The organism is Methylobacterium cerastii (assembly GCF_022179125.1).
GTDB lineage: Bacteria > Pseudomonadota > Alphaproteobacteria > Rhizobiales > Beijerinckiaceae > Methylobacterium > Methylobacterium cerastii.
The window spans coordinates 1-44,125 of sequence record NZ_BPQG01000065.1; the positions used below are offsets into that span (position 1 = coordinate 1).

Consider the following 44,125-nt stretch of genomic DNA (forward strand, 5'->3'; position numbering starts at 1 on the left):
CAGTGGCGGCCGGCAGCTTGAACGATGAAGGCGCCCGATCGGGCCCCTTCATCGTTCAAGCTGCCGGCCGCCACTGGCCTGGTTTTACTCCGCCACAGCGGCCTGGAATTGGTCCGCCCTTTACAGACGCCGATCAACCGACTGATGCCCGGTAAAGGCCGGTCCATCACATTACCGTCGCTACGAACGCTCTTGTCGACTTGGCCAATCCAAAGTCCTGCCTGGGATCGACCCTGCACCTGAGAAACTGCCGGGGATGGGTCCGGGTGTGGACGACCCATCCGACGCGCTTGCCCGCTACCGGCCGAGCTGCGATCCCTTGATTGCCCGAGGAGAGCCCATCCGATGAAATCCGAGACGCCGCACCTTTCCCCCTGATCCAGGAGTGTCGCGTCGAATGCCGTGCCTCCGCAGTTTTGGAGGCTCCCATGCCAAGGACATTCTTCACTTCCGACAGCCACGTCGGTCATCGCTCGATTTTGTCTCCCAGGTTCGACCGCCCTCGTCCGTTCGCGTCCATCGAGGCTCATGACGAGGCATTGGTCGCGGCGTGGAACGCCATTGTGCGCCCGGACGACATCGTCTGGCACCTCGGCGACTTCGCCCACAAGTGCAGCTTCGATCACGCGGCGAGCATTTTTTCACGTCTTCGAGGAAAGAAGTATCTCGTCCGGGGCAACCATGACGCAGGCCTCGGGGAACGGCTGCCTTGGGATGGGCCGGTCGTCGACGTGACGCGGGTCCAGGTACAGGATCCCGGCATGGCGGACCCGCGACAGGTCTGGATCTCACACTATTCGCATCGTGTCTGGCCGGGCATGCACCGCGGCCACCTTCACCTCTACGGACATTCCCACGGCAGCCTGCCCGGCACCCGGACGAGCCTGGACGTCGGCGTCGATTGCTGGGACTGGCGCCCGGTCACCCTCGGGGAAATCCTGGAAAGGATGTCGGAGACGCCGTAAGGGCCTCCGCCCCGATCATGCGAGCGCCGAGCGGACGGTGCCGACCGGCGTGCATTCCCCGGGGCGGCATCGGCCCGTCGCGGAAAGGCGTCAGGCCGGCTCGCATCGTGGGTGGCAGGCGCCCCCTCGCCGAGTTCGAACGCTTGTCCGTGACGGTCATGTCCGACCCCGGCCGACGCGAGGCGAGGCAGGCGGACCGCGACGAACGTACCGACGCTTCCCCGGCTCCTTCTCGCCCCCGCCCGACGAGACGCCGCGCGCCCTAGGGCCGCTTTCCCCCGAGGACGACGCGAAGCGAGTTCGCGAGCTCGTCCCGACGGTAAGGCTTGTTGAGAACGGGAACATCGCCTCGCCCGATCACCTGGCCCTCTTCGAGGTTGGCGACGTACCCGGAGGTCAGAAGGACCTTAAGGCCCGGCCGAAGGCGCTGGGCCTCGACGGCGAGCTGCGATCCGTTCATCCCGCCCGGCATCATCACGTCGGAGAACAGGATGTCGATCCGCTCGACGCAGTGGAGATGAACGAGGGCCTCGGCGGCGTTGCGGGCCACCACCACGCGGTAGTGGAGCTCCTACAGGCTCTCGACCGCCATGGCCAGCACCTGCTCGTCGTCCTCGACCAGGAGCACGGTATCGCCTTCCGTCGCCCGGCGTAGCGGAAGGTTGCCGCTGCCGGAGCCTGCCTCCTCGCCGGCCGGTTCGGCGGAGCGGGGAAACAGGAGGCGGAAAGTAGTGCCGACGCCGAGTTCCGTGTCGATGCCGACGAAGCCCCCGGCGCTGCGGGTGAATCCGTACACCTGCGACAGGCCGAGGCCCGTGCCCTTGCCGACCTCCTTGGTGGTGAAGAACGGCTCGAACACCCTGGCCATCGCCTCAGGGGTGATGCCGCTGCCGAAATCGCTCACGGACACCTCGACATAGGCCCCCGGCGGCACGCCCCTGTCGGCCACCGCCGCAGTGTCCAGACGGACGTTCCGACTCCGCACGACGATCTTCGAGCCGCCGCCTTCCATTGCGTCGCGGGCGTTTACGACGAGGTTCAGCACCGCCGCCTCGAACTGCGCTGGGTCGATCCGGATCGGATCGATGGTGGGGTCAAGTTCGAGCAGGAGTTCCACGGCGGTGCCCGCAGCCCGCTCGGCCAGCGGCTTGAATTCGGAGAGCAGGCGGTTCGGGTTGATGGTCTGGGGCCGCAGCATCTGCCAGCGTGAGAACGCCAGGAGTTGTTGGGTAAGCTGTTCGCCGCGCCGCGCCGCGTTCATCGCCGCCTCCGCCAGGCGGACGACGCGCTCGGTGTTCTCCGGCTTGCGCAGCATCATGTCGAGGCCGCCCACGATGACCGTCAGCAGGTTGTTGAAATCGTGCGCCACGCCGCCGGTCAGCTGCCCGATGGCCTCCATCTTCTGGGCTTGGCGCAAGGCCTCCTCGGTATTTCGCTGGTCGGTGCGGTCGACGACGATGCCGGCCATGCGGATGGGGCCGCCTTCCTCGGCGTAATCGGCCTTGCCCTTCGCCGCGATCCAGCGGGTCGCCCCGTCGGTCCGCGACAACCGGAACTCCAAGTACAAGGTACCTGTCTCGACCGCCTTGGCGAAGGCAGCCTCGACCATGGGTCGATCCTCCGGCACCGCATGGGCTAGGAACTCGGCCCTGCCCCATGTCGTGACCGGCCGGTCGTAGCCGAAGATCGCATCATGCCGACGGGAGCGCCGTGCCGTGTCCTTGACGAGGTCGAGATCCCAGGACCCCATTCCGGCGGCATCGAGCGCGAAGGCCAGGGTCTCGCGCGCCGCCTCGACCTCGCGCGTGCGCTCCTCCACGCGACGCTCTAGCAGGCTGCTGAAAAAGTCGGGCGAGGTAGAACAATCATCTCCGAATCACACCATTTGTTAGAGAATGGGGCGGTTCTCGCGTCTCGACGGTTCTCGATCGTGGGGGCTCGGCCCGCGAGTGCCTGCGGCAGGAGAACGTCTTTCTCCATCTCGGGACTTTTTCAGCAGCCTGCTAGGGTCTCGTTCGCGATGCGAAGCCTCTCCTGGGCCTCCTCGCGTTCGCGGATGTGCTGCCGGGCCTGGTACTGGCGCCGACGGACCCGCAAAGCCGATGAGACCGCGCTGAGAAGCGTTTCGGCGTTGATAGGGCGTTCCAGTAGGACGACGTCGCCGAGGCGTTCGATCACGGCGGCGGCTTTGGTTGAGCGGCGCCCGGCCTGCCGCGTCGCCAGCATGATGAACGGGAAGTCCGACCACGGCGGCTGGGACGAGACCTAGGCGTCCAGCGATGCCGCATCGACGTCGAGGAGCGCCTCCTCGGTCACGATGGACGTGGCGGCGGACGTACGAAGCCCATCGAGCCATTCGGCGCCGTCGGCGCAGACGGTCACGCCGACGCCGGACCTGCCGACGAGTTGCGCCATCACGACCGCGTCGCGTCCACGCGGGGACAGGATCAGGACGCTTTCGCCGTCGGAAACGAATGCCGGGGTCATATCGCCGGCGCCGGCTCGGCGGCGCCCGGGATCAGTGCGACCTTGCCGTCGTAGGTTGGCAATCCGGACAGGATCCCCTGGAAGTCGGAGAGGGCGATGCCGACCTGCAGGCCGACGGGGGAGAGCTTGAGCTCCCGGATGGTGCGCTCGTGGGAGTTGACCCGGCTCTTTACCACCGACAGGGCGGTTCGAACCGCGCCGTTGGCCTCGAAGTACCGGAACAGCAGGATGCCGTCGCTGAGGTAGCTCAGGTCGATGTCCGACCGGACGTCGCCGATCACGCCGTGCTGGCCCAGGACCAGGAGGGTCGTGGCGCCCTTCTGGTTCAGGTAGTTCAGGAGCTCGTGCATCTGTAGGATGAGGTGCTCCTCGCCCGGCATGGCGTGAATGTACGCGTTCAGGCTGTCGAACACGATGAAGCTCGCGCCACGCGTCTCCACGGTCCTGCGGACCCTGCAGGCGAACTCACCGGGCGAAAATTCGGCCGGCTCGATCTCGTCGATGACGAGGCTGCCGCTGGAGAGGTGGGCATCGAGATCCATGCCCAACGCCCTGGCGCGAGTCAGCATGGTCTGGCGGCCCTCGTCGAACAAGAAGTAGGTCGCCTTCTCCCCGCGGTCCAAGGCCTCCAGCATGCAGCGGACCGCGGTGGTGGTCTTGCCGACCCCCGAGGGGCCGAGCAGCAGGGTGTTGGTCGCGGGGGCCAGCCCTCCGCCCAGGAGAAGGTCGAGTTCTTCCGAGCCGGTCGAGGCCGGCGTCATGTCGAACTCCGCGGCATGGTCGTCGGCGACGAGGCTTGGGAACACCTCGACGCCGCCCGTATCCAGGACGAAGTCGTGCACCCCGCCGTGGAACTTGACGCCGCGCATCTTCAGGACTTCGAGCCGCCTTCGCGCGGCACCGAAGCCGCGCCGTACCTTCTCCAGCATGATCACCCCGTGGGCGATGCTATGGAGTTGGACGTCGGCGGTGCCATCGTCCAGCAGGATGACGGTGCATTCCCGGGAGGCGAACATCTGCTTCAGGGCCAGGATCTGGCGCCGGTACCGGAGCGGGTTCTGGGCGAGCAGGCGTAGCTCCGACAGGCTGTCGAACACCACCCGCCGCGGCTTGAGGCTATCGACCCTTTCAATCACCTCCCGCACGGTTTCCCCGAGTTCGACCTCGGAGGGATGCAGCACGGATTGCTCGCTGTCGGGATCTAGCCCAAGTTCGTTGACGAGTTCGTAGACCTCGATGCCGTCGAGCGACCACCCGTGCGTCCCGGCTGCGAACGAGAGCTCGTCGGCGCTCTCCGACAGGGTGACGTAGAGGCCCTTCTCCCCCCGCGCGACGCCGTCCAGGAGGAACTGCAGGCCGACCGTCGTCTTGCCGGTCCCGGGCGTCCCTTCGAGTAGGTAGAGGCGACCGCGCGTCAAACCGCCGTCGAGGATCTCGTCGAGGCCGGCGATACCCGTCGACAGGAGATCGCGAGCCGTGGTGGCATGCGTCGTGGCGGACTTGGTCATGGGGTGGCATCCGGTCGTCGGCAACCGATGCCCGTGGCGTGGGCTTTGGGGTACCTCGCGAAACGTGTTCCGACGACAACTCCCGCTTGGCGGTTTGGTCCCATCGCAAGACCACGGCATCGCCGGCCCAGGCGGATCGCGACATGACCGATCCGAGACAGCTGCGCGACATCCGCGACCGCTACGACACCGTTCCCGGTACGCGGGTCGAGCGCGAGTTCAACTTGCCCAGGCTAGCGGCAAGGTCCGCCGTCGAGTCCGAGACGGCGGCGGATACCGAGGCAAAGCCCCGCGCGAGCAGAGCCTCGGAAAGGTCCGCGAGCGTAGCTTCGAGCTGCCGGGTGAGGACGTGTTCGCCAAGGCTCGACAACGCGCGGTGGGATACGTCCGCGAGCCGTTCGGCGGTTGGCTGGCCGACATGACGGAGCAGGATGGCGAGGGTTGTGATCGCTTCGGCCAGGGTCTGGGGCTGGATCGACTCCGACGCCACCACGATCACGGCCTCAAGCGCGTCGGTCGCCACGGTCGGGGCGGCATCCCGATAGACGACGTAGGAGCTCGCGTCCTCCCGCGCCTCGGTCTCGCCATCGCTCCATTGCGAGATGACGTCCCGCAGGGCCTGGATCACCGAAATGCCGGGGCTCGGGTTCGATTTCGACGTCGAGACGGAGGTCCAGGCGATGGTCGCGAGTTGGTGCAGGCCGTAGGCGGCGTCGTGCTTGAGGTCGCGCCCGTCGTCGTAGTCGAGCGCCGCCAAGGTCTCGTCGACGATGGATGTGCACGCGTCCGCTTCAAGCGTGACGCCCGGCCGGCACCGGACCTGGAACAGGGGATCGTGGACGGCTCGGTAGGAGCCGACCGAGATGTCGAACTCGATCTCGACCGCGCCCGTCGCATGACGCTCAACGGCCCTGGCGATGCGTGCCGGGTCGATGCCGATCACGTATCCGCTTTCCCGGGAGCGCACCGACGCGACGACGGGCCAGCCCTGCTGGAAGGTCCTGCGCGTTTTCGCGAGCAGGTCGAGATCCGCCGCGCGGGCTTCGAGCACCCGCCCATGGATGAACTGGATGATCTGCGCCGGGCGCATCTGGTCGATGGTGTTGTAGATCATCACGATGATGAGGCAGAGTGCCGAGGTCGTGAACAGCAGGGCCAGCGTCGTCCCGAACACGGGCCTGTGGAAGCCCGTGTTTGTCACGAGCGTCATCAGCACGAACACAGACAGTCCGACGAAGTAGCCGAAGTAGAACTGGTTCGTGCGCCGGGCCATGAACTGGTCGGTGACCTGGGCCGTGAGGGAGGCGGCCCCCTGCTGCACCGCGATCAGCAGGAGCGAGAACGTGATCGACGTCACCGTGATGATGCTCGACGCCACGGTGGTGAGAAGGCTTCCGAGAGCGGCGCTGTCCCCGAGGAGTTCGCCGAGCCAGCGGAAGCCGGTCGGGGCCTGGCCGCCGGACCATGATTTGTCGGCGAGGTAGACCAGCGCATTCAGCCCGATGAACCCAAGCACGGTGGCGAGCGGTAGGGCGAGGAACTGCCGGAAGGAACGCCGGACGGCGTTGACGAAGCGACGTGGGACCGACTGCATGGACCTCATGGTGCCGGATGTCCCTTGATGCGCTCGACGGCTCCCGCCGCGGCGAGGATCGCGTTGGCCGCGGCGACATCTCCCTCGTTGGGATGCGCGACCGGATCGACCGGCGGACCCGTTCGCCGGCACAGGCGGGCGAGGTAGGGGAAGTGGTCGGACCCGAAGGCGTCGAGCCGCTCGATGGAAACCGTCTCGAATCCCCCCTCATGGAAAATCTGGTCGAGGGGCCAGCGCAGCCAGGACGATCCCGCGTTCCAGGTTGCGACGTAGCCATATCCTCGGCGCGGGTCGACGAGGCCCGAGAGCCGTCGCATGCGCTCGACCGCGATCTCCCACGGCGTCGCGTTGAGGTCGCCCGCCAGGATGCCGGGCTCCACGCGCTCGTTCAGGATGCTCGCCGCCGCGTAGAGCTCGGCGTCCCTGCCGAGGGACGCCTGCCACGGCAGCGGCGGCTTGGGGTGGAGGCCGATGAAGTCGACGGTCTCGCCGGTTCGCATGGTCACGCCTGTGACAATGGCCGGCGTGTCCCGTTTCGCGAGATGGCGGATTTCGCCGTTGACCAGGGGCAGGCGCGAATAGAGCTCGATGCCGTAGTACGACCCGGTGATCCGCTTCAGGACGTTCGGCATCCGCTCCCTGAGGGGATCTAGCGCCCCGTCCCACCAGGCGTCCGTCTCCATCGCGAGAAACAGGTCGGGGTCGGTTCGTCCGACGGTGTCGAGCAAACCGGGAGCGTTGCGGTTCCCGAGTTGAACGTTCGCGATCAGCACGGATAGCCGCCTGTCCGCCGGGCATGCCTCCACGTGGCTCCCCCCGCCCGGCCTGTACGGCCACAGGATGGCGACGTTGATCGCCAGGGCCATCAGGACCGCGGCCCCGGCGATGCCCGTCACCCACCATGCCTTCGACGGGAAAGGCAGGAGGCCGACACCGACCCCGATAAGCCCGATGGCCCAATGGAGGCGCGGGAAGTCGAGCAGCCGGACCGCCCACCACTCGGTCGGAACCAGAGGCAGGAGGGTGCAAGCGACCAACACCGCGGCCGAGCAGAGCATGACGACGTGAAGGACGCGCCGGATCACGGTACCGGCGCCGCCGCTCAGCGCATGTCCTTCGGGAGATGCTGGATCGGGTTCGTCCGTGACAGCGCGCCGTCACCCTGCACGGACCCGCCCTTCATGACGTCGGTGGAGGACTGGATGCCGCTCGGGGGCGCGACGCGGCCGTTGCCGCCGTCGTGCGACGTACCCGACGGCAAGGTCCCCGGGGTGGGCTGGTCGATCCGACTGGCCGCGGACTGCGCGAAGGCGTGTGCGGCCGAGCCGAGGCTGGCCGCCATGGCTACGATGGCGACAATCCGGGGATATCTCATCGTCATTGCGGGGTTCTGTCCGTTCGGGCTGCCGCGGGGCTCGTGATCTTCCAGGCCCCAATGCCTCCGGGTGGTCCGTGTTCCCGCCTCGTCGGACACCCCCTCGCGACCACAGCGAGGTTCGGCGTGATCCCAGTCCGCATGAAAATCGTCAGAAGCAGGACCCGGCCGTGGTGCTGCTTGACCTGAAGCTTCCCAAGGTCGACGGCCTTGAGGTGCTGGCGAAAGTGAAGGGCGACCCGTCGACCCGAGGCATCCCGGTGGTGATGCTGACCTCGTCGCGCGAGGAGACGGACGTCGTCCGCTCCTACGACCTCGGGGTAAACGCCTTCGTGGTGAAGCCGGTGGCCTTCGACGAGTTCTTCGCCGCCATCAAGGAGCTCGGGGTGTTCTGGGCGCTCCTCAACGAGGCGCCCCCGCACCGGGGAGGCTGGCCATCGAACGGGTGATCGGACCGTCCGCCGGGCCGCTGCGCATCCTTCATCTGGAAGACAGCGACCTCGACGCGGAGCTCATCGAGGCGGAACTCGATGACCTTGGGCATCCATTTGTGATCGAGCGGGTGATGACGCGCGACGGGTTCGCGGCGACGGCCTGGTCCGGCCGCCATGATGTCATCTTGGCGGACTACGTGCTGCCGACGTTCGACGGCGTGAGCGCGCTCGGCATCGCCCGGGAGCAATGCCCGGACATCCCGTTCATCTTCTGCTCGGGCACCCTCGGCGAGGAAGTCGCCGTCGAGGCGTTGAAGAACGGTGCGACGGACTACGTCACCAAGCAGCGCCTCGACCGCCTGGTTCGGACGGTGGTGAGGGCCCTGGTCGAGGCCAGGGCGCGAGCCGACAAGCGTGCGGCCGAGGCGGCTTTGCAGGCCGTGAACGAGACGCTGGAGACCCGCTACGCGCTGCCCAGGATCGGAGCGCTGAACTTCGTGATGACGGGCGCCCTCGGCGGCGGCGCGACCCGCTCGCTGGCGCTCGACGCACACGGCAAGGGCCTCGGCTCGGCCTTGCTCGATTTGGAGATCCCCGACTGAGCCGAGACGACCCTTGCGCGCGAGGTGACACGGCCCGCCGCGACGGCCGGGGCGGTGTCGCCGCCGGTGGCCGAGAAGGCGAGCGGGGCGTTGCTCGCGCCGAACACCGCTACCGGCCTAGGCACGGCGAAAGAGAAAGGTTTGGGCACGGGAGCGACTTTCGGTCGAGCTGCGCCGCATTCATCCGAACGTACAGGAAATCGCGCTGCCTCCGCATGTCCGCGAACAGGCTCAGCCGGCCGACCGTGCGGGCACGCTCGCCCGCGTGCCACGCGTGCGGCAGCCCGGTCTCGGCCATGCAAGTTGTGACGAGGGCATCGCCGATCCCGAGGATGGCCTTGGCCATCAATTCCAGGCGATCAGTTCCAGGGATGAGGCTCGGAGCGTCTGCGGGACCTGCCGACCGGTGTCGAAGGCTTCGCCGGTCATCCGCGCGCGAGAACGTTCCCGTGCGGCTCGTTCGCGACGAGACGCCGTCAGGTCGGCTGCACTTCCGTGTCCTTCACCGCGGGATCGTCTTCCACCGGGACCGTGGGCTGGGGTTGCGAATCGGCCTCGATGTCCTCTTCGCTCGCCGGGACAACCTCGTCGAGTCGCGCGGGGTCTTCGATCAGGGCGCCCGGATCCTCGCCCGGCATCGGCGTGTCGGCATGGTTCATGACGTTGGTCTCTCTGGGACGAGGTCGGGGGAAGCGTTCAGGGGGAAGGCCCTATGGGGGCGCGGTGCCGCGCGCCGGCGCCCCCGGGATCGGACGGCGCCGTCAGGCGTCCGCGTCGTCGGCGTCGAGGATGCCTTCGAGGTCGCCGACCAGTGCGTCGAGCTGCTCGGAGGTGGAGCGGATCTTGAACGTCGTCCCGTCCTCCGCCTCCACGGCGATCTCCACGTGGTCGCCGACCTTGGCCGCCAGCGCCTGCTTCAGAATGTAGGTCGTCACGTCTGCCTTGTCGGCCATGCCGTCTCCTTCACGTTCGCCGCGGGCAACGCTGCGCAGAGGCGTTGGTTGGTGCGGCAGAACCTCGCGGCGGGGCGCAGCGGCTTGGTATCGCGCTCACGAACGCCGGCAGGGCATCTCGCCGGCGGCGATCAGGGCCTGGGCGATCGCCACCGTACGGCGGCTCTGGTGGCGGATGGCGTCGAGGTCCTCGCGCCGCGGGTCGGCGTTCTCGGCGCCGACGATGGCCGAGGCGCCGTAGGGCGATCCGGCCTCGAGCATCGCCGCGTCGGTGTAGCCCGGCGGGAGGATGACCATGCCGAGATGCGCCATCGGCGCGTAGAGCGACAACGTCACCACCTCCGAGCCGCCATGCGGCCAGGAGGCGACGGTGAAGGCGCCACCGACCTTGCCCGAGAGCGCGCCGCGCTTCCATTGCGGGCCGAGCAGGTCGAGGAAGGCCTTCAGCTCGGTGGCCATCGCGCCGAAGTAGCAGGGTGTGCCGAACAGGATCGCGTCGGCCCATTCCGCATCCTCGTGGGTCGGCGCCGGGTACAGCGCGTTCTGCCGCGCGGCGTTCTCCGTCCAGCCCTCGACCTTCGCCATCGCGTCGGCATCGGCGACTTCGCGGGCGCGGCGCAGACGCACGGTGGCGCCGGCGTCCCGCGCGGCGTCCGCGGCCGCCACGGCCAGCGCCTCGACGGAACCGGAGCGCGAGTAGAAGACGATCAGCACGCGGGCGGGATCGGAAAGGGGATCGGACACGGTGGTTTCCTTGGTCGAGATTTCTCCGACGTAGGGCGGCCGGCATCCGCGGGACCGCGCCCTGCCAAAGGGCCGCGCCGCGGCGGCCGGTCGCCAGCGCCACAGGGGTGGAGCCATCGCACACGCTGCACGTTGCCCGTCCGAAGTCCGATGCGATCGGGCGAGCGAGGTTTCACGGTGGCAGAACAACTCTCCGGACAGGCCGGCCGACAGGGCAAGCGCGGCAAGCCCGCCCTCTACGTGCTGGTCGCCAGCGTGGGACTGATGGTTGCGGCCCTCGTCGGACTGATGGTGTGGCAGGGCGCCAGCTCCCCGCCCGACTACGCGAGCCAGAGCCAGGCCGCGTCGCGCGCGCAGATCACCGGTTCCACGACCGGCCGGAGCGATGCCCCATCCTCGGCCAACACCAGCGCCGTGCCGGCTGGCAACCCGGCCTATCCGCAGCCCGCCAAGCGGGACGCCAACTGAACCCGTCGTCGAACCCGCCGTTCCCGGGTTCGACATCCTCCTGGGAAGCCCGACGATGACCTTGCGTTCCGAGACTCCGCCCTCTCCCGCCAACCTCGACTTCGGTACGCCGCCGGACGACGAGAACCCGACCTCGGCCCAGCTGAAGGCCGACATCGATAGCGGGCGGACCGGAGACAAGGTCAGCCACGGCGACGTCGGCGCGGCGCCGCTCGGGACCTGCGACGAGGCCGGCGACACGCCGCCGACCCCGCAACGGATCAAGCTCGCGCGCGAGAACGAGGCCGCGTCTGAGCGAGTCCGTGCCGCCGCCGACGTTCACGGCGAACGCTCCTGGGTGATGCCGCTGTTCTACGGCGCCGTGGTGGCGATCCCCGTCGTGGTCGGCGCCGCGATCCTCCTGCTGCGCTGATCCGAGGTCGTCGCGTGGCTCGCCGCTGGCGGCCTGTTCGCGTCAGACAGCGGAGATCGTTCCGACAGGGCGCTCGACCCTTCTGTCGGCATTCGTTTGCTCACCGGACATGGGCATTCAGAAAAATTGTTCGCTCATCGCCGTAAAATTCATACGGCGCATGCAAATCCAGCCCGCAACCAATCACGGTAACCTTTGTTGGAAAGCCATGCCGGCAAAGCGTAACCTCGATACGTGCTTCATCCTCGTCGTCGAGGACGACGACCTCGTGCGTCTCTACGCGGTCGAGATGCTGGAGGATGCCGGCTTCGCAGTCGTGGAGGCCCGCCAGGCCGACGAGGCTTGGTTCATCCTCCACGAGCGCTCGGATATCGGCGCGGTCTTCACCGACGTCGACATGCCGGGCACGATGTGCGGCGTGAAGTTGGCCGAACGCGTCTCCGAGGCGTGGCCCGACATTCGCCTGGTCCTGACCTCCGGCCGGCATCGCCTCGCGGATGAGGAGGTTCCCGATCACGGGCTGTTCGTGCCGAAGCCTTACAAGGCCTCCCAGGTCGTCGAGGCGCTCGAACAGGCTGCGTGACGGCGTCTGCCTGATTGGAAAATCCTCTGCGGCTCGTCGTCGAGCGCGCGAAATTTTTCGACAGGAACTGCGCCTTCGAGCGCCGTATCGTCGATGGCGTCCGTCAATTCTCAGTCGATCACTTCCACGATGCGGCGGGTGCCCGGCTCGACCAGCACGGGATGGTCGTTGACGATGGTGTAGTTGTAGCCCGCGAGCTCGAACTCGCGCGGCACGTCGTAGTAGACGATGCCATCCTCCGGCAGCACCGTGCCGATCCGCACCGGCCCGCGATAGGCGAAGGACGGGCGCCGCTCGGCGCTGGCATAGATCCGGAAGCGTTCGCGCCGGTCGATCCCGAGGATGCCGTTGGCGGTGCCGACCGCCGCCCCGAGCGCCCCGCCGACGACCGCGCCAAGCGGCCCCGCCATCTCCTCGCCGCGTTGCGCGCCCTCGCGGGCACCTTGCTGCAGGCCCTGCGCGGATGCGCCCGTGCCGAGGACGAGCGCGAGCGCGGTGGCTGTGAAGGTGAGGCGGGGCATCGGATCGATCCTGGGCGTTTCGAGCCCGCAGCGCGGCGCTGCGGTTTGAAGTCGGAATAGCATCGATCGCCCGCAATCCGCAGCCGGTGGCGACTCCCGGGTGGTCGGGCCGGCGCGCCCGGCCTTTTCGCCGGGCGCGTCGATCAGGCAGCCCGTTCGGCGCCGCGCGCGCAGGCTGCCCGCAACCGGTCCAACAGGTCCATAGCGAGTGCTGTGCGCTCCGCCGGCTCGGAGACCGGGCGGCGCAGGACGACGCGGCCGTCGCGCAGGACGAGATCCTCGCAGGCCGGCATCGGCCCGACCTTGACGCCGGGCCGAAGGTCGGCGGCAAGCCCCTGCGGACCTCCGTTCAGCCGGGCGACACCGAGTTCGCGGCAGGCCGCACGCAGGCGCCCGAGGGCGAAAAGGGCCGCGACCGGCTCGGGCGGGGCACCGAAGCGATCCTCGACCTCGCCAGCAAGGGCCTCAATCGCCGCCACGTCCCGCAGGCGCAGCAGACGCGTGTAGAGGCTGAGCCGGATCTCCGGCTCCGGCACGTAGTCGGCCGGGATGGCGCCGGGCAGGCCGATCTCGATCTCGGGGCACCAATCCTCGGCCTCCTCGCCCTTGGCGAGACGCAGGGCCAGCTCGAGTAGATGGCGGTAGAGGCCCAAGCCCACGAGCTTGGCATGGCCGGCCTGGTCCTCGCCGACGAGGTCGCCCGCCCCGCGAAGGTCGAGGTCGCGGGCGCTGATCGCGAAGCCCGCACCGAGGCGGTCCATCGCTTCGAGGGCCCGCATGCGCTGCTCGGCCGCCGGGCTCGGCGGCGCGGCGGGGTCGAACAGCAGGTGGACGACCCCGCGGCGCTGGCCGCGCCCGACCCGGCCGCGGAGCTGGTGAAGCTGGGCCAGTCCGAACTTCGCGGCGTCCCAAACCAGCATCGTGTTGGCGCGCGGCACGTCGAGCCCGCTCTCGATGATCGCGGTGGCGAGCAGCACGTCGCCGCCGCCGTCGGCGAAGCGGACCATCGCCTCGTCCATCTCGGCCGGCTTCAATCCGCCATGCGCGACGACGACGTCGAGGTCCGGCACGAGGGCCCGCAGGCGCTCGGCCATCGGCGCGATGTCCTCGATGCGCGGGCACACGACGAAACTCTGCCCGCCGCGACGATGCTCGCGGACGAGGGCATCCTGGACCGCGTCGGGGTCGAAGCCCGCGACCAGGGTCCGGACCGGCTGGCGCAGGGCCGGCGGCGTCGACAGGATGCTCAGGCTTTGAAGCCCGACGAGGGCGGATTGCAGCGTTCGCGGGATCGGCGTCGCGGTGAGCGTCAGGACGTGCCCCCCGCCGGCGAGGCGCCGCAGGTCGGCCTTGGTCTTCACGCCGAAGCGCTGCTCCTCGTCGATCACCGTCAGGCCGAGGTCGGCGTAGGCGACGCCGCGCCCGGCGAGCGCGTGGGTGCCCACCGCCAGCCGCACGGTGCCGTCGGCGAGACCCGCCTTGACGCGCTTGGCCTCGGCCGGTGAGACGAGGCGCGAGAGCTGCGCCACCTCGATCCCGAAGCGGGCGAAGCGCCGGCGCAGGGTCTCGGCGTGCTGGCGCGCCAGCACCGTCGTCGGCGCGATCAGCACCGCCTGCCGGCCGGCGAACAGGGCTGCGGCGAGCGCCCGCAGGGCCACCTCGGTCTTGCCGAAGCCGACGTCGCCGCAGACCAGGCGGTCCATCGGCGATCCGGAGGCGAGGTCGGTGAGCACGGCGTCGAAGGCCGCGGCCTGGTCGTGGGTCGGCGGGAAGCCGAAGCCGGCCGCGAACCGCTCCATTTCGCGGGCCGGCGGCCGGATCGCCGCGACGCCGGCCTCCCGGCGCTCCCGGGCGGTCTCCAGCATGTGGCGGGCGGTGCGCGCCAGGGTCGCCTCCGCCGCGAGGCGCCGACGCGCCCAGGTGCCGCCGTCGAGCTTGTCGAGGGTCACGGCGGCCGGCTCGGAGCCGTAGCGCCAGATCCGGTCGGCCTGGGCGACCGGCACCATCAGCACCGCGTCATCGGCGAAGCGCAGGCGCAAGGCCTCCGTCGCCGGCCGGTCGGCGACGGAGGCGACCGGCTCCAGCCCCTCGAACACGCACAGGCCGCGGTCGCGGTCGACGGCCACGTCGCCGGGCCGAAGGTCGACCTCGCAGAGCGGCAGGACATGGCCGGCGGGGCCGGCCGGCGCGGCGTCCGGCCCGTAGAGGTCGGCTGCGGCGAACACCGTCGCGCCGTCGGCGTGGAAGCCCGCCGCGAGGGGCACCTGCAACGCCAGCAGCTCGCCGGGCGCAGCCGCGGCAACTTCCGCCCAGCCGTCGATCAGGCGCACGGCGCGGTCGGCCACGGCGGAGGCCTCGCGCACGAGCCGGCGCAGGGGCAGGCTCTGGCCGGCGAGCACGATCCGCCGCCCGGCCTTCAGCTGCGCGCGCAGCAGTTTGGCAAAGGCAGCTGCCGGGCGTGCGGCGCCCGCGAGCCCCGACAGGCCGACACTCTCGGCGGCCGCATGCGTGGCGGCCATGATCGTGCGGGCCTCGACGGCGCGCGTCCACGCCGCGTGCGAGAGGTAGAGGTCCTCCCCGCGCCCAGCCACACCGTTGCGGCTCCCCTTGCCGGCATCGCGCAGGGCACGCGCCTCGTCGATCTGCTCGAAGAAGGCGGCGGCCCGCACTGAGGCGCCCTCCTCGACCACGAGCCCGGCGTCGGGCAGGTAGTCGAGCGGCGCGACGAGGTTCGGGTAGAAGCGCGCCAGGGCGTGCTCCTGGCCGGTGAAGGGGCGCAGGCGATCCTCCGAGCCCTCCGCCAGGACGATCTCGGTAGCAGGGTCGATCACCAGCCGACCTGCGTCGCCGACCGAACGCTGCGTGATCGGATCGTAGACCCGGATCGCGGTGACGCGGCCGTCCGCATGCTCGATGCGGGACGGGCGCGACGCGTCGGCGGGGAACACCTCGATGGTGCGGCCGCGGATCGCGACCTCGCCCGGCTCGTCGACCCGCTCGTCGACGACGTAGCCGAGGCGGACCAGGGTGGCGGTGATCGCCTCCGGATCGATCCGGTCGCCGGCCGCGAGCGACACGTGCGCGTCGGCCCAGGTCTCGCGCGGCGGGACGCGCTGCGCCAGCGCAGGCCCGGTGGTGATGACGAAGTCGGGCGGAGAGGCATCCGTGCTCAACCGGCGCAGGACGGCGGCGCGCAGGCCCATCGTCGCCCGGGAGGGCGAGGCGTGGTCCAGCGGCAGGCAGTCCCATTCCGGGTAGACCAGGATTTCGGCCGCAGGCGCCAGCGTACGCAGGACCTGGGCGAGCTCGTCGAGGCGCCGCGCATCGCGCGCCACGTGCACCACCGGCTTGGCCGATGCCCGGCGCCCCGACCCGTCCTGTGCCGCGATGTCGAGGAGCGAAACGGCCAGCGCCCCGATCGGAACGAGGGGCGCATCCTCCATCGGCGCGGGGCTCCGCTCGGCAGCCTTTCGTCGACGCTCGGCCATTCGTGACTCCGTCCTCAACCCTTGGACTCGGCAACGCGGTTCGGTTCGCGCCGGTCCCACGGGAAAGCCGGCTATTCACAGATCATGCGTGCGACCTGCGGACGCCCGTCACCCTGGAAACCGCCTCGCGAAGGCGCCGCAGGCCGCGGGCTCTCAAGGCGAGCGAGCTGGGCATTCCGGCGCCGCGTGGACGCATCGACGCAGCGCGAAAATACTCGGATCGGAGGCGTGCGACGTCCGGCCCCGCGCACGGCCATATCGTATGTTAGTGCGTGCCGCGCGCGGAGGTGCAGTTCTAGACCATCGCTGACCACGGGACCGGCCGTCAGCGCCTGCGAGACACTCGTGCTCCCGCCGTCCCGGAGCGGCGAAGCCCATGGCATGTTGCGATTTCGACGTTCGAGACGACGGCGCCGCGGCGTATCGCGACGGTGCAAGCGTCCGATCCGGCCGAGGCATCCCGATCATGAGCGCAGGTCGTCCGCCCTCCGCCGAACCCGACGGTCCACCATCCTACCGGGCGATGATGTTCGGAGCGGACGGCCGGATGGTGCTTCAGGCGGTGATCGCGGCCGAAGGCGACGACGACGCGAAGGCGCAGGCCCTGGCGTTGGTGGACGGTCACAGTGTCGACCTGTGGGACCAGCTACGGTTCATCGACCGGTTCGAGCCGGATCCTGCCCCTGCGCAGGTCCGGACCATCAGGGCGCGATCCTCGGATCGCGCAGGAATGCGGCTTTTGCCCAACGAAGATCTGTGAACGCATGGACGACGACGGCCCCATCCCGATCGAAGAGATCCGGCAGCGCGCCTACGACCTGTGGGACCGGCACCACCGCCCCGAGGGGCAGGAAATGCGGTTCTGGGTGCTGGCCGAGCGGGAGCTGAGGGCGGAGCGCCGGACCCGGCGGGACGGCCCGGCCTCGCATTCGTCTCAGGGCTGACGGATCGACGCCGGCGCGCCGCGGTCGAGCCTCAAGTCTTGTCCGGTTCGGCGACCGGCGCGGCGACGGCCCCGATGCCGATGCCGAGTTCCATTCCCGAACGAGGCGGCAACCCGATCGGCAGCATCGGGGCCGCCGAGGGCTCTTCCTTCTCTCGCGAGAGCTCGGCCTCCACTTCCCGGATCACGTCGGCAAAATGGTACGGCTTCCGGAGGAGCCGCGTGCCCGGCGGCAACGCACGCTCGAAATCGCCGCCCGCGCCCGAGGTCACGATGATGCCGATCGCCGGCCAACGGTGGCGAACGAGTTGCGCGAGGGCGACGCCGTCCCCCGCGATGCTGCGCCCGGTGATCAGCACGCGCACGTCGTCGGATCGTTCGAGCACGGACAGCGCCTCTGAGGCGGTGCGGACCTCGATGGTCCGGAAGCCCACATCCGCCAGCATGTCGGCGGTGACCAGGCTGACGATCTGGTCCGTCTCCACGATGAGGATGGCGACAGGTCCGTCGGCGGCGGTCAAGGAACTTACTCCCAATACCAATCTTGCGGTCGCGGCCATGGGCAGCGACGGGCAATTCGGCGTGACGATCCAGCCGCCCGCGAATTTCGGAGGCTGAAAGCACCACTAACGCAGCAAATGCAAACCTCCTAGTCCCGCGACGAACTCTGCGGAGGCGCTTGCAAGATTAACGATCATTTGTCTATCGCGCGCCGGCTTAGGCGCCAGACGTGTCGATCGGCAGAACGACGCACGCGGCGGCCGTACCGGATCGGGACGCAGCGTCGCACGGCGTCGCTAGGCGCCGGCCTGTGCTTCGAGACGTTCCGCCACGTAGCGCGCGCGGGAAGCGCCGTCGCTAACCGACCCCGTCCGTTCGCACCAGGCCGTGAACGCGGCGAGTTCCAGCGGGACCCGCACGACGTCGACGCCGCTGCGCGACACCTCGCGCTCGACCTGCTCGGCCGACATCCGCCAGGCCTCATAGGTCTCCGGCAGGTTCACGCCGTCGGCGAGCCCGCGGCGGAGGCCGTCGTAGTGCTCGGGGCTGTACCAAGCCACGCCGACGCGGTGGGGACGGCTCATCGGAGATCCTCTGTCGGCGCGGGCGGCCTCGGGCCTATGCGCGGGGGACCGAAATCAGCATGGGACCACCCAATCGCCCGCGTGAAAAGGGCGTTCCGCCGCCCACCCCCCGCGATCTCGCCCCGGGGCGGCTACGCCGCGGTCGCCGTGATCGGCCGGCGCTCGCCGCATCCGCGGCAGAACCGCTCGAAGGTGCTCTTGCGCTGTGCGCAGGCCGGGCATCGCTCGAACACCCCGAGCCCGCAATGCGGGCAGAAGTTCGTGGCCGGGTCGTCGAGGGCGATCCCGCGCTCGCAGCCCGGGCAGACCTTTCGGGCGAGCCGCGCCAAGGCCTCGTCGGTGGCGATCTCGGTCCGGCGCTCGGCGTCGGGCCGCGCCTCGACCAGGGCCTGCCGCTCCCGATAGGCGTGCAGGGCGTTGATCGCCGCCCGGCCCCCGACGAGGGTCAGGACCGCGCCGACCCCGTACTGCACGTAGCCGCCGTAGCTCGGGAGATAGGGCACCAGCTCGACGAAGAACGCGAAGGCGGCGGCCAGCGCAAAGCCCCACACGAACGGCCAGTTGCGCGTGTTGCGCCGCCTCATCAGCAGCCAGCCGGCCAGGAGCAGGAGCGGCAGGGTCAGGGCGAGGCGGTAGCCGAACACCCGCAGCTCCTGCCCACGCTCCGCCGCATCGAGCTTGGCCTGCGCCTCGGCGCGCAACCCGGTGTCGGCGGCTTCGAGCGCGGATTCCCGCTCGCCGAGGTCGAAGGCGGTGCGGTTCAGTTGCTCGAGCCGCTCCTCGACCGTGCGCTCGGCCGCCTTGAGCTGGTCCAGTCCCTCGGTGCGGGCGACGAGCCCGGGGTCCTGATCGACGCGCTGCGTGGCGTTGCGGGTCTTCAGCCAGTTCGCGAAGGTCTCGCGCGCCGCCTCGGTGGCCGAGCGGGCGGCGTCGAGCGCCAGCTGCGCCGCCTCGGCCTGCCGCCGCGCGTCGTCCTGCTCGCGCCGGACCTTTTTGAGCGCGGCATCCGAGGCGCGGGCCGGCTCGCGGTCCAGGAACTGCTCGACGGTGTAGCGGTGCTCGACCTGCGGCAGGTCGCCGACGACGAGCGAGCCGAGGCCGATCAGGAAGCCTGCGAACAGCAGGGCGACGAGCCACAGGGCGGCGTTGAACCAACGCTCGGAAACGCGGGTGCCGTTGGCCACGCTGGGCTCTCCTCAGGTTATGACGGAACGCTAGGGCATGCCCCGGACCTCGGGACGGCGAAACGCAGGCGGACGTTCAGCCCGGCCGCGCGCGCATTTCGTTGCGGATGCAGGTTTCGATGTCGCGCACTGAGCGGTTGTAGGTGTCGTTGAACAGCTGCGCCGGCTGGCTCGGGTCGCCCTTCGCCTTGATGTCCCGGGCGACGTCGCGGCCGTGCCCGATCACGCTCGCCACCGTGTCGGCGTAGCCGGTACACGCGGAATCCGCCTTCGGAGCCAGCGCGTCGAAGGTCGTCCCGAGCTGACGGTTGGCGGTCGAGACCTCGCCGAGCGCGGCGAGGAACGGCGCCACGTCCGACTTCGGCCCGAGCGCCTCGAAGCGCTTCACCGCCCGCTTCAGGGCGAGGCTGGTGTCCAGCAGCCGGCGGGCCGGCGCATCCTCCGGCAGGGCGGCCGCGCGCCGCTGGTCGCGGGCCATCTCGCGGTCGAACAAAGCGGTGCCGTAGGCGTCCATCGCCTTGGCCGCCGCCTCGACCTGGGGCACGAGGATCGGGTGCTGCTCGCGCGCGAGGCGGAACCCGTCCACCTTGAACTCGCGAGTGGTCTGATAGCGGGTCAGCGCCTTCAAGGTCGGGTTGAGCGTGCGCAGGCTCGCGAGGAGGATCGCGGCCGGGGCGTCGACCTCCGGCACGACGCCGGGCAGGGCGATTGCCGTCTCCAGTTCGCCGATCACCCCGTCGAAGTCGACGATGCCGAAATGGTACCACGCGTCGGCGCCGGGCTTGAACTTCGGCTTCAAGACCCGCTCGTTGTCGCGCCGGTAGTCGGCGAGCTGGCGCTCGATCGGGTGCGAGCGCACGAGGTGGTTCTGCGCCTCGGTGTAGGCGTCGGCCTTGGCCGCCGCCTGCGCCTCCGGGCTTGCCGGCGGGGTCACGGATCGCGCGGGCCTCGTGTCCGGCGCCCGGGCGGCGACCGCGGGCGGCGCGGCCTGCAGGATCGCCTGCGACGCCGGCGGCAGGCCGGGGAAGTCGCACTTGAACGCCTCGACCATGCTCTTGCGCACGGTCTCGTGCGCCCGGGCGCACTGATGCGCGATCGTCGTGCGGACCGCCTCGTTGCGGGTCACCGCCTCGCGGAAACTCTCGCGCAGATTGTCGATGCCCTGGCGGATGTTGGGGCGGACGGCCTCCGGCACGCCGGGGCTCGCCGCGCACTGCGCATAGGCCTCGAAGAAGGCGTCGCAGCTCTCGATGCCGACCGGCGTGACCGGCGTCACCGCCGCCGCGGGCGTCACCAGGGCGACGGCCAGGCAGGCCGCCGCGAGGTGGGGAACGCGTCGTTTGCGCGTGGTCGTCATGGGCATGACCTTCCGGGTCTGGGCCGATCCGGCCGTCGGCCGGCTCACAGGTTGCGCAGGGCGAGAAGGGGCACGAAGGCCGCCAGCGCCACGGGGATCGACCAGTATTCCATCCGCATCCAGAACAGCTTGTGGAGGCTGTACAGCAGCACGCGCTCGTTCGTGACCGGATCGACGAGTTCGCGCGGCGGCTTGCCGTTGAGGCGCCGGCCGACGAACCAGTTGGCGGCGGCGGCAGCGAACAAGCCGAGGCTGACGGCGAGGAACGTCAGTTCAGGATGGCCGGCCGCACGCAAGGCCAGACCTCCCGCCGCCCCGACGAGGATGGCGGTGACGGCAACCACGGGCAGGACGAGGATTCCCCAGCCGGACCAGATGAACAGCATCGCCAGAGCCTGACTTTTCGATCGCGGTCGCGGTCGAACACGCGTAAGGACGTGCCCGTGCGATCCGGAAAAGCCACGACTGCGCATCAAGCCTGCCGCTACCGGATTCGGACCGCGGGATTGTCTTGGGCGTGCGAATGCGGCGACGCTGTGTTCACGGCGGCGTGATCTGCAACGGAACTCCGGGACGGCCAAGCCTCGCTTGTCTCGACGCGTCGCCGAAGCCGGCTCAGACGAGGTTTTCGTGCTCCGCTCGCACCTGTGCGTAGAGGGCTTCGCAGCGCGCAAGCCACAGGTCGCGGGTGAACAGGCGCATCACCCGGGCATGCGGGACCGTGCGCGGGATCGCGAGCGCCTGACCGAGTGCGGCTGCAAGCGCGATCACGTCGTCCGGCGGCGCGAGGCAACCGGCCTCGCCGACGACCTCCGCGGCCGCCCCCATGGCGATGCCGGCGACCGGCACGCCGCAGGCCATGGCCTCGATCGCCACGAGGCCGAAGGGTTCGTCCCAGCAGGGCGTGAACAGGAAGACCGAGGCACGACCGACTTCGCTTGCCAGCGCCGCGCCCGAGAGGTGCCCGCCGTAGCGGATCGGGCCGCCGAGATGCGGGGCGACCTGCGCGTCCCAGTAGTCTTGGTCCTCCACCGGGCCGAACAGGGTCAAGGGGATGCCGGCGCGCCGGGCCGCCGCGACGGCGCAATGCGTGCCCTTGATCGGCGCGATGCGGCCGGACCAGACGGCGGTTCCGTCGCCGCGATCCTGATAGGGCCAAGACGCGGGATCGACCCCGTTGTGGAGGACCGAGACGCCTGCGGGCGCCGCCTCCCGCCACCACGACCTGCGTTGGGCCTCCGACGTGACGGTGACGCGATGGCCGGGCACGAGGCTGTCCTGCACGAACCAGCGCAGGGCGTCGTAGGGCGGCACGTGGAGCGAAGTGACGGTGGGCGTCGCCGCGAGGCGGAGGCCGTCCAGCGGCAGGCGGCTGAGGGAGTTGTTGTGCAGTACGTCGAAGCCGCCGTCCGCGATCCGGTCGCAGGCGGCGGCGTAGCCGGCATCGACATGGGCCTTGAGCCCGGCATCGCCCCGATGCTCGAGGCCGGGGAAACTGCGCTCGTGGTGCACCGGGATCACCGGGTCGATGGCGAATCGCGGGTCGCTGTCGCCGGCGGCGAACAGGACGACCTCGTGTCCACGCGCGGTCAGGCCTTCGGCGAGGGCCCAGGTATGCGCCTCCATGCCGCCCGCAAAGGGCGGCGCCACGGGATGGCGGAGATGGGCGAGCAGCGCGATCCTCACGCCGTCGCCGCGGCGGCGGCCTGGGCTTCGAGGAAGCGGATGACGGAGGCCGAATTGCCGTAGGGCTGGTGGCTCTGCTGGCCGGTCAGCGCGAGGTCGCCGGCCTCCGGGCGGCGCAGGATGCGGATCGGCCGGTCGGGGGCGTCGTCGATCAGCCCCATCACCTTGAAGGCGTAGAGCCAGTGGCCCATCGTGCGGTAGCCCCACTTGGCCTCGAACAGCTCGGCGTTGCGCACCACGCTGTCGAGGTGGTGGACCGGCGGCATGTGGTGCGGGTGGTACTGGTGGTAGGCGAGGCCGCCCTTCATCCAGGCGATGGGGATGCCCGCACGGTCGAGGACCTTGCCGAAATCCGTGTCCTCGCCGCCATAGCCGGTGTAGCGCTCGTCGAAGCCGCCGGCGGCCAGGAAGGTGGCGCGCCGGACCGCGAAGTTGAGGGACCAGAAGCAGCGGTAGTCGTCGCAGATCTCCAGGCCCGACGCCGGGGGGCCGCGCCGGTCGGAATGGCGCTCGGCGACCGTCGCGAAGGCCTCGCAGGTCCAGTCTCCGATGGTGGCGCGCTCGGGCAGGTGGAGCACTTCGCCCATCAGCAACCCGTCGAGCTCGGCGAGCCCGCGCGCGTAGTCGGCGACGAGGTCGGGGGCCGGGATGCAGTCGACGTCGAGGAAGACCACGGCGTCGCCGCCCGCCGCCGCGACGCCGCGGTTGCGCGCCGCAGCCAGCGGCAGCTCCGTGCCCGGCACCAGGATCTGGCGCACCGGGAAGCCGACCTCGGGCAGGTCGTAGGGCGCGTCCTGCATCACCGCGACGACGAACTCGGCGGGCTTTTGCGTCTGGCGCTCCAGGCCGCGGAGCACGTTGCGCAGGTGCGCCGGCCGGCCCTTGGCCAGGGTCACGACGGAAACGGTGGACATGGGGCGGTCTGGCTCCGGGAGGTTCAGGCGGTGCGGGATGCGGGCATGCGGCCGGCGACGACCGTGAGCGGAGCAGGCTCGGCCGCGCCGTGCCAGAGTTCGTCGGTCAGGCCTTCGAGCCATCCGGCGGCGCGCGCGGCGGCGTCCGGCGCGTAGAGGCTGCGCAGGGGGGCGGGGTCGAGGCCGCGCGCCCGGTCTAGGAGGTCGCGCCAGCCTTGGAGGTCGCCGGGCCAGATTGGGGCCTGGACCGCAGCCCCGAGCCGGACCAGGGCCTCGGCCTTCCGGGTCTGCTCGCCGAAGTAGCGCCATTCGGGCATCACGATCAGCCGGCCGCCGACGCGGGCGACCTCGTGGATCGTGTTGTCGCCGGCCGAGGCCACCACGATGTCGGCGGCGGCGAGGTAGTCGGTGACGGAGGGCACCCAGCCGAGCTCGCGCAGGTTGGCGAAGTCGGTCTCGTGGCCCTCGCGGTGGGTCGGCCCCAGGGTCAGCCACAGGGTGTCGGGCGCAGCCCGCGCCGCCACCGTCAGGGGTGCGTAGGGCGTGCCGCTGCCCCCGCCCCCGGTGATGGCCACGACGATCTCGCGCTCAGCATCGAGGCCGAGCTTCGCCCGCGCCTCCGCTCGGTCGGGCACGCCTTCGACGCTGGTGCAGAGGCCACCGCTGTAGAACGTCTTGGCGCGCAGGGCGGCCGGGTAGTCGTCCTGCTCCATGCGCTCGTCGAAGGGGGCCAGCATCCCGACGCAGGCCTCGTAGGCGCCGACATGGCCGATGTCGGAACGGTCGCCGTGCATGCGGATCTGCACCGCGGGCACGCTGGCGATGCGCGCGAGCAGGGCGATCTCCGCCGAGACGTCGACCATGAACAGGCCGACGTCGCGCTCGTCGAGGTGGTCCAGGATGCGCCGCATGGTCCGGCGCATCTCGGCGAGCCCCAGCGGCACGCAGTGCATCACCTGCGGCGTCGGCTCCGCGTAGAGGCGCGGCGTCGGCACGGACGCGCCGATCATGTTCGGCAGCGGCACGATCTCGATGTCGCGGGAGAAACCGTCGAACAGCGACGGGCCGGCGGTCAGCACGGAGACGGGCCGGTCCTTTGCGAACTCGGCCGCCACCGCCATCGTGCGGTTGGCGTGGCCCCGTCCCTGATGGTGGACGAAGAACGCGATGGGCTTCTTCATGGCTGTGGGATTCGCGATCCGTCAGGAGAACAGGGCGTCGGGCCGCAGGGCGGCGGCGATCTCGGTCGGGTCCGGCCGGCGCAGGACTTGGATCGCGGGGGCGTCGTCGTCCCAGGCGATCAGCCCGGCGGCCCGGAACTGGTCGAGCCAGTAGGTCATGCACCAGCGCCCGTGCGCGCGCCGGAAGCGGGCGGCGTTGGCGAGGATGGCGTCGAAGTGCTGCAGCGGCGGCACGTGGACGGGATGGTGCTGGTGGTACGCGCGCGCGCCGCCGACCCAGAAGGTCGGCAGGCCGGAGGCTGCGAGGCGCATGGCGAGGTCGGTCTCCTCCCCGCCATAGCCGGCGTAAGCCTCGTCCATGCCGCCGCATGCGCGCCAGGCGTGGGCCGGGAGGGCGAAGGACAGGCCCCAGAGCTGGCCCGGATCCGGCTCCCGTCGCAGGCCCTCGGCAGGAACCGGGGGACGGGCCGGATGCGCCCGGCCGAGCCGCGCGAGCGCGGCGTCGTCGGCGGCGACGTCGGCGTCGAGCCCGGGCGGCAGGTACAGAACCTCGCCGAGGAACAGGCCCTCGGCCTGTGCCGCCGCGCGCCGGTAGGCCGCCACGAGGCAGGGCGACGGGATGCAGTCCACGTCGAGGAACACGAGGAGGTCGCCCGAAGCGGCCTCGGCCGCGCGGTTGCGGGCGGCCGCGAGCGGCATCGGCTCGCCGGCGACGTGGCGATGGCGGACGGGGCAGCCCGGGTCGGGCAAGTCGGCGGCACGCTCCGGCTGCATCCAGGCGATGACCAGCTCGCGAGGTGGCACGGATTGCCGCGCCAGCCCGGCCATGAGGTTGCGCAGCCGGTCCGCCCGGCCGCGGACCAGGGTGAGCACGCTCGCCGACGGCCTGTCGGACGCGTCAGACGGCATCGGCCAGCATCCGGCGGAAATGCCCGACGCCCTCGATGATGCCGCGGGCGTGCGAAGCGCGGGCGACGTAGGAGTGCTGCAAGCCGGCGTGGCTCGCCAGGTCGTCGGAGTAGTTGGCCACGATGATCGCCTGCGCCCCGGCGCGCAGCATCTCGACGTCGTTGCCGGAATCACCGGCGACGAACACCGCCCGCTCCGGCAGGGCGTAGAGGGCGCGGACATGGGCCACCGCCGTGCCCTTCGACGCCGCCGCCGGCAGCACGTCGAGGTAGCGGCCGTGGCTGTGGATCACGGTGGCGCGTTGCCCCGCGAGGGCGAGGCGGGCGCGCACCGCCCGCGCCGCCGCGGCGTCGGCGAAATAGCTCAGCTTGTGCCCGCGCTGCTCCAGCGGCCCCTGGGGCACGAGCCCGTCGAGGCCGGCCAGGACCGCGTGGACGCCGGCCCGGTCCCAGTCGGCGGAGACGGCGGTGCGCCACGCGAGGTCGGCGGCGTAGGTCACGCCGTTGGGGTCGAGATGGTAGATCTCGGAGCCGACCGAGGTGATCATCACCTGCGGCCGCGGGCTCATCTGCTGCTCGAGGATCGCCATCGCGCTGTGGAACGACCGGCCGGTGGCGACGCCGAAGGCGAGCCCGGCCTGCCGGCTACGCCAGCGCCGGAAGATGCCGAGCGCCGCCGCGCAGCCGACGAGCGTGTTGTCGATGTCGCAGACCAGCATCTGGCGCGGCGCCGCCAGGGGCGGCTGCGGCGCTAGCAGCGCACCGAGCAGGGCGTGGTAGCGCGCGGCGTGCTGGTCCCAATCGTAGGCGGCGGCCGCGCGGGCGCCGCCTGCCACGCAATCGGCGTACAGCGCCGGCTCGCGGAGGATGCGCAGGCACGCCGCCGCGATGGCGTCGGGCGCGCGCGGGTCGACGAGGAGCCCGTTGCCGCAGGTCTCGACGATGTCGTTGGGGCCGCCGCTGTCGGTGGCCACCAGCGGCAGCCCGGCGGCCGAGGCCTCCAGCAGCGTCAGGCCGAACGGCTCGTTGAGCGCGGGGTTCACGAAGACGCCGCCGCGGGCGCGGGCGTAGGCGTAGATCGCCGGCACGTCCTCGGGATCGTGGGTCTTCGGGTAGGCCACACGCCCGTAGAGGTCGTAGCGGTCGATCAGCACCAGGATCTCGCGCAGGGTGGCGGGCATGTCGCCGTCGAGCGCGTCGATGTCCTCGCGCATACCCGCCATCAGGACGAGGTTCGCACGCGCCTGAAGCTCGGGACTCTCGCCGTAGGCCCGCACCAGGGCGGCGAGATTCTTGCGCGCCACCGGCCGGGCCAGCGCCAGCAGCACGGGCTTCTCAGGCTCGTGCAGGAAGCGGTCGATGGTGGCGTCGACCCGCGCCAGCGGCTGGGCCGCGGTGAACCGCGCCAGGTCGCTGCCCGGCGGCAGGACCCGGATGCGCCCGGGATCGTAGGCGGTGTACCCGGCATACTGCACCTCCGCCTCGTCGCGCGAGGAGGCGACGACGAGGCTCGCGCGTGCCAGCGCGCCTTCCTCGGCGGCGATGCGATGCACGAGGTCGGGGGCGTCCTCCGCGCCGGCACCCATCAGCGCGGCCTTCACGCGCCCGAGCGAGTGCGCGGTGAACACGAAGGGGATGCCGAGCGCGTCCTGGACAAGCGCCGCCACCGAGGCGGCGTCGGCATAGTGGGCGTGGATCATGTCCGGCGCCCGCGGCTGCCGGGCGATCCAGGCGACGAGGTTTCGGGCGAAGCTCGCGACCTCCGTGTGCATTTCCTCTTTGGAACGGTAGGCCGGCGACGCGCTTGCGAGCCGCACCAGTTCCACCTTGTCGGAGATCCGCTCTTCGGGCACGGCGTAGTCGGGGCCGTGGATGCCGTCGAACAGGCGCGTCGCCATGACGATCCGCGCGATGTCGGCATCCTGCGCGGAGGCCGCCACGAGGTCGAGCAGGTAGCGGATGTGGCCACCGGTGTCGGCGGTCAGGCCGAACGCGACTCCACCGCCGCGAAGGCAGCCTTGCAGGGCGACATGCAGGACGAACATCAGGCGGCCGGCGTCTCAGCCGTGACCGGGCGAGGAAACGTTACAGGTGAGGTCTCGACCGTGATCCGCGTCGCCCAAGTCGCCCCCAACATCTTCCCCGTTCCCCCCGAGCATCACGGCGGCACGGAACGGGTCATCCACGATCTCGGCACGGCGCTGCGTCTTATAGGTGTGGAGGTAACGCTGTTTGCCCCCTCCGACAGTGCGACAGACTTGCCGCGCGTCGGCAACCACCCGAGCCTCGCCGCCCTGGAACGGCGCCACGGGCGGGTCGCGCCAGGCGTCCCGGCTGCGCTCGACGCCCTGCAGCTCGAGGCGCTGCGGCTGCGCCTCGACCAATTCGACATCGTGCATTGCCACGGCGAGTTCGCGCATGCGGCGCTCCTCGGGGCGCGCCGCCGCCACAGTCTCACGACGGTGCACTGGCGGGTGGACGAGCTCGACCGGGCGCTGTTCTTCGCGGGCTTCCCGGACCTGCCGGTGGCGGCGATTTCGGCGGCGCAGGCGGCCGAAATCCCGGCCGCGAACCGGGCCGGGATCGTGCATCACGGCATCGCGCGGGACCGCTACGCGCTGAGTCGGCGACCCGAGGCGCACGTCGCCTTCGTCGGGCGGATGACCGACCAGAAGCGGCCGGACACCGCGATCCGCGTCGCGCGCGCCGCCGGCCTGCCGATCAGGCTCGGCGGCACCGTCGACGTCGGCAACCCGGACTATTTCGAGCAGCGGGTGCGCCCGCTTTTGGGCGACGACGCGACCTACCTCGGCCCCGTGGACGACCGCCGCAAGGCCGACCTCCTGGGCGGCGCACGGGCGCTGTTGTTCCCGATCGACTGGCCGGAGCCCTTCGGGCTCGTGATGATCGAGGCGATGGCCTGCGGCACGCCGGTGGTCGCCTGGAACCGCGGCTCCGTACCGGAGATCGTCGAGGACGGCGTCACCGGCTTCATCGTTTCCTCGGAGGCGGAAGCGGTGACGGCGCTCGGGCGGATCGGTCAGCTCGACCGCGCCCGGGTCCGCGCACGCTTCGAGGCGCGCTTCACCGCCGACCGCATGGCGGCCGACTACCTCGCCCTCTACCGCCGCCTGCTCGCCGCCTGATGCGGGTCGCCTACCTCGCCTGGGACTACCCGCCGGCCCCGAGCGGCCTCTCGACCGCGGCCCGCGAGATCGCCGAGAGCCTCGCCGAGGCCGGCGCCGACGTGACCGTCTTCACCCTCGACCGCACGGGGTGCGACCGCGTCGGCGGCGTCGACGTGGTCGGGCTTGCCCTACCGCCGGGTGGCGCGCTGGCACGCCTACGCCGCCGGGGCTCGGCCGGGCACCTCGCGGCCCCCCTCGCCTTTCGACGTGCGGTGCTCGCGGCCCACGCCCGCCAGCCGTTCGACGTGGCGGAGGCGACGAACTGGTACGCCCCCGCCGTGCTGCTCGCGGGACGCCGCGACCTGCCGCTGGTGACGCGAAGCTCGACGCCCGCCGCCTTCACCCGCGACGCCCCCGCCACGCTGCGCGACCGCCTCGACGGCCGAACCGCCGATTTCCTGGAGCGCAGGCAGGCGCGGGGCAGCGCCGGGCTCGTCGCCAACACCGCCGAGCACGGCGCGGTGATCGCGCGCGCCTACGGCCTGTCCGGCCCGCAACCGGGGGCGGTGATCGGCTTGAGCCTGCCTCCCGCGATCACGGAGGCCGCGCGCGGCGCGTCCTATCCGGAACATGAGGAGCCGGTGCGCCTGCTCTTCGTCGGGCGGGCGGAGGCGCGAAAGGGCTTCGACGCCCTGCTCGGGGCGATGGCGATCCTCGCCGACGAGGCGGCGCGCGGGTCGGGGCCGTCCGTCCGGCTCGATCTCGTCGGCGTGCCGGCGGCGGACTTGCCGGCCGATCTTCCCGCGGCGGCGCGGGCCTGCATCCGCCCGCTCGGCCGGGTGCCCGCAGACGATCTCGCGCAGGCCTACGCCGGGGCCCATGTCGTGCTCGCGCCCTCACGCTACGAGAGCTTCGGGCTCGTCTACCAGGAGGCGCTGGCCTACGGCCGCCCGGTGGTCGCCTGCGCGCTCGACGCGAGCGCGCGCGCCTTCGTCGGCGATCCCGGTGCCGGGCCGCTGGCGCGGGACGCCACCGGCGCCGCGCTCGCCGACGCGATCCGCCCGCTGCTCGCCGACCCGGACGTGCGCGTCGCCTATCGCGCCCGCGCGCTCGCGGCGGCGGGCCGCTTCACCCGCGAGGGCTTGGCGCGCCAGACCCTCGACCTCTACGCCCGCGCCCTTGCCTCGGCGCAATCGCGACAGGCGCGTTGAAGCGGACGTGTGGAGGCGAGCGCTACGCGCGAAACGGGCGCAGCAGCGCCGCTTCTTCCTCGGGTCGCCCGCGCCCGGGGGCGAGGCTCTCGTAGCGGCGCGAGCGCGCCAGCACATGCGCGCGGCCGAGGTGGTGCTCGATCGCCCCGTGCAGCGCGACGAAGCTTCGCGGCCAGCCGCCGTCGAGGGCAGGCCGCTCGTGCACCCGGCCTTCATAGCGCACGGCCTTGCGGTTCAGCCGGTACTGCACGTCCGGGAAGACGTCCGACAGCAGGCCGTCGACCCGGTTGCGGCGCGCAAGCCCGACCGAGAGCACGTCGCCCGCCTCCGCCAGGGCCGCAAGCGCCGGGAGGCGGCGGCCGACTGCAAGATCAAGGGTCTCGTCCGCGTCGAGCTGCAGCATCCAGGGATGGTGGGCGAGATCCTGGAGGGCGTTGCGCTGGGCGGCGAAATCGCCATCCAGCGGACGGGCCGCCACGCGGACCGCATCATGCGGAAACCCTTCGTCCGAGACGGTGCGCGGCGACGCAGCCGCCGCGTCGAGCAGGACGACCACGTCGTCGGTCCAGGCCGCGTGGGCCGCGACCGCCGCCAACACGCGGTCGAGGTCGGGCGGCCGGCAGAGCAGGCCGAGGGAGACCGGCACCCGCTCCCGCCCATCGAGGGCGTAGAGGTCGGCCTGCGCGGCCCGCACCGCGTGCGGCCGGCGAAGCTCCGCCCGGCCCGCGGCGTCCTGCGGGCGGATGCCGAGCCCGAGGGCGGTCGCGGCGCTACGCAACGTGTAGAGGTCGAGCCCGTAGGCACCCGCCGGGTCCGGGACGAAGGTCGGGCCGGCGAGCCGCGCGGCGAGGTCGGCGCGGCAGCGGGCCGGGTCGGCGTCCGGCGCCAGCAGCAGGCCGCAGGACGCGCAAGCGATCGGGAAGTCGCGGCGCTCGCCGCCCGGATACGCGAGGTGCCGCCCGCTCGGCTCCAGCATGTCGGCGGCGCAGACGAAGCAGCGGCGCATCATCGATTTCCGATCCTCGACCTGCCCCGGCTTGCCGCGCGGGGCCGACGCCATACCTCCGCTTTTCCCCGCACAAAGTCCGCAAACCCCTGCCGCACGTGAACGCTCCCGTCGATCCGTCCTTCGTCGGCGACGCGCTTCCGCGCCTCGACCGGCCGCTCGCCGTCGTCGGCAACGCGCCGGGGGTCGAGGCCGCAGCCGCGATCGACGCGGCGGCCTGCATCGTGCGCTTCAACAACGTGGCGGGCTTCGGCGGAGCCGCCGGCTCCCGCGTCACGCACCTCGCCCTCGTCAACCGCGGCGGGCAGATGCGCGCGTGGCTGGCCGATCCGCGCTTCCTCGATCGCCCTGTGGTTCGCGCAGCGCAAGCCTTCATCCTGCCGTTCCCGATGCTCCCCGCCGAGCACAACCGGCCCGAGCAGACCTGCTGGACCCGCGAGGCGCTGGCCCGGCTCGCGCCCCTGGGCAAGCCGGTCCACGTCCTGCCCGAAGCCTTGCACGAAGAAGGACGGCGTCGCCTCGCTCCCGGCACCACCGGCAGGCCGAACCCGAGCACCGGATACCTGGTGACGCTGGCGCTCCTCCTCGCGCGGCCCGCCGGATCGGAGCCGGTCGACGCCTACGGCTTCGGCTTCGCCGGCTGGCCCGGGCATCCGTGGGCGGCCGAGCGCGCCTGGTTCGCGGAGGCCGAGGCGGCGGGCCGGCTCCGCCTGCACGAAGCCGGACGATGAGGTTTCTCGCATGACGACGCTCGTCACCGTCCTGAAAGGCGGCGGCCGCTACGACGCGACCTGGGTCGAACGCCTTGCCCGGGGCGTTCGGCGCCATGCCCCGGCCTTCGACCGCATCCTCTGCCTCACGGACCTTCCGCTCGAAGTCCCCGGGGTCGAGCGGGTCGCGCTTCGGCAGGGCTGGCCGGCGTGGTGGGCGAAGATGGAGGCGTTCCGCCCCGGCCTGACGCGGGGGACGACGCTGCTGTGTGACCTCGACACGGTCTTCACCGGCCCGGCCGACGCCCTGGCCGAGCCGGGCCTCGCCGCGATGGAGGACTACTTCCACAAGGACCGGCTCTCCAGCGCGCTGCTGCGCTGGGATGGCGACGACCTCGCTTTCCTCCACGCCGCCTTCGCCGCCGAGCCTGAACGCTGGATGGCGGCCGGCTCCTGCGGGCCGGTGCCGAACGGCGTGCACGGCGACCAGGTCGTCATCGACCACCTGATGCGCCGGGCGGGCGTGCGGCCGGCCTTCGTCCAGCGGCTCTACCCCGACCTCCTCGACTTCTACGATCCGCGGCGTGCGGAGCACGGGCCGGTGGTGATCTTCATCGGCGATGCCAAGCCCGACACCGCCGCCGGCCCAGTCCACACCGCCTGGGCGGAGCCCTGACGGGCCCGCGCGGGGGGCCGGCGAAGTCGCTTTTCAGCTCGGCGGCTTCTCGCCCGAGAGGCTGCCGACGCGCTCGGCCGCAAAGCGCGTGCGCAACCAGGCGGCCGCGGGGCCGCAGGGCCGCTGCTTGTGCCAGACCAGTTCGAGGGCGATCGGCCAGTCGCCCGCGTCGAACTGCAGGTCCGGCGTCACGAGGTCGGGCGCGGTCTGCGAGGCGGCGATCACGTGGTCGGTGACGAAGGCCCAGCCGATCCCGTGCTTGACCATCTCCAGGATCACCCAGTGGCTCTCGACCCACCACACCTCGGCGGCCACCCGCAGGCGGCGCTTCTCCGGCCCGTCGCCGCGTGCGGCGACCAGGATCTGGCGGTGGCGCTTCAGCTCCTCCCATTCCACCCGCGCCTTCGCCAACGGATGGTCGCGGCCGCAGACGAGCTTGAGCGGCACCCAGCCGATGGTCTGGAAGCCGAGTTCCGTCGGCAGGACCTCCTGGCGCCACATCACGCCGAGGTCGGCGGCGCCGGACCGCACCATGCGGCTGACATCCTCCATCAGCGGGAACAGCAGTTCCAGCTCGACGTTCGGGAAGGCCTTGGCGAAGTCCGCGAACAGGGCGCCGAGGGCATGCTCGGGGTAGAGCTCGTCGATCGCCACCACGAGGCGGTTCTCCACCCCCTGCTCGAGGCTGCGCGCCACGCCGACCAGGTGCTCGCGGCGGTCGAGCACCACGCGCGCCTCCAGCAGCAGGCGCTCCCCCGCCGGAGTCAGCACCGGATTGCGGCCGGCCCGGCTGAACAGGGCGAGGCCGAGATCGGTTTCGAGGTTGGCGACCTGGGTGCTGACGGCGGATTGCGCCTTCCTCAGGATGCGCGCCGCGCCCGAGAAGGAGCCGGCTTCGGCCGCCGCCACGAAGGCCTGGAGCTGGTCGAGGGAGACCGCCATCCATCGAATTCCGAGATAGGTTCCAACTTGCGAGCACGAGTATCGCAGATAGAACGCGCTCAACCTATACCAGCTTTACGAGACGAGACCATGCGAACCACACGCGACCGCATCCGCCACGCCATCCTGTTCGAGGTGATCGGGCTCGCCCTCGTCATCCCGCTCGGCTCGACGCTGTTCGGCCTTCCCGCCTCCGACATGGGGGTGATCGGCGTCGGCAGCGCGCTCGTCGCGATGGCGTGGAACTACGTCTACAACCTCGGTTTCGATCGCGCGCTGCAGCGGCTGACCGGGCACACGCGCAAGGGCCTCCTCCTGCGGGTGGGCCACGCGGTGCTGTTCGAAGCCGGGCTGCTGGTAATCCTGCTGCCGCCGATCGCCTGGTACCTCGGCATCTCGCTGGTCGAGGCGCTGGTGATGGACCTCGCGATCGCGGGCTTCTACGTGGCGTACGCCTTCCTCTTCAACCTGGCCTACGACTGGGCCTTTCCGTTGCGAAGCTGGGGCGCGGTCGCAGCGGAGCCCACGGCCTGAACCGCAGCGCGCTCACGCGACGACGAGGTTGAGCCTGCGCGCGGCCGGCCCGAGCTCGACGCGCCGCCCCCAATCGAAGGCGATGAAGTCCTGCTCGATCCCGTCGGCGAAGACCACGCCGCCCTCGTTCATCCGCGAGGTGATGGACAGCGCCGTGCCGGCGAGCTTGCCCGCCCGCACCGTGGTGCCGGTGGCGACGCTCGGGAAGGGCTCGCGCACCCAGTAGCCCACCGCCGACTCCTCCGCCCCGATCCCGAGGGTGAGGCGCGTCGCCTCCCCGATCGAGCGGGCCCAGCCGGTCAGGCCGGTCCCCGAGGCGACGATGAGCCCGCTCGAGGACTGGTCCTCGGCCGCGCCCTCCGCCTCGATCCGGTAGCGCGCCGACTGGTGGCTGCGATGGCCGACGAAGATCTCGTTCAGCGCCAGCAGCCGCTGCCCGGTGTCGAGCACCGCCTCCACCAGGGTGCGGCGCTCGACCGGCGCCGCCCCGGCGGCGCTCGCCGGCAGCAGCGCACCAAGGCGCTCCACCGCGAGACGTGCGAGGGCGCCGTCGTAGAGGTCGGGCGCCGGGTTGACGCCGAGCACCGGCTGGTCGCGCAGGTACTTGGCCACGTTGGCCACGAGCCCGTCCTGGCCCACCGTCACGACCACATCCTCGGGAGCGAACAGGAAGCGGTCGAGGTCGCCGCGTCGCGCCAGCGCCTGTCGCCACTCCCCCGGCACCGCCGCCCGCGCCTGCGCGAGCACTGCGTGGAAGCGGGCGTGGCGCGCCTCCACCTCGGCCAGGTTTTGGCCTCGGCTCCCCAGGAAGAACCGGGCTTGGCCGCGGGTCGCGTGCCGGGCGAGCAGCGCCTCGTAATCGGTCTCGCGGATCACGAACACCGCGCGCGGGGCGATCACCGCCATGGCACACTTCCTCTCATGGCACGCTTCCTCTCATGGCACGCCTCCCATCATGCCACGCCCCTAGCGCGGCAAGGCGGGCGACGGCGCGGGCCTGCGGAACTCGCCGAGCGCGGCGGCCAGCAGGTCCGGCGTCACGTTGAGGTGCTCGATGGTCTCGAGCTTGCCCGCGAACTCGCGGGCGGCGAGCCCGAGGAGCACGGCGGGCGGCAGGTCGCGGTAGATCGCGGCCCGGCGTTGCTCGGCCTCGACGTGGGCGCCCTCGACGAGGCGGATGCGCTCGGCTTCGGCGGCCGCCTCGAGCCCCTGCGCCTCGGCGAGGCCGGCGGCGCGGTCGCGGGCGTTCTCCGCCTCCCGCGCGATGAGCACGGCTTCTTGCCGGGCCAGTTCCGTGCGCGTCTCCAGCTCGTTCTCGGCGATGGCCCGCTCCTTCTCGACCGCGAGGGCGCGGCGCGCGAAGGTCGCGGCGTCGGCCTTCTGCTGCAACGCCTCGAAGGTCGGCGTCTGCAACGCGCGCTCCAGCTCGCTCGACGGCGCGAGGTTGGTGAGCCGCACCGAGACCACGGCGATGCCGATCTCCGCCAACGCCGGGGCCGCCCCCAGCACGGCTTCGAGGGCGAGGCGCAGCGGCTCGGGGCCGGCGTCGAGGAGGGTGCCGACCGGGCTCCCGCCGATCGCCTGCATCACCGTCTGGCCGGCGATGCCGCCGAGCCGCGCCTCGATGCGCTCGATCGGCTCGCCCTGCGGGCGGCCGGTGCGCAGCCCGAGGGAGAAGTCGACACGGCTCGCCAGAAGCACCGGATCGACGACGCGCCAGCCGATCGTGCCCTGGACCACCACGGTCTGGAAGTCCCGGCTGCGGCCGCGCACGAACAAAGTGGTCTCGCGGTCGTCCATCGGCACCTCGCTGATGCTCGCGGTCTCTGGCCGGAACCAGAACACGAGGCCGCGCCCGCTCTGCCGGATGCGGCCGTTGCGGTAGCGGATGACGTGGCTGCTCGCCTCGCTCCTGAGCTGGGCGACCGGGCCGAGGTTGCGGATCGTGGCCATGGGAGCCTCCTTTCGCTGGAATCAGAGCGGCTTGCGGAAACGGTAGAGTTCGGCCGGCCGGAACGAGGTGCCGGCCTCGCGGGCGCCCGTCGGGACGAGCCAGCCGCGGTCGAGCATCCGGCGGCGGAAGGCGGGCTTGTTCAGGGACGTGCCCAGGATCGCCTCGTGCACGTCCTGAAGTTGGCGCAGGGTGAAGCTCTCCGGCAGCAGCGCGAATCCGACGTCGGAATAGTCGAGCTTGCCCCGCAGCCGCAGGATCGCCAGGGCGAGGATGTCGGCGTGGTCGAAGGCGAGCGGCAGGGCTTCGTGGCCCGCCCGGTCGCGCACCGCGAAGGCTGCGACGGGCCCGCCCGCCTCGCCGGCCCAGGACACGGCGATGCGGGCCGCCGACAGCGCCGCGTTCTCCTCTTCGACCTGCGCGAACACGGCCTCGGGCAGGAGTGCCAGGTAGGCGACCGTCACGATCCGCATGCGCGGGTCCCGATCGACCGCGCCGAAGGTGTAGAGCTGCTCCAGGCGCGTCCGCTCGGCCTCGATCGCATCGAAGCCGGCCTTGTCGCGAAGCACGCGCGCCGCCGCCCCGTCGAGGGTCTCGTCCGGTCGAACGAAGCTGCCCGGCAGTGCCCAGCGCCCGGCATGCGGGTGCTCGGCGCGCTCGATCAGCAGCACCGCCGGGTGGCCATCGCTAAGACCGAGCAGGACGAGGTCGACGGTCAGCGCCGGCCGCTCGAAAGCGGTGGGATCGTAGGCCTTCAGAAAGGCATCCTCGTCCATGGCGACACCATATATCTGTTCTGCATCTAACTAAGATGCAGAACAGATATATGTCAAGCTGTGCGGTCGGCTCTGCCGTGCCTGGTGCGACGTCCCTCGCTACGTGAACGAACTCCCAGCAAAATTTGATCGTCACAGCCGCTTCCGCGTTGACGACCCGGATCGGCGGCGCCCAGGGCGCTCGCCTTCGAGAAACACCGCGAGACCTGTCATGACCTGCATCCGATCGAAGAGCGTGAAGGCCCTGGCAATCTCGGCAGTCGTCGCGGCGAGCCTGACAAGCACCGCCTCCGCCGACTGCCTGCGGCGGGTCTACAACCGCTCGACCGCCGTGCTGGTGGCGAGCCAGGACGGAGGCCCCGCCTTCGTCGTCCCGCCGGGGCGTTCGGCCACCGTGCGCCTGTCGCGGCCCGGGCAGATCGACCTGACGGCGTACTGCTCATCGGTGGACCGCTTCGGACGCCCGGTCGCCGGCGGACGGGAGGCCGCAAGGCTCCACTTGGATTACGAGGCGGTGCTCGACCGCTGCTTCATGAAGTTCGGCGACGGGTTCTTCCAGCCGGAGCTCGGCCCGGGCTTCTTCGGGACGACGAATACGGCGCCCTTCACCGTGAACAACCCGAAGCAGGGCGACGTCGTCCTCGGACCTTCCGGTGCCATCTGCTCGCCGGAGAACTGAGCGCGTCTCTGGCCGTTCTTATGAGGAGATCTGTACCGGTCTCGACCTGTGGCGTATTGATGGGACCGAACATGACCGAGCAACACGGGGACGCAACACAGATGTCCGAGGTCCTGCGCCTCATCGGAACCTTGTCCGACGAGGTGCTCGATGCCCAGATCATGAAGCGGCCGGTGCCGGCGGTCCAGGTCGCGGCGTTGGCGGACGCGGCGCGCCTCCTGCAGGACCACGACATCGCCCTGCCGCCGATGCTGCTCCAGGTGCTGCATGGGCTCGATCGCGACGGTGTTTCGCCGACCGGCGACTCGGACGATGACACGTCGGATGCGCCGGACGAGGCGGATCCGGCCAAAGGCCTCAAGAGGTTCCTGCGGCCGTTTCGGAACTCTCGTTCCTAGGTCGGCTTCTCTCGGCACACACTGGGAGAAGACATGACCAAGATCACCACGCTTTCCGGCGCCGCCGCGATCCTGATGCTGACGGCCGGCGCGTCCTTCGCCGCCCCTTGCGCGGTAGGCACGACCACCAACAACCAGGGCGCGTCGTCCTCCGCCGACAAGAGCTCGTTGGCCGACGGCACCTCGACCGCCAAGACCACACCCGGCGCGAAGGCCGAGACGCCCGGAACGGTCGGCGCCCTGAACAACGTCGGCGCCGGCACCAAGCCGGCCGACGGCGAGCAGAAGCCGGCGGAAGGCAAGGTGGTGAAGCCGGGCAGCAACGACTGCTGACCACCGTCGAACGGCCTTTTTCGATCGTCCGATGGCCCTGCCGGTCTCGCCCGGCAGGGCTTTTTGTTTGTGCGCCGGACCGATCAAGGCCGCTTGCGGGGCCGACGCGACGGGTCTCGCCGGAGCTTCACGAGGCGGTCATGCCGGCGGGCGTACAAGCCTCAGCGTCCGCACCGTGCGACGCCCGGGTTCGCCGGAATCCCGCCGTCGACGAGGACGGACAGATCGCCGCGCGGCATGCATCCTTGCTGCACTGCAGCACGGCGCGCCCCATCTCTGGTGCAACGCAGTCATGGACCGTCGCACCCCGGTGCGCCCGACCCGGAGAGCCACCATGTCGAACCTCGAACACCGCGCCGCCGCACGGATCGCCCCTGGATCCGCCTCGGTGCCGCCGCTCGTCCCAAAGCACATCCGTGAGCAGTACGGCACGGCGCTGACCCGCATCCCGCACATCGCGCTCGGCGCCCGAAAGGTCACGACCAGCAAGGCCCTGCCCGCCGTCGGATCGTTCGGCTGAGGGGAGATTTTCGCCGACGCTTCCGGACCGGCGCGCGGTATCCCGGATCGCGGCTACGTCGGAGTCGCCGAGTGATCCGGGACCTTTCGACGGGTGCGCCGGTTGATCAGCGCCGCGTCCGTCAGCGGCCTGGAGTACGCCGTGTACAATCCCTTCTTCTCGTCGATGATGCTCGCCTTCGAAGCCCAGAAGGTCGTCGAGCTTCGCCTTGTCCGGCTCGCCTGGGGCGGCCGCGAAGGCACGGCCGAGATGCAGTCGATGGTGGTCGAGAAGATCCAAGCGGGCATCGAGGCCGCCGGCACGCTGATGATGGGCGGCTCGCCCGAGGTCGTGATCGCGCGATACCGCGAGCACGTAGCCCAAAATACCAAGCGGCTGATGGCGGCGTAGGCTTCGAATCGGGCGGCCGGCACCGGACCGGCCGATCACAGAGCGCCGTGATCGGGCTCCCGCGCGGGGCATCGGGAGGCCTCGTCGGCGCTGATCGCCGAGACACCGCGGGATAGGCCGCGAGCTTTTCCCGTGACGACGGGACTGGCGCCGTCCTTCCCTTGCGACATCCCTGCTTCAACCAGGCATTGCAGATTTAACTTATGATAACGTAGAGACGCGAGGGCTTCGCTATGCGGCTCGAAGGACGGGCCGGTCGCAATCTCTGGTTGGCCAATCGGGATACCCGCCCCTTCGCCCATCGGAGACGACGTTGCCCTGCGCTCATTTCGCCCGCGAGGATGGCGACAGCTGGACCGATGTGAGCGGGAGCGGCGAGTTCCGCGCGCTTCGACCTTTCGGCCGACGCACCCGGATCTCCGGGGATGCCGGGCGTCCGATGTCCGCGCGGGCGCCGCGCCTCGGATCGATCCGCTGGTGAGCGACGCGCTCGGCTCCGACCAGTCGCCGCCCGCGCTGCTGATCCGCAAACTGGCGAGCACCGCGCAGCTCTCGGATAGGGATCGTGGCGCGATCGGGATGCTGCCATTCGCGGTCCTCACCTTCCCGGGGCGCACCAGCATCGTCCACGAGGGTGATGCGCCCAAGCAGTGCTGCCTGATCCTGGACGGGTGGGCCTATCGCTGCCGCACCCTCGCCAACGGGCAGCGCCAGATCTTCGCGTTCTACGTGCCCGGCGACATGCCGGACATCGAGAGCCTGCACCTGCACGTGATGGACCAGGGCCTCGTGGCGATCGCCCAGACCACGGTGGCCTTCGTCGCGCACAAGGACATGCGCGCCCTGATCCAGAGCAACACCAACGTCGCGATGGCCCTGTGGCGCGACACCCTGATCGACGCCACCCGCTGCCGCGAGCGGGTGATCAGCCTCGGCCGGCGGCAGGCCGTCGGCCGGATGGCGCACCTGTTCTGCGAGATGTACGTCCGCCTGCGGACGGTCGCCCTGGCGGACGACCTGCGCTACCTGCTGCCGCTGACCCAGGCCGAACTGGCGGACGCGTTGGGCCTGTCGTCGGTGCACGCGAACCGCTCGTTGCAGGAACTCAGGAAGATGGGGCTGGTCACGCTCCACCGCCGCGAGCTGATCATTCAGGACTGGAGCGGGCTCGCGACGACTGCGGAGTTCGACCCGTCCTACCTTCACCTGATCTGACGATCCGGGCTGCGGATGGCGAGCGGTCGGTCGGCGCATCGGGCGGGGGTGATACGGCGCGGACGGGCCGGTGCAGCCGCCTACACGAACGTGCCGCGCCGGCGGCCGGGATCATTGGGTTTGACGGCGCAGGGCGTGGATCGTTTCGACCGCGGACGAGCCGGAGGTTTCGATGTGGCAGACGAGGCGCAGCGTGAGCAGCGTGGAGTCGGCGTCGCGGATCGTCACCACGATGAAGCCACCGCGTCCGTCGCCATCGAGGTCGGAGACGTAGCGAGCTGCGCACGAGATCGCGTGCGCCCGCGCCGCCTCGATGTCCGACAGCTCCGTGCCCGCCTCGTCCCGGAGGTCGATGCCGTCATGGATGTCGAAGTAGTATCGGACCATGCTCCCCCCGGCATACATCGCTAACCTATGTAAACAGAGTCCTCGACACCGAGCACTCTGGCAGGATATGACCCATATTGGTGATGGGCAGGACTAGCCTTATGCATCGAACGACGCAAGATGTAACCCCACGGTCACAATGGCGATAGAGGTCAAGGTGCAGGAAGAGACCATTGGCGCCATTGGCGACGCCGTCGACCTGCTGATACAGGCTCGCGAGCGGCTTGAAGCGCATACGTCGTCGAAGACGCGCCTACTCCTCGACATGCTTCTTCTGGATCTTGCCGAACAGTTGGCTGCTTTCGCCGAAGAGGCAAAGCATTGACGGCAGGTGGACCGATTTTTCGCCGGCATATCGTCCGAATCGGATTCACTTATGACGCTTTCGGCGAAGTCGAGGGTGTCTAACGTGAGGCGCGCGCCTCCCGTGATGCGAATGCCCCCGCTTTGCTCAAGTGCCTTTCCCCTTCGGCGGGCGCGAACGACGTTCAAGACGCTCAGAAGCATAGAGTGCGAAGAGAACGCAGCTTTAACGAAGCCTTTACTACGACGAGGGATAACCAAGAAAACAACCCTCGATTGCGTCTGGCCGATGTACCTCCCGCTGATCGCCGCACTGATGATGCCCTGCGCCCTCATGGTGGTCGCGGTCTCGGTTGCCGGTCGCGGAGACCCTGACGACCGGTGGACCAAACTATCCCACTCCACTCGTCGCCTGATGGACCTGTAGGCCGAGCATGCCGCCTCTCGCGAGCCACACCTCGCGCCGTAGACTTTCGTCCGGCGACGAACCGGCGTTTCGTTTACGGCGCGTTAACCATTGCAACCGGAAGTTGATATTACAGGTTCTCGAAGACAGGTGATCACGTGGCTGGTCTTGCGCAACTCGAAGAACAGGCGGTGGAGAGGCTGACGCTCCGTCTTGTCGAGGACGCCTATTACGACCTCGCGGCGGTGGTGCAGGCGGCCAAACCCCAGGCCGCGGCCGCGCTCCTGGCGGTGATGGAGCAACGGGTGACCGACGTCCTCACCCTCCTGTGCCGGACCCGGTCCGAAGGCGAGCGCTCGGAGGTGATCGCGCTCGCGGTCGGCGAGCGCATCGCCGAGATCATGGACCAGGCGCATGGACGCCCGTCGCACGTCCGCGCCGCCTAGGGAGATCGCATCATGACCGTCGACCGCAGCGCCGGCTTCGAGAAACGAGCCGTCGAAGGTTTCCTCGGCGTCGCCTTGCAGGTCGCCCTGGTCCGCCTCGGCGAACTCTCGGGTGGACGGGCCGAAGAGGCGCTCGACCATTACGAGCATTCGCTCGTCCAAGCCCTTCGAGGTTTGACCGGGCCCGAGGGAGCGAAGCTATCGACGAAGACCGCAGTCGAGGATACGATCGTGATCCTGCGCCGGGCGATCGACCGCGCCAGCCGGACGATCGCGGAAGGCGAAGCTTCGACGATGCGGCGCTCGCCGATCGCAGCCTGACCGATCACCGATCGGCCGTAGGCCAGCAGAGTGATCGCAGGTCGCAGCCGGATGAGATCGACCGCGGGCGACGATGCCTTTTCTCTCACGTTCGCTGCTTGCAACGTCGCGAGAGGTGTTGGTCAGCGCAGTAAACGCTTGCAGCGAACGGACCGCGCGGAGCCCGCCTGCGGCGGAGGACGAATACTGACGGCGGGTCGCAACAGTAGCATCTGCGCAGGCACAGCGACCGGCTAACGGTCAAGCTATGTCGAATTTGCAACCCCGGGTTGATCTCAGGTGTGAAACTCAATCGCGCGCAATGCGTATTGGGTCGTGTCCGGACCGGCGACGACGCCGGCTCGGCTTCCTCCGACCTGAAAGCGACCGTTCCGATGATGCCCACGCATGCGCCGAAGCTCACCACCGATGGCGATCGGTCGATCGGAAGCCGCATCGCGGCGTATCGGACGGCGCAGGGCCTGAGCCAGACTGCGCTCGGTCAGGCTCTCGGGGTGACGTTCCAGCAGGTCCAGAAATACGAGAAGGGCCGCAACCGCGTGGGCGCCGCCCGCCTTCAGGCGATCGCCGACTTTCTCGGCGTACCGGTCTCGACCTTCTTCGATGAGCCGGCCGAGGCCGTCGACGGACGCGAGTCGATCCAGCACCTGCTGCAGGACCCGGAGGTGATGAGCCTGGTCCGGACCTTCGCCGGCATCTCCGACGCGGCGACGCGCCGCAACGTTCTCGCCATCGTCAAGGCCGCCGCCAGCCTCGCAACCACTCCTCCGGCGTCGGTCGAGTGATGCGGCTCCGACCGCGGCGGGTTCGGGGTGTCGGACGGTACAACCGACTTTTCAGTCGTCGCGCGTTGAACGCGTACAGCCTCACAAATTATCTTTTAGTCCCAGACAAGATATTTTTGATACTGCGCCGCCGTTTTATTGCCATGTGCGCGCAGCGCATGGCGTGACTTGGTCTTCGATGGACGAATGCGGTCGAAGGGCGGCAGTATAAAAGAAGAACTACGAATTTCCTGCATTATGTTGCGTTGCAAAATCCGCATATCGCACCGCACCATTTCCGTGTTTCAATCTCTTGGTCGGTCGGCTCTGCAGGCGACCCAACCGGAGATTCGTCATGCGCTTCACCCACGCCCTCACCGTTGTCGCCCTCGTTTCGGCGCCCTTCGTCGCCGGCACCGCGATGGCCGGCGAGCCGCTCAACCTCACCCCGCCGCTCTACCGCGAGCAGGCCCGGACGATCCGGCAGACCCGCGCGACCAGCGACATGCTCACCACGCCGCAGCCGGTCATCGCCGCCAAGCCCGTCGAGGCCCGCCGCGTCGTCGAGGTGGTCGCCGAGGCCAGCGCCGCCCGCTGATCCCGCGATCGGACGGCCGACGCGGCTCCTCGAACGAGCCCGCGGCCACCTTGCGCCGGAACACCGCCCGCCTCCGGCGCGGGCGGGGCTCCGGCCTATCGCGTTTGACGGTCTGAATATTCTACGCACGGCGCGGCCGGTCTCTTCCGCGAAGGAGACCGCGTCGATCGCAAATCCGTAGCGCGGAACCTCGCCCTATCGGATCTGCCGTTGCGCGGCCTCCCGCCCGGCAGCAGCGTGGAACCGAAAACGAAGACGTGATCGTCACGCTGGGGTCGGTCGCGCGCCCGAGGACGTGCCGAACGCAGGACGTGGCCTCGGCCGTCGAGCACGACGGTTAGGCGGTCGCCGCCCCGCAGCACTTCCCAAAATTTCTTCTCGCGTGAAGCCGATCCGAGCCGGGCGTTTGACCCTCGGAACGAGGACCGGCGCAAGGCTTAAGGCCCCTTGCAAGCTTGCGGCGCGCCTTGGGATTGGGAAGGCCCGAGTACGGTTCTGGGACCGGGTCCCGCCCATCGCCCCGGCGCTCGCCTCCGCCATCCAACCGCACAAGCACATGACGGTCGAAGCCGGCGGCAAACTTTGGTTCTGTCTGCGCCGACCGCGCACCTGCCTACGCAAGCCCGAATTGGGGCGGCTCCGCTGAAATCATGGATCAAGTGGCGACCGAGACCGTCGGCTCGGACCCGAATCGGCAACGGACCGCACGCCGCCCTCGCCATGCCGACCCATCCGCTTCTCGCCGAGGCGAAATGCCCGCGTCGGAAGTCCGCGGTCGTTTGGAGCTTATCCAGGCTGTCCGAGTTGCCCCCGGCATTTCCGATTTCGATGGCGACGCCCTGCGGCGGCCGTCGCCCCCCCCCCGCAACAGGTTCGGAGACCATGATGGGACGACCTGGAGACCTCGACATGAGCCGACGCGACGTGGTCGCCACCGCGACCGCGGCGGCGGCCCTTTCCACTCTTCCCTCGGGCGCCCGCGCCGAGGGCGCCGCCACGGGCCAGCCGGTGCTTGCGACGGTGTCGTTCACGATCAACG

51 protein-coding genes and 3 pseudogenes are annotated in these 44,125 nt (G+C 70.4%); 25 read left to right on the forward strand and 29 right to left on the reverse strand.

Going from position 1 to position 44,125, the window contains the following annotated elements; all coding sequences use genetic code 11:
- Positions 1 to 428: 428 nt before the first annotated feature.
- Positions 429 to 965: a metallophosphoesterase gene (locus MFF13_RS19625; protein ID WP_238272785.1), complete on the forward strand. Its 537-nt coding sequence runs from the start codon at positions 429 to 431 to the stop codon at positions 963 to 965.
- A gap of 262 nt (positions 966 to 1,227) precedes the next feature.
- On the opposite strand, the pseudogene MFF13_RS19630 reads toward MFF13_RS19625, so the two are convergent.
- The 7 genes and pseudogenes from MFF13_RS19630 to MFF13_RS19660 all read right to left on the reverse strand — a co-directional run.
- Positions 1,228 to 2,796 (reverse strand): annotated as a pseudogene (locus MFF13_RS19630) (ATP-binding protein); the annotation flags it as partial.
- Between the two features lie 161 nt (positions 2,797 to 2,957).
- Positions 2,958 to 3,191 carry a hypothetical protein gene (locus tag MFF13_RS19635; RefSeq protein ID WP_238272786.1) on the reverse strand — a complete coding sequence of 78 codons (234 nt, stop codon included), beginning with the start codon at positions 3,189 to 3,191 and terminating at the stop codon, positions 2,958 to 2,960.
- Positions 3,192 to 3,230: 39 nt separating this feature from the next.
- Positions 3,231 to 3,380, reverse strand: a complete 150-nt coding sequence (locus tag MFF13_RS19640; RefSeq protein ID WP_238272787.1) for a hypothetical protein — start codon at positions 3,378 to 3,380, stop codon at positions 3,231 to 3,233.
- A gap of 68 nt (positions 3,381 to 3,448) precedes the next feature.
- On the reverse strand, positions 3,449 to 4,960 hold the full coding sequence (locus tag MFF13_RS19645; protein ID WP_238272788.1) for an ATPase domain-containing protein: 1,512 nt from the start codon (positions 4,958 to 4,960) through the stop codon (positions 3,449 to 3,451).
- Between the two features lie 181 nt (positions 4,961 to 5,141).
- A complete protein-coding gene (locus MFF13_RS19650) occupies positions 5,142 to 6,563 on the reverse strand; it encodes a DUF2254 family protein (protein WP_238272789.1) in 1,422 nt (473 codons plus the stop codon).
- The gene (locus MFF13_RS19655; protein WP_238272790.1) at positions 6,560 to 7,639 is read right to left on the reverse strand and encodes an endonuclease/exonuclease/phosphatase family protein; all 1,080 of its coding nucleotides are present in this window, start codon (positions 7,637 to 7,639) and stop codon (positions 6,560 to 6,562) included. The genes MFF13_RS19650 and MFF13_RS19655 overlap by 4 nt, the downstream gene beginning before the upstream one ends.
- Before the next feature lie 17 nt (positions 7,640 to 7,656).
- Positions 7,657 to 7,929, reverse strand: a complete 273-nt coding sequence (locus tag MFF13_RS19660; RefSeq protein WP_238272791.1) for a hypothetical protein — start codon at positions 7,927 to 7,929, stop codon at positions 7,657 to 7,659.
- Between the two features lie 146 nt (positions 7,930 to 8,075).
- Here MFF13_RS19660 and MFF13_RS19665 point away from each other — a divergent pair.
- The 3 genes and pseudogenes from MFF13_RS19665 to MFF13_RS26645 form a co-directional block, all read left to right on the forward strand.
- Positions 8,076 to 8,378, forward strand: a pseudogene (locus MFF13_RS19665) (response regulator); the annotation flags it as partial.
- Positions 8,375 to 8,719, forward strand: a pseudogene (locus MFF13_RS19670) (response regulator); the annotation flags it as partial. The pseudogenes MFF13_RS19665 and MFF13_RS19670, both read left to right, overlap by 4 nt.
- Positions 8,720 to 8,722: 3 nt before the next feature.
- Entirely contained in the window at positions 8,723 to 8,965 is a 243-nt protein-coding gene (locus MFF13_RS26645; protein WP_444543558.1) for an AtuA-related protein, read from the forward strand.
- Positions 8,966 to 9,074: 109 nt separating this feature from the next.
- Here the strand turns inward: MFF13_RS26645 and MFF13_RS19675 are convergent, their stop codons facing one another.
- From MFF13_RS19675 to wrbA, 4 genes are all read right to left on the reverse strand, one after another.
- Entirely contained in the window at positions 9,075 to 9,311 is a 237-nt protein-coding gene (locus tag MFF13_RS19675; RefSeq protein ID WP_147751348.1) for a hypothetical protein, read from the reverse strand.
- 130 nt (positions 9,312 to 9,441) lie between these two features.
- A complete protein-coding gene (locus MFF13_RS19680; protein ID WP_238272792.1) occupies positions 9,442 to 9,624 on the reverse strand; it encodes a hypothetical protein in 183 nt (60 codons plus the stop codon).
- 102 nt (positions 9,625 to 9,726) lie between these two features.
- A complete protein-coding gene (locus tag MFF13_RS19685) occupies positions 9,727 to 9,918 on the reverse strand; it encodes a hypothetical protein (protein WP_147751350.1) in 192 nt (63 codons plus the stop codon).
- Positions 9,919 to 10,014: 96 nt separating this feature from the next.
- Complete coding sequence (wrbA, locus tag MFF13_RS19690; RefSeq protein WP_238272793.1) at positions 10,015 to 10,662, reverse strand: NAD(P)H:quinone oxidoreductase; 648 nt, start codon at positions 10,660 to 10,662, stop codon at positions 10,015 to 10,017.
- Positions 10,663 to 10,839: 177 nt separating this feature from the next.
- Between wrbA and MFF13_RS19695 the strand changes: the two genes are divergently transcribed.
- The 3 genes from MFF13_RS19695 (at position 10,840) to MFF13_RS19705 (ending at position 12,125) form a co-directional block, all read left to right on the forward strand.
- The gene (locus MFF13_RS19695; RefSeq protein ID WP_187275088.1) at positions 10,840 to 11,130 is read left to right on the forward strand and encodes a flagellar basal body-associated FliL family protein; all 291 of its coding nucleotides are present in this window, start codon (positions 10,840 to 10,842) and stop codon (positions 11,128 to 11,130) included.
- A 55-nt stretch (positions 11,131 to 11,185) separates the two neighbouring features.
- Positions 11,186 to 11,542: a hypothetical protein gene (locus MFF13_RS19700; RefSeq protein ID WP_147751353.1), complete on the forward strand. Its 357-nt coding sequence runs from the start codon at positions 11,186 to 11,188 to the stop codon at positions 11,540 to 11,542.
- Positions 11,543 to 11,750: 208 nt separating this feature from the next.
- Positions 11,751 to 12,125 (forward strand): response regulator, encoded by a 375-nt coding sequence (locus tag MFF13_RS19705; protein ID WP_147751368.1) that lies wholly within the window; start codon positions 11,751 to 11,753, stop codon positions 12,123 to 12,125.
- Positions 12,126 to 12,235: 110 nt separating this feature from the next.
- On the opposite strand, the gene MFF13_RS19710 is transcribed toward MFF13_RS19705, so the two are convergent.
- Both MFF13_RS19710 and MFF13_RS19715 read right to left on the reverse strand, forming a co-directional pair.
- On the reverse strand, positions 12,236 to 12,646 hold the full coding sequence (locus MFF13_RS19710; protein ID WP_147751354.1) for a DUF1236 domain-containing protein: 411 nt from the start codon (positions 12,644 to 12,646) through the stop codon (positions 12,236 to 12,238).
- Positions 12,647 to 12,789: 143 nt separating this feature from the next.
- Positions 12,790 to 16,134 carry a DEAD/DEAH box helicase gene (locus MFF13_RS19715; protein WP_147751355.1) on the reverse strand — a complete coding sequence of 1,115 codons (3,345 nt, stop codon included), beginning with the start codon at positions 16,132 to 16,134 and terminating at the stop codon, positions 12,790 to 12,792.
- A 466-nt stretch (positions 16,135 to 16,600) separates the two neighbouring features.
- On the opposite strand from MFF13_RS19715, the gene MFF13_RS19720 reads away from it, so the two are divergent.
- Together MFF13_RS19720 and MFF13_RS19725 are read left to right on the forward strand one after the other, a co-directional pair.
- Positions 16,601 to 16,894, forward strand: coding sequence for a hypothetical protein (locus tag MFF13_RS19720; RefSeq protein WP_147751356.1), 294 nt, complete (start codon positions 16,601 to 16,603; stop codon positions 16,892 to 16,894).
- A 4-nt stretch (positions 16,895 to 16,898) separates the two neighbouring features.
- The gene (locus MFF13_RS19725) at positions 16,899 to 17,078 is read left to right on the forward strand and encodes a DUF2934 domain-containing protein (protein ID WP_147751357.1); all 180 of its coding nucleotides are present in this window, start codon (positions 16,899 to 16,901) and stop codon (positions 17,076 to 17,078) included.
- Between the two features lie 31 nt (positions 17,079 to 17,109).
- Here MFF13_RS19725 and MFF13_RS19730 read toward each other — a convergent pair whose 3' ends face one another.
- The 10 genes from MFF13_RS19730 to MFF13_RS19775 all read right to left on the reverse strand — a co-directional run bounded on the left by MFF13_RS19730 (position 17,110) and on the right by MFF13_RS19775 (position 27,437).
- Positions 17,110 to 17,598, reverse strand: coding sequence for a response regulator (locus tag MFF13_RS19730; RefSeq protein WP_147763158.1), 489 nt, complete (start codon positions 17,596 to 17,598; stop codon positions 17,110 to 17,112).
- Positions 17,599 to 17,874: 276 nt separating this feature from the next.
- The gene (locus MFF13_RS19735) at positions 17,875 to 18,162 is read right to left on the reverse strand and encodes a hypothetical protein (protein WP_238272794.1); all 288 of its coding nucleotides are present in this window, start codon (positions 18,160 to 18,162) and stop codon (positions 17,875 to 17,877) included.
- A gap of 131 nt (positions 18,163 to 18,293) precedes the next feature.
- Positions 18,294 to 19,346: a zinc ribbon domain-containing protein gene (locus tag MFF13_RS19740; protein WP_147751360.1), complete on the reverse strand. Its 1,053-nt coding sequence runs from the start codon at positions 19,344 to 19,346 to the stop codon at positions 18,294 to 18,296.
- Between the two features lie 76 nt (positions 19,347 to 19,422).
- Positions 19,423 to 20,703, reverse strand: coding sequence for a DUF3829 domain-containing protein (locus MFF13_RS19745; RefSeq protein WP_238272795.1), 1,281 nt, complete (start codon positions 20,701 to 20,703; stop codon positions 19,423 to 19,425).
- Between the two features lie 44 nt (positions 20,704 to 20,747).
- Positions 20,748 to 21,089, reverse strand: a complete 342-nt coding sequence (locus MFF13_RS19750; RefSeq protein ID WP_147751362.1) for a hypothetical protein — start codon at positions 21,087 to 21,089, stop codon at positions 20,748 to 20,750.
- Positions 21,090 to 21,318: 229 nt separating this feature from the next.
- Positions 21,319 to 22,389, reverse strand: a complete 1,071-nt coding sequence (locus tag MFF13_RS19755) for a glycosyltransferase (protein WP_147751363.1) — start codon at positions 22,387 to 22,389, stop codon at positions 21,319 to 21,321.
- Positions 22,386 to 23,303 (reverse strand): galactosyltransferase-related protein, encoded by a 918-nt coding sequence (locus MFF13_RS19760; protein ID WP_147751364.1) that lies wholly within the window; start codon positions 23,301 to 23,303, stop codon positions 22,386 to 22,388. The genes MFF13_RS19755 and MFF13_RS19760 overlap by 4 nt, the downstream gene beginning before the upstream one ends.
- 23 nt (positions 23,304 to 23,326) lie before the next feature.
- Positions 23,327 to 24,484: a glycosyltransferase gene (locus MFF13_RS19765; RefSeq protein ID WP_147751365.1), complete on the reverse strand. Its 1,158-nt coding sequence runs from the start codon at positions 24,482 to 24,484 to the stop codon at positions 23,327 to 23,329.
- A 21-nt stretch (positions 24,485 to 24,505) separates the two neighbouring features.
- Entirely contained in the window at positions 24,506 to 25,393 is an 888-nt protein-coding gene (locus MFF13_RS19770; protein WP_238272796.1) for a glycosyltransferase family 2 protein, read from the reverse strand.
- A complete protein-coding gene (locus tag MFF13_RS19775) occupies positions 25,383 to 27,437 on the reverse strand; it encodes an HAD-IIB family hydrolase (protein ID WP_238272797.1) in 2,055 nt (684 codons plus the stop codon). The genes MFF13_RS19770 and MFF13_RS19775 overlap by 11 nt, the downstream gene beginning before the upstream one ends.
- A 60-nt stretch (positions 27,438 to 27,497) precedes the next feature.
- On the opposite strand from MFF13_RS19775, the gene MFF13_RS19780 reads away from it, so the two are divergent.
- Positions 27,498 to 28,538, forward strand: coding sequence for a glycosyltransferase family 4 protein (locus MFF13_RS19780; protein WP_147751370.1), 1,041 nt, complete (start codon positions 27,498 to 27,500; stop codon positions 28,536 to 28,538).
- Entirely contained in the window at positions 28,538 to 29,731 is a 1,194-nt protein-coding gene (locus MFF13_RS19785; protein ID WP_147751367.1) for a glycosyltransferase family 4 protein, read from the forward strand. The genes MFF13_RS19780 and MFF13_RS19785 overlap by 1 nt, the downstream gene beginning before the upstream one ends.
- Before the next feature lie 22 nt (positions 29,732 to 29,753).
- Here MFF13_RS19785 and MFF13_RS19790 read toward each other — a convergent pair whose 3' ends face one another.
- A complete protein-coding gene (locus MFF13_RS19790; RefSeq protein ID WP_147829475.1) occupies positions 29,754 to 30,737 on the reverse strand; it encodes a glycosyltransferase family protein in 984 nt (327 codons plus the stop codon).
- 98 nt (positions 30,738 to 30,835) lie between these two features.
- On the opposite strand from MFF13_RS19790, the gene MFF13_RS19795 reads away from it, so the two are divergent.
- Together MFF13_RS19795 and MFF13_RS19800 are read left to right on the forward strand one after the other, a co-directional pair.
- A complete protein-coding gene (locus tag MFF13_RS19795; protein WP_147752055.1) occupies positions 30,836 to 31,468 on the forward strand; it encodes a glycosyltransferase family 29 protein in 633 nt (210 codons plus the stop codon).
- A 10-nt stretch (positions 31,469 to 31,478) separates the two neighbouring features.
- Positions 31,479 to 32,123 (forward strand): hypothetical protein, encoded by a 645-nt coding sequence (locus tag MFF13_RS19800; RefSeq protein ID WP_147752056.1) that lies wholly within the window; start codon positions 31,479 to 31,481, stop codon positions 32,121 to 32,123.
- A gap of 33 nt (positions 32,124 to 32,156) precedes the next feature.
- Here the strand turns inward: MFF13_RS19800 and MFF13_RS19805 are convergent, their stop codons facing one another.
- Complete coding sequence (locus MFF13_RS19805) at positions 32,157 to 33,065, reverse strand: LysR family transcriptional regulator (protein WP_147752057.1); 909 nt, start codon at positions 33,063 to 33,065, stop codon at positions 32,157 to 32,159.
- A 90-nt stretch (positions 33,066 to 33,155) separates the two neighbouring features.
- On the opposite strand from MFF13_RS19805, the gene MFF13_RS19810 reads away from it, so the two are divergent.
- Positions 33,156 to 33,599 (forward strand): PACE efflux transporter, encoded by a 444-nt coding sequence (locus MFF13_RS19810; RefSeq protein ID WP_147752058.1) that lies wholly within the window; start codon positions 33,156 to 33,158, stop codon positions 33,597 to 33,599.
- A 12-nt stretch (positions 33,600 to 33,611) separates the two neighbouring features.
- Here the strand turns inward: MFF13_RS19810 and MFF13_RS19815 are convergent, their stop codons facing one another.
- Genes MFF13_RS19815 through MFF13_RS19825 form a run of 3 tightly spaced genes read right to left on the reverse strand, consistent with a single transcriptional unit; the run spans position 33,612 to position 36,326 of the window.
- Complete coding sequence (locus MFF13_RS19815) at positions 33,612 to 34,505, reverse strand: NAD(+)/NADH kinase (RefSeq protein WP_147752059.1); 894 nt, start codon at positions 34,503 to 34,505, stop codon at positions 33,612 to 33,614.
- A gap of 60 nt (positions 34,506 to 34,565) precedes the next feature.
- Positions 34,566 to 35,552 (reverse strand): SPFH domain-containing protein, encoded by a 987-nt coding sequence (locus MFF13_RS19820; protein ID WP_147752060.1) that lies wholly within the window; start codon positions 35,550 to 35,552, stop codon positions 34,566 to 34,568.
- Positions 35,553 to 35,573: 21 nt separating this feature from the next.
- Positions 35,574 to 36,326: an NUDIX hydrolase gene (locus MFF13_RS19825; protein WP_147752061.1), complete on the reverse strand. Its 753-nt coding sequence runs from the start codon at positions 36,324 to 36,326 to the stop codon at positions 35,574 to 35,576.
- A 211-nt stretch (positions 36,327 to 36,537) separates the two neighbouring features.
- On the opposite strand from MFF13_RS19825, the gene MFF13_RS19830 reads away from it, so the two are divergent.
- From MFF13_RS19830 to MFF13_RS19855, 6 genes are all read left to right on the forward strand, one after another.
- A complete protein-coding gene (locus MFF13_RS19830; RefSeq protein ID WP_147752062.1) occupies positions 36,538 to 37,005 on the forward strand; it encodes a hypothetical protein in 468 nt (155 codons plus the stop codon).
- Positions 37,006 to 37,106: 101 nt separating this feature from the next.
- Complete coding sequence (locus MFF13_RS19835) at positions 37,107 to 37,403, forward strand: hypothetical protein (protein ID WP_147752063.1); 297 nt, start codon at positions 37,107 to 37,109, stop codon at positions 37,401 to 37,403.
- Between the two features lie 33 nt (positions 37,404 to 37,436).
- A complete protein-coding gene (locus MFF13_RS19840) occupies positions 37,437 to 37,736 on the forward strand; it encodes a hypothetical protein (RefSeq protein WP_147752064.1) in 300 nt (99 codons plus the stop codon).
- Positions 37,737 to 38,070: 334 nt separating this feature from the next.
- Complete coding sequence (locus MFF13_RS19845; protein ID WP_147752065.1) at positions 38,071 to 38,256, forward strand: hypothetical protein; 186 nt, start codon at positions 38,071 to 38,073, stop codon at positions 38,254 to 38,256.
- A 141-nt stretch (positions 38,257 to 38,397) separates the two neighbouring features.
- On the forward strand, positions 38,398 to 38,646 hold the full coding sequence (locus MFF13_RS19850) for a hypothetical protein (RefSeq protein WP_147752066.1): 249 nt from the start codon (positions 38,398 to 38,400) through the stop codon (positions 38,644 to 38,646).
- A gap of 477 nt (positions 38,647 to 39,123) precedes the next feature.
- Positions 39,124 to 39,861 carry a Crp/Fnr family transcriptional regulator gene (locus MFF13_RS19855; protein WP_238272799.1) on the forward strand — a complete coding sequence of 246 codons (738 nt, stop codon included), beginning with the start codon at positions 39,124 to 39,126 and terminating at the stop codon, positions 39,859 to 39,861.
- A 111-nt stretch (positions 39,862 to 39,972) separates the two neighbouring features.
- On the opposite strand, the gene MFF13_RS19860 is transcribed toward MFF13_RS19855, so the two are convergent.
- On the reverse strand, positions 39,973 to 40,248 hold the full coding sequence (locus MFF13_RS19860; RefSeq protein ID WP_147752067.1) for a DUF6894 family protein: 276 nt from the start codon (positions 40,246 to 40,248) through the stop codon (positions 39,973 to 39,975).
- A 157-nt stretch (positions 40,249 to 40,405) separates the two neighbouring features.
- Here MFF13_RS19860 and MFF13_RS19865 point away from each other — a divergent pair, with 157 nt between their 5' ends.
- The 5 genes from MFF13_RS19865 to MFF13_RS19885 all read left to right on the forward strand — a co-directional run bounded on the left by MFF13_RS19865 (position 40,406) and on the right by MFF13_RS19885 (position 43,086).
- A complete protein-coding gene (locus tag MFF13_RS19865; protein ID WP_187273660.1) occupies positions 40,406 to 40,573 on the forward strand; it encodes a hypothetical protein in 168 nt (55 codons plus the stop codon).
- A 542-nt stretch (positions 40,574 to 41,115) separates the two neighbouring features.
- Positions 41,116 to 41,403: a hypothetical protein gene (locus MFF13_RS19870; RefSeq protein ID WP_147752068.1), complete on the forward strand. Its 288-nt coding sequence runs from the start codon at positions 41,116 to 41,118 to the stop codon at positions 41,401 to 41,403.
- A 12-nt stretch (positions 41,404 to 41,415) separates the two neighbouring features.
- Complete coding sequence (locus MFF13_RS19875; RefSeq protein WP_147752069.1) at positions 41,416 to 41,724, forward strand: hypothetical protein; 309 nt, start codon at positions 41,416 to 41,418, stop codon at positions 41,722 to 41,724.
- A 374-nt stretch (positions 41,725 to 42,098) separates the two neighbouring features.
- Positions 42,099 to 42,509, forward strand: coding sequence for a helix-turn-helix domain-containing protein (locus MFF13_RS19880; protein WP_147752070.1), 411 nt, complete (start codon positions 42,099 to 42,101; stop codon positions 42,507 to 42,509).
- A gap of 334 nt (positions 42,510 to 42,843) precedes the next feature.
- Positions 42,844 to 43,086, forward strand: coding sequence for a hypothetical protein (locus tag MFF13_RS19885; RefSeq protein ID WP_147752071.1), 243 nt, complete (start codon positions 42,844 to 42,846; stop codon positions 43,084 to 43,086).
- The last annotated feature ends 1,039 nt before the right edge of the window (positions 43,087 to 44,125 follow it).

Excerpts from the sequence above, each read along its gene's own strand:
- MFF13_RS19625 (WP_238272785.1), top strand. The coding sequence starts at position 429 with ATGCCAAGGACATTCTTCACTTCCGACAGCCACGTCGGTCATCGCTCG.
- MFF13_RS19635 (WP_238272786.1), bottom strand. The coding sequence starts at position 3,191 with ATGCTGGCGACGCGGCAGGCCGGGCGCCGCTCAACCAAAGCCGCCGCC.
- MFF13_RS19640 (WP_238272787.1), bottom strand. The coding sequence starts at position 3,380 with ATGGCGCAACTCGTCGGCAGGTCCGGCGTCGGCGTGACCGTCTGCGCC.
- MFF13_RS19645 (WP_238272788.1), bottom strand. The coding sequence starts at position 4,960 with ATGACCAAGTCCGCCACGACGCATGCCACCACGGCTCGCGATCTCCTG.
- MFF13_RS19650 (WP_238272789.1), bottom strand. The coding sequence starts at position 6,563 with ATGAGGTCCATGCAGTCGGTCCCACGTCGCTTCGTCAACGCCGTCCGG.
- MFF13_RS19660 (WP_238272791.1), bottom strand. The coding sequence starts at position 7,929 with ATGAGATATCCCCGGATTGTCGCCATCGTAGCCATGGCGGCCAGCCTC.
- MFF13_RS19675 (WP_147751348.1), bottom strand. The coding sequence starts at position 9,311 with ATGGCCAAGGCCATCCTCGGGATCGGCGATGCCCTCGTCACAACTTGC.
- MFF13_RS19680 (WP_238272792.1), bottom strand. The coding sequence starts at position 9,624 with ATGAACCATGCCGACACGCCGATGCCGGGCGAGGATCCGGGCGCCCTG.
- MFF13_RS19685 (WP_147751350.1), bottom strand. The coding sequence starts at position 9,918 with ATGGCCGACAAGGCAGACGTGACGACCTACATTCTGAAGCAGGCGCTG.
- MFF13_RS19700 (WP_147751353.1), top strand. The coding sequence starts at position 11,186 with ATGACCTTGCGTTCCGAGACTCCGCCCTCTCCCGCCAACCTCGACTTC.
- MFF13_RS19705 (WP_147751368.1), top strand. The coding sequence starts at position 11,751 with ATGCCGGCAAAGCGTAACCTCGATACGTGCTTCATCCTCGTCGTCGAG.
- MFF13_RS19710 (WP_147751354.1), bottom strand. The coding sequence starts at position 12,646 with ATGCCCCGCCTCACCTTCACAGCCACCGCGCTCGCGCTCGTCCTCGGC.
- MFF13_RS19715 (WP_147751355.1), bottom strand. The coding sequence starts at position 16,134 with ATGGCCGAGCGTCGACGAAAGGCTGCCGAGCGGAGCCCCGCGCCGATG.
- MFF13_RS19720 (WP_147751356.1), top strand. The coding sequence starts at position 16,601 with ATGAGCGCAGGTCGTCCGCCCTCCGCCGAACCCGACGGTCCACCATCC.
- MFF13_RS19725 (WP_147751357.1), top strand. The coding sequence starts at position 16,899 with ATGGACGACGACGGCCCCATCCCGATCGAAGAGATCCGGCAGCGCGCC.
- MFF13_RS19735 (WP_238272794.1), bottom strand. The coding sequence starts at position 18,162 with ATGAGCCGTCCCCACCGCGTCGGCGTGGCTTGGTACAGCCCCGAGCAC.
- MFF13_RS19745 (WP_238272795.1), bottom strand. The coding sequence starts at position 20,703 with ATGACGACCACGCGCAAACGACGCGTTCCCCACCTCGCGGCGGCCTGC.
- MFF13_RS19750 (WP_147751362.1), bottom strand. The coding sequence starts at position 21,089 with ATGCTGTTCATCTGGTCCGGCTGGGGAATCCTCGTCCTGCCCGTGGTT.
- MFF13_RS19760 (WP_147751364.1), bottom strand. The coding sequence starts at position 23,303 with ATGTCCACCGTTTCCGTCGTGACCCTGGCCAAGGGCCGGCCGGCGCAC.
- MFF13_RS19765 (WP_147751365.1), bottom strand. The coding sequence starts at position 24,484 with ATGAAGAAGCCCATCGCGTTCTTCGTCCACCATCAGGGACGGGGCCAC.
- MFF13_RS19770 (WP_238272796.1), bottom strand. The coding sequence starts at position 25,393 with ATGCCGTCTGACGCGTCCGACAGGCCGTCGGCGAGCGTGCTCACCCTG.
- MFF13_RS19775 (WP_238272797.1), bottom strand. The coding sequence starts at position 27,437 with ATGTTCGTCCTGCATGTCGCCCTGCAAGGCTGCCTTCGCGGCGGTGGA.
- MFF13_RS19785 (WP_147751367.1), top strand. The coding sequence starts at position 28,538 with ATGCGGGTCGCCTACCTCGCCTGGGACTACCCGCCGGCCCCGAGCGGC.
- MFF13_RS19790 (WP_147829475.1), bottom strand. The coding sequence starts at position 30,737 with ATGCGCCGCTGCTTCGTCTGCGCCGCCGACATGCTGGAGCCGAGCGGG.
- MFF13_RS19800 (WP_147752056.1), top strand. The coding sequence starts at position 31,479 with ATGACGACGCTCGTCACCGTCCTGAAAGGCGGCGGCCGCTACGACGCG.
- MFF13_RS19805 (WP_147752057.1), bottom strand. The coding sequence starts at position 33,065 with ATGGCGGTCTCCCTCGACCAGCTCCAGGCCTTCGTGGCGGCGGCCGAA.
- MFF13_RS19810 (WP_147752058.1), top strand. The coding sequence starts at position 33,156 with ATGCGAACCACACGCGACCGCATCCGCCACGCCATCCTGTTCGAGGTG.
- MFF13_RS19815 (WP_147752059.1), bottom strand. The coding sequence starts at position 34,505 with ATGGCGGTGATCGCCCCGCGCGCGGTGTTCGTGATCCGCGAGACCGAT.
- MFF13_RS19820 (WP_147752060.1), bottom strand. The coding sequence starts at position 35,552 with ATGGCCACGATCCGCAACCTCGGCCCGGTCGCCCAGCTCAGGAGCGAG.
- MFF13_RS19825 (WP_147752061.1), bottom strand. The coding sequence starts at position 36,326 with ATGGACGAGGATGCCTTTCTGAAGGCCTACGATCCCACCGCTTTCGAG.
- MFF13_RS19830 (WP_147752062.1), top strand. The coding sequence starts at position 36,538 with ATGACCTGCATCCGATCGAAGAGCGTGAAGGCCCTGGCAATCTCGGCA.
- MFF13_RS19835 (WP_147752063.1), top strand. The coding sequence starts at position 37,107 with ATGTCCGAGGTCCTGCGCCTCATCGGAACCTTGTCCGACGAGGTGCTC.
- MFF13_RS19840 (WP_147752064.1), top strand. The coding sequence starts at position 37,437 with ATGACCAAGATCACCACGCTTTCCGGCGCCGCCGCGATCCTGATGCTG.
- MFF13_RS19845 (WP_147752065.1), top strand. The coding sequence starts at position 38,071 with ATGTCGAACCTCGAACACCGCGCCGCCGCACGGATCGCCCCTGGATCC.
- MFF13_RS19860 (WP_147752067.1), bottom strand. The coding sequence starts at position 40,248 with ATGGTCCGATACTACTTCGACATCCATGACGGCATCGACCTCCGGGAC.
- MFF13_RS19875 (WP_147752069.1), top strand. The coding sequence starts at position 41,416 with ATGACCGTCGACCGCAGCGCCGGCTTCGAGAAACGAGCCGTCGAAGGT.
- MFF13_RS19880 (WP_147752070.1), top strand. The coding sequence starts at position 42,099 with ATGATGCCCACGCATGCGCCGAAGCTCACCACCGATGGCGATCGGTCG.
- MFF13_RS19885 (WP_147752071.1), top strand. The coding sequence starts at position 42,844 with ATGCGCTTCACCCACGCCCTCACCGTTGTCGCCCTCGTTTCGGCGCCC.